Annotated in this window: 44 protein-coding genes and 1 pseudogene; 19 read left to right on the forward strand and 26 right to left on the reverse strand. The window is 72.2% G+C overall.

Annotated features, from left to right (window positions below):
• Positions 1-165 precede the first annotated feature (165 nt).
• From ACFWBF_RS23785 to ACFWBF_RS23795, 3 genes are all read right to left on the reverse strand, one after another.
• A complete protein-coding gene (locus ACFWBF_RS23785) occupies positions 166-1,560 on the reverse strand; it encodes a hypothetical protein (RefSeq protein WP_385605349.1) in 1,395 nt (464 codons plus the stop codon).
• Between the two features lie 326 nt (positions 1,561-1,886).
• Positions 1,887-2,114, reverse strand: a complete 228-nt coding sequence (locus tag ACFWBF_RS23790; protein ID WP_385605352.1) for a hypothetical protein — start codon at positions 2,112-2,114, stop codon at positions 1,887-1,889.
• A gap of 15 nt (positions 2,115-2,129) precedes the next feature.
• Complete coding sequence (locus tag ACFWBF_RS23795) at positions 2,130-6,152, reverse strand: polymorphic toxin-type HINT domain-containing protein (RefSeq protein WP_385605354.1); 4,023 nt, start codon at positions 6,150-6,152, stop codon at positions 2,130-2,132.
• A 358-nt stretch (positions 6,153-6,510) separates the two neighbouring features.
• Here ACFWBF_RS23795 and ACFWBF_RS23800 point away from each other — a divergent pair, with 358 nt between their 5' ends.
• Both ACFWBF_RS23800 and ACFWBF_RS23805 read left to right on the forward strand, forming a co-directional pair.
• Complete coding sequence (locus ACFWBF_RS23800) at positions 6,511-6,762, forward strand: acyl carrier protein (RefSeq protein WP_385605356.1); 252 nt, start codon at positions 6,511-6,513, stop codon at positions 6,760-6,762.
• A 2-nt stretch (positions 6,763-6,764) separates the two neighbouring features.
• Positions 6,765-7,988, forward strand: a complete 1,224-nt coding sequence (locus ACFWBF_RS23805; RefSeq protein WP_385605358.1) for a beta-ketoacyl-[acyl-carrier-protein] synthase family protein — start codon at positions 6,765-6,767, stop codon at positions 7,986-7,988.
• Here the strand turns inward: ACFWBF_RS23805 and ACFWBF_RS23810 are convergent.
• From ACFWBF_RS23810 to ACFWBF_RS23820, 3 genes are all read right to left on the reverse strand, one after another.
• Positions 7,985-9,181 carry an aminotransferase class I/II-fold pyridoxal phosphate-dependent enzyme gene (locus ACFWBF_RS23810; protein WP_385605360.1) on the reverse strand — a complete coding sequence of 399 codons (1,197 nt, stop codon included), beginning with the start codon at positions 9,179-9,181 and terminating at the stop codon, positions 7,985-7,987. The genes ACFWBF_RS23805 and ACFWBF_RS23810 overlap by 4 nt on opposite strands.
• A complete protein-coding gene (locus ACFWBF_RS23815) occupies positions 9,178-9,492 on the reverse strand; it encodes an acyl carrier protein (RefSeq protein WP_385605363.1) in 315 nt (104 codons plus the stop codon). The genes ACFWBF_RS23810 and ACFWBF_RS23815 overlap by 4 nt, the downstream gene beginning before the upstream one ends.
• 82 nt (positions 9,493-9,574) lie before the next feature.
• Positions 9,575-11,455 carry an AMP-binding protein gene (locus tag ACFWBF_RS23820; RefSeq protein WP_385605366.1) on the reverse strand — a complete coding sequence of 627 codons (1,881 nt, stop codon included), beginning with the start codon at positions 11,453-11,455 and terminating at the stop codon, positions 9,575-9,577.
• An 85-nt stretch (positions 11,456-11,540) separates the two neighbouring features.
• Between ACFWBF_RS23820 and ACFWBF_RS23825 the strand changes: the two genes are divergently transcribed.
• Genes ACFWBF_RS23825 through ACFWBF_RS23840 form a run of 4 tightly spaced genes read left to right on the forward strand, consistent with a single transcriptional unit; the run spans position 11,541 to position 16,837 of the window.
• Complete coding sequence (locus ACFWBF_RS23825; RefSeq protein WP_385605369.1) at positions 11,541-12,695, forward strand: GNAT family N-acetyltransferase; 1,155 nt, start codon at positions 11,541-11,543, stop codon at positions 12,693-12,695.
• A gap of 2 nt (positions 12,696-12,697) precedes the next feature.
• Positions 12,698-13,708 carry an NAD-dependent epimerase/dehydratase family protein gene (locus ACFWBF_RS23830; protein WP_385605372.1) on the forward strand — a complete coding sequence of 337 codons (1,011 nt, stop codon included), beginning with the start codon at positions 12,698-12,700 and terminating at the stop codon, positions 13,706-13,708.
• Entirely contained in the window at positions 13,702-15,915 is a 2,214-nt protein-coding gene (locus ACFWBF_RS23835; protein WP_385605375.1) for an acyl-CoA dehydrogenase family protein, read from the forward strand. The genes ACFWBF_RS23830 and ACFWBF_RS23835 overlap by 7 nt, the downstream gene beginning before the upstream one ends.
• The gene (locus tag ACFWBF_RS23840) at positions 15,896-16,837 is read left to right on the forward strand and encodes an acyl-ACP desaturase (RefSeq protein ID WP_385605378.1); all 942 of its coding nucleotides are present in this window, start codon (positions 15,896-15,898) and stop codon (positions 16,835-16,837) included. Before ACFWBF_RS23835 ends, ACFWBF_RS23840 begins: the two co-directional genes overlap by 20 nt.
• A 44-nt stretch (positions 16,838-16,881) precedes the next feature.
• Here ACFWBF_RS23840 and ACFWBF_RS23845 read toward each other — a convergent pair whose 3' ends face one another.
• A complete protein-coding gene (locus ACFWBF_RS23845; RefSeq protein WP_385605450.1) occupies positions 16,882-17,664 on the reverse strand; it encodes a ribonuclease BN in 783 nt (260 codons plus the stop codon).
• 189 nt (positions 17,665-17,853) lie between these two features.
• Positions 17,854-18,741 carry a YihY/virulence factor BrkB family protein gene (locus ACFWBF_RS23850; protein WP_385605380.1) on the reverse strand — a complete coding sequence of 296 codons (888 nt, stop codon included), beginning with the start codon at positions 18,739-18,741 and terminating at the stop codon, positions 17,854-17,856.
• A gap of 234 nt (positions 18,742-18,975) precedes the next feature.
• On the opposite strand from ACFWBF_RS23850, the gene ACFWBF_RS23855 reads away from it, so the two are divergent.
• The 5 genes from ACFWBF_RS23855 to ACFWBF_RS23875 all read left to right on the forward strand — a co-directional run bounded on the left by ACFWBF_RS23855 (position 18,976) and on the right by ACFWBF_RS23875 (position 25,965).
• On the forward strand, positions 18,976-19,464 hold the full coding sequence (locus tag ACFWBF_RS23855; RefSeq protein ID WP_385605383.1) for a VanZ family protein: 489 nt from the start codon (positions 18,976-18,978) through the stop codon (positions 19,462-19,464).
• A gap of 91 nt (positions 19,465-19,555) precedes the next feature.
• Positions 19,556-22,192, forward strand: a complete 2,637-nt coding sequence (lanKC, locus tag ACFWBF_RS23860) for a class III lanthionine synthetase LanKC (protein WP_385605386.1) — start codon at positions 19,556-19,558, stop codon at positions 22,190-22,192.
• On the forward strand, positions 22,189-22,332 hold the full coding sequence (locus ACFWBF_RS23865; protein ID WP_385605389.1) for a SapB/AmfS family lanthipeptide: 144 nt from the start codon (positions 22,189-22,191) through the stop codon (positions 22,330-22,332). Before lanKC ends, ACFWBF_RS23865 begins: the two co-directional genes overlap by 4 nt.
• Positions 22,333-22,402: 70 nt before the next feature.
• Positions 22,403-24,181: an ATP-binding cassette domain-containing protein gene (locus ACFWBF_RS23870; protein ID WP_385605391.1), complete on the forward strand. Its 1,779-nt coding sequence runs from the start codon at positions 22,403-22,405 to the stop codon at positions 24,179-24,181.
• Entirely contained in the window at positions 24,178-25,965 is a 1,788-nt protein-coding gene (locus ACFWBF_RS23875) for an ATP-binding cassette domain-containing protein (RefSeq protein ID WP_385605394.1), read from the forward strand. The genes ACFWBF_RS23870 and ACFWBF_RS23875 overlap by 4 nt, the downstream gene beginning before the upstream one ends.
• A 34-nt stretch (positions 25,966-25,999) precedes the next feature.
• Here ACFWBF_RS23875 and ACFWBF_RS23880 read toward each other — a convergent pair whose 3' ends face one another.
• The 3 genes from ACFWBF_RS23880 to ACFWBF_RS23890 all read right to left on the reverse strand — a co-directional run bounded on the left by ACFWBF_RS23880 (position 26,000) and on the right by ACFWBF_RS23890 (position 28,042).
• Entirely contained in the window at positions 26,000-26,608 is a 609-nt protein-coding gene (locus ACFWBF_RS23880) for a response regulator transcription factor (protein ID WP_385605397.1), read from the reverse strand.
• 160 nt (positions 26,609-26,768) lie between these two features.
• Positions 26,769-27,596: a DUF1206 domain-containing protein gene (locus ACFWBF_RS23885; protein WP_385605452.1), complete on the reverse strand. Its 828-nt coding sequence runs from the start codon at positions 27,594-27,596 to the stop codon at positions 26,769-26,771.
• Positions 27,593-28,042, reverse strand: coding sequence for an SRPBCC family protein (locus ACFWBF_RS23890; protein ID WP_385605399.1), 450 nt, complete (start codon positions 28,040-28,042; stop codon positions 27,593-27,595). Before ACFWBF_RS23890 ends, ACFWBF_RS23885 begins: the two co-directional genes overlap by 4 nt.
• A gap of 226 nt (positions 28,043-28,268) precedes the next feature.
• Here ACFWBF_RS23890 and ACFWBF_RS23895 point away from each other — a divergent pair, with 226 nt between their 5' ends.
• From ACFWBF_RS23895 to ACFWBF_RS23905, 3 genes are read left to right on the forward strand one after another with little or no spacing between them, the layout of a single operon-like run.
• Complete coding sequence (locus ACFWBF_RS23895; RefSeq protein WP_385605402.1) at positions 28,269-29,357, forward strand: mechanosensitive ion channel family protein; 1,089 nt, start codon at positions 28,269-28,271, stop codon at positions 29,355-29,357.
• The gene (locus ACFWBF_RS23900; protein WP_385605405.1) at positions 29,354-29,782 is read left to right on the forward strand and encodes a VOC family protein; all 429 of its coding nucleotides are present in this window, start codon (positions 29,354-29,356) and stop codon (positions 29,780-29,782) included. The genes ACFWBF_RS23895 and ACFWBF_RS23900 overlap by 4 nt, the downstream gene beginning before the upstream one ends.
• Positions 29,779-29,901 carry a hypothetical protein gene (locus ACFWBF_RS23905; RefSeq protein WP_385605408.1) on the forward strand — a complete coding sequence of 41 codons (123 nt, stop codon included), beginning with the start codon at positions 29,779-29,781 and terminating at the stop codon, positions 29,899-29,901. The genes ACFWBF_RS23900 and ACFWBF_RS23905 overlap by 4 nt, the downstream gene beginning before the upstream one ends.
• 50 nt (positions 29,902-29,951) lie before the next feature.
• Here ACFWBF_RS23905 and ACFWBF_RS23910 read toward each other — a convergent pair whose 3' ends face one another.
• The 8 genes and pseudogenes from ACFWBF_RS23910 to ACFWBF_RS23945 all read right to left on the reverse strand — a co-directional run.
• Positions 29,952-31,037 carry a MerR family transcriptional regulator gene (locus ACFWBF_RS23910; protein ID WP_385605411.1) on the reverse strand — a complete coding sequence of 362 codons (1,086 nt, stop codon included), beginning with the start codon at positions 31,035-31,037 and terminating at the stop codon, positions 29,952-29,954.
• Positions 31,038-31,148: 111 nt separating this feature from the next.
• Complete coding sequence (locus tag ACFWBF_RS23915; RefSeq protein ID WP_385605414.1) at positions 31,149-32,132, reverse strand: ABC transporter substrate-binding protein; 984 nt, start codon at positions 32,130-32,132, stop codon at positions 31,149-31,151.
• A gap of 1 nt (position 32,133) precedes the next feature.
• Positions 32,134-34,200, reverse strand: a complete 2,067-nt coding sequence (locus ACFWBF_RS23920; protein ID WP_385605417.1) for an ABC transporter permease subunit — start codon at positions 34,198-34,200, stop codon at positions 32,134-32,136.
• A gap of 52 nt (positions 34,201-34,252) precedes the next feature.
• Positions 34,253-35,365: a glycine betaine/L-proline ABC transporter ATP-binding protein gene (locus ACFWBF_RS23925; protein ID WP_385605420.1), complete on the reverse strand. Its 1,113-nt coding sequence runs from the start codon at positions 35,363-35,365 to the stop codon at positions 34,253-34,255.
• Positions 35,362-36,939, reverse strand: a complete 1,578-nt coding sequence (locus ACFWBF_RS23930; RefSeq protein WP_385605423.1) for a GMC family oxidoreductase — start codon at positions 36,937-36,939, stop codon at positions 35,362-35,364. Before ACFWBF_RS23930 ends, ACFWBF_RS23925 begins: the two co-directional genes overlap by 4 nt.
• A 16-nt stretch (positions 36,940-36,955) precedes the next feature.
• A complete protein-coding gene (locus tag ACFWBF_RS23935; protein ID WP_385605425.1) occupies positions 36,956-38,440 on the reverse strand; it encodes an aldehyde dehydrogenase family protein in 1,485 nt (494 codons plus the stop codon).
• Between the two features lie 202 nt (positions 38,441-38,642).
• Entirely contained in the window at positions 38,643-39,857 is a 1,215-nt protein-coding gene (locus tag ACFWBF_RS23940) for a serine hydrolase domain-containing protein (protein ID WP_385605427.1), read from the reverse strand.
• A gap of 229 nt (positions 39,858-40,086) precedes the next feature.
• A pseudogene (locus ACFWBF_RS23945) lies at positions 40,087-40,224 on the reverse strand (1,4-alpha-glucan branching protein); the annotation flags it as partial.
• A 194-nt stretch (positions 40,225-40,418) separates the two neighbouring features.
• Here ACFWBF_RS23945 and ACFWBF_RS23950 point away from each other — a divergent pair.
• Together ACFWBF_RS23950 and ACFWBF_RS23955 are read left to right on the forward strand one after the other, a co-directional pair.
• Entirely contained in the window at positions 40,419-40,655 is a 237-nt protein-coding gene (locus ACFWBF_RS23950) for a hypothetical protein (RefSeq protein WP_385605429.1), read from the forward strand.
• 193 nt (positions 40,656-40,848) lie between these two features.
• Positions 40,849-41,124 carry an isoamylase early set domain-containing protein gene (locus tag ACFWBF_RS23955; protein WP_385605454.1) on the forward strand — a complete coding sequence of 92 codons (276 nt, stop codon included), beginning with the start codon at positions 40,849-40,851 and terminating at the stop codon, positions 41,122-41,124.
• Positions 41,125-41,236: 112 nt separating this feature from the next.
• On the opposite strand, the gene ACFWBF_RS23960 is transcribed toward ACFWBF_RS23955, so the two are convergent.
• The 3 genes from ACFWBF_RS23960 to ACFWBF_RS23970 form a co-directional block, all read right to left on the reverse strand.
• On the reverse strand, positions 41,237-42,331 hold the full coding sequence (locus ACFWBF_RS23960) for a glutamate--cysteine ligase (protein WP_385605431.1): 1,095 nt from the start codon (positions 42,329-42,331) through the stop codon (positions 41,237-41,239).
• Positions 42,332-42,536: 205 nt separating this feature from the next.
• A complete protein-coding gene (locus tag ACFWBF_RS23965) occupies positions 42,537-43,880 on the reverse strand; it encodes a (2,3-dihydroxybenzoyl)adenylate synthase (protein WP_385605433.1) in 1,344 nt (447 codons plus the stop codon).
• Positions 43,881-44,038: 158 nt separating this feature from the next.
• Positions 44,039-45,007, reverse strand: a complete 969-nt coding sequence (locus tag ACFWBF_RS23970; protein ID WP_385605435.1) for a GNAT family N-acetyltransferase — start codon at positions 45,005-45,007, stop codon at positions 44,039-44,041.
• Positions 45,008-45,060: 53 nt separating this feature from the next.
• On the opposite strand from ACFWBF_RS23970, the gene ACFWBF_RS23975 reads away from it, so the two are divergent.
• Both ACFWBF_RS23975 and ACFWBF_RS23980 read left to right on the forward strand, forming a co-directional pair.
• Positions 45,061-45,669, forward strand: a complete 609-nt coding sequence (locus ACFWBF_RS23975; RefSeq protein ID WP_385605437.1) for a TetR/AcrR family transcriptional regulator — start codon at positions 45,061-45,063, stop codon at positions 45,667-45,669.
• A gap of 94 nt (positions 45,670-45,763) precedes the next feature.
• The gene (locus tag ACFWBF_RS23980; protein ID WP_385605439.1) at positions 45,764-46,702 is read left to right on the forward strand and encodes a patatin-like phospholipase family protein; all 939 of its coding nucleotides are present in this window, start codon (positions 45,764-45,766) and stop codon (positions 46,700-46,702) included.
• Here the strand turns inward: ACFWBF_RS23980 and ACFWBF_RS23985 are convergent.
• Entirely contained in the window at positions 46,699-47,271 is a 573-nt protein-coding gene (locus ACFWBF_RS23985) for a TetR/AcrR family transcriptional regulator (protein WP_385605441.1), read from the reverse strand. The genes ACFWBF_RS23980 and ACFWBF_RS23985 overlap by 4 nt on opposite strands.
• Before the next feature lie 79 nt (positions 47,272-47,350).
• Here ACFWBF_RS23985 and ACFWBF_RS23990 point away from each other — a divergent pair, with 79 nt between their 5' ends.
• Complete coding sequence (locus tag ACFWBF_RS23990; RefSeq protein WP_385605443.1) at positions 47,351-48,532, forward strand: FAD-dependent monooxygenase; 1,182 nt, start codon at positions 47,351-47,353, stop codon at positions 48,530-48,532.
• A 24-nt stretch (positions 48,533-48,556) separates the two neighbouring features.
• Here ACFWBF_RS23990 and ACFWBF_RS23995 read toward each other — a convergent pair whose 3' ends face one another.
• The 3 genes from ACFWBF_RS23995 to ACFWBF_RS24005 all read right to left on the reverse strand — a co-directional run bounded on the left by ACFWBF_RS23995 (position 48,557) and on the right by ACFWBF_RS24005 (position 52,711).
• Entirely contained in the window at positions 48,557-49,519 is a 963-nt protein-coding gene (locus ACFWBF_RS23995; protein WP_385605445.1) for an endonuclease/exonuclease/phosphatase family protein, read from the reverse strand.
• Between the two features lie 67 nt (positions 49,520-49,586).
• Positions 49,587-50,903 (reverse strand): nitrate/sulfonate/bicarbonate ABC transporter ATP-binding protein, encoded by a 1,317-nt coding sequence (locus tag ACFWBF_RS24000; protein ID WP_385605446.1) that lies wholly within the window; start codon positions 50,901-50,903, stop codon positions 49,587-49,589.
• A 65-nt stretch (positions 50,904-50,968) separates the two neighbouring features.
• Complete coding sequence (locus ACFWBF_RS24005; protein ID WP_385605448.1) at positions 50,969-52,711, reverse strand: ABC transporter permease; 1,743 nt, start codon at positions 52,709-52,711, stop codon at positions 50,969-50,971.
• Between the last annotated feature and the right edge of the window lie 667 nt (positions 52,712-53,378).

The following is a 53,378-nucleotide window of genomic DNA, read 5'->3' on the forward strand; positions in this document are numbered from 1 at the left end:
CGGCACGGCGCCTCGCCGTGTTGTCGGACCGCGCAAGTACGTCCAGTACGAGACGGGGTCCTCCGCCTTGCGATGCACCGCACCGGACACCGCGACCCGGCAAACCTTTTCGGCCACAGCACCAGCGCTGTGGCCGTCTGCCCGCCGGCGGCGTTCCCTGGCCCGCTACCCCGCGGTGCGGCCGCTCGCGAGGGGCCACTCGCGGTTGAGGGTGCCCAGCGGGATGCGGCGCTCGATGACCGGTGTGCCGAACAGGGACAGCGCGAAGTGGAGCTGGCCGCTCAGGTCGAAGCCGCCGTGCAGCGCCCAGGAGCCGCTCACCGAGGTCTTGCCGTCGGTGGACGCGCTCGCCTTGGCGTCGGCCTCGCCGCGCAGGTACGGGGCGAAGTCGGCGGTGACGCCGACGGCCCCGTACAGGCCCACGGAGGCCTCGGCGCCGAGGGCGCCCTTGACCCGCCCGGCGGCGGTGACGCTCGCCTTCACCGGGGAGCTGTGCACGGCCGACGTGCTGACCGGGGTCCAGCCCTTGCCCCACGCGTAGCTGCCGCCGACACGGAAGTCGCCCTTGACGTCCTGCTGGACGTCGAGGGTGACGCGGCCGTCGGCTTCCACCTGGACGTAGCAGGTCATGTCGAGGTTGACGACGACGGGCACCGGGCCCACCTGGATGACGGGGGCGCTGTGCAGCTTGGCGAACGGGATGCGCTTGGGCGTCCCGGTGCTCGCGGCGGCGCGGCCCTTGAGCTCCCACTGCGAGGACCAGGCCCCGCTCATGCCGAGGAAGGCGGAACTCGGACCGTGGCCGGCGCCCGAGCTGCCGTCGTACGAGAACTCCACCTGGGGGGCGAGCTGGACGAAGCCGGACACCGAGGCGCCGGCCGAGGCGGGGGCGTCCTGGGCGGTGTCCACCGAGGCGTCCACGTCGAGCCGCAGGTTGCCGAGCGGCAGGGTCGCGCCCTGAGGCCCGAACCGCGCGCCCTGGGGCTTCGCCCAGGAGAAGGTGACGCCCTTCATCAGTGGCTCGACGGTGACCGAGGAGGGGTCGACCGGCACCTTGCCGTCGGCCTTGTCGTCGTTGAGGGCGGAAGCGAGCGTGGTGGCGGCGGTCTTCACTTCCGTCCCGCGGTCGGTCTTGCCGACGACCTCGGTGACCTTCGCGAGCAGGCCGTCGGGGGCGCCGGGCGCGGGTGCGCTGGCGATGACGTCGCCCACCGCGACGGGAGTGCCGGGCGTGGGGGAGTGGCTCGGTGCGGCGGAACTTCCCTGGGGGGCCGCGGATATGACGGCCCGCCCGTTCGCCTTGTCGTAGGAGGCCACGCTCAGCGTGGACTTCTCGGGGCCCTTGCCGGTGCGGGTGCGGGCGATGGCCGTCGGGGCGGGCGACCCCTGCGGGGCGGCGGCCACCTCGAGCTGCCGGGTGCCGTCGGCCGTCGACGTGAGGGGGGCGGGGCTGCCCGGTTCGGCGGCATTGGTGTGCGCCACCGAGGAGCAGCCGGTGGCGGCGAGGGCCAGCGTGGTGAGGCCGGGGAGCAGGAGGCGTGTGGTGAGCGTGGTGCGCACTGAGCGGTGACCTTCGATGGGGGGAGGAGGTGTTACTGGTAAGTAACGTCAATCTGGATCATGCCATGTGCGCACGGCGGCAGTCACCTTCACTTCCGGCCAACTCGCCTGCCCGGCAAGGTGGTTGAAACTTCATTCAGGTGGATCAGTCGCCGCCGCAGCCGTAGCCGCCTCCGGCGGTCGGCGTACAGCCAGCTGTGCGCGGGACGATCGGCAGGAACCCCGGGCCTGCCGTTGCTCCACTGTCGTGCAGGCATGACGAGGCCCCGGGACGCTTGGTCCCGGGGCCTCGTCCAGCCGAAGTGGACTCTGAGATCAGAAGAAGATCAGAAGAAGATCGGAATCTCGACGCCGCTGGAATCCCAGGCCCGCATGTCGCCGCCCATCGGGCTGCCGATCATCAGGTGGTCAGGCTCGAGGGAGATCTCTCCCAAGCCGCCGCCCGTCCACTCGACGATGATGTGATCGCCGGCCGCGATGGTGAACTCTTCCGCTACGGGCTCGAAGACAACGGTGATCGATTCCGTCGGCTTCGCCGTCAGTCTGAACTTCATTGGGGCCTTCTCGATCTACAGGTTGTCCATGTACCACTGAGCCAGCTTTGCACGCTGGCCGGCACTGGGATTCGTCGGCTTGAGTTCGAGAACCTTGGCGTACGCGTCCCGGATCCTCCGGGCATGCTCCCTGGTCAGGCCCAGCTCCCTCATGGCCTTGAGCTGCGCGACACCCTTCTCGCCCTCCATCATGTCGAGGCTGCCGTCTTGCCGTCCCCAGACCAGCTTGCCGAACGGGCCACGCTTGTCGGCGTATCCCAGTTCCGTGGCGATCTCGTCCACCTTGGCGAATTCCGCCTTGACGAGTTCGGCGACCCTCTTGACGCAGTCTTCGGGGTTGGTGTTGTGGACCAGGACGGGAGACTCGCCGGCGGCCACGTAGTACGTGTGGAGGCCGTTGACGGTGAGGTTGTACGCCGACTGGAGCGTCTTCCAGCGGTGGACCCCGGCGATCCGGGCGGTGGCGCCGTCAGGCGTGCGGAGGGAGTCGCTGACCGTGAGGTCGGCCGCGTTCTTCCACGTCCTGGTGGTGTCGGACCAGAAGGGGTGGTGATCGGTGGAGGTGATGGTGCCGCCGCCGTCGGCGGCACTGAGGGTGACGTCGGTGAAGTCGCGGTCGTCGGGGGTGTGGATGGTGGCGTCGACGCGGCGCGGGCCGGTGGTGCCGGTTTCCGGGTCGGTGGCGAGGACCGAGTCACCGATGGCGATCTGCTCGATGGGACGGTAGGTGCCGTCGCCCAGGAGGACCCGGGTGCCCGCGGGGAAGCTGTTCGGCAGAGGCGGGATCGGGCACTGCAGGAATTTGTCGACCTTACGGGCGTCGATGGCCGCTTCGACGCCCTCGGCGCCCCACTTGAGGACCTTGGCGCCCTTGCCCGCCGGGATGACGCCGACGATGGCGATGGCGCAGTCGAGGACGGTGGGGTCCTGGATGCACTTCTTGATGTCGTTGAGGCCGGTGACCTCCCACACGATGGCCCGCAGGGTGGGGTCGATGGCGGGCATTTCCAGGACGGCGTCACCGGGGGCCATCAGGCAGTTGCGCCAGGCGAACTCTTCGCGGGTGGGGTGGGGGATGCAGCGGCGCGGCTGCTTCTTCTTCGCTTCCTCCTGCTGCTTCTTGCGTGCTTCCTCGGCCTGCTTGCGCCGGGTGGCCTCTTCGGCTTCGAACTTCTTCTTGACCTCGGTCCAGGCCTCGGAGGCGAGGGCGTTGGCCTCGTCCTTGCTCTTGCCTGCGGCGGTCGCCGACTCGCGGGCCTGGGTTGCGGACTCGTTGGCTCGGGCTGCCGATTCGCGTGCGTAGGCTGCGGAGAATTCGGCCTGGGCGGCGGATTCCTCGGCTGCGTCCGCGTCGCGGTCGGCGGCGGCTGCCGCGTTGCGTGCGGTGGCCGCGGAGTTCTTGGCCGCGCTGGCGCTGGCTTCGGCGGCGTTCGCGGACTTGTTGGCGTCGGCGGCGTAGACGGCGGCCGAATCGGCGGACTTCTTCGCCTGCCTGGCGTAGTCGTCGGCTTCGAGCTGGGCCTGCTTGGCCTTGGCGGCGGCCTCGGCCGCACGCCAACGGTTCGCGTTGGCCTTCGCGGCGATCCCGGAGGCTTCGGCGATCAGGCGGTCGATCTGGTTCTTGTGGTGCTCGGCGAGCTTGTCCTTGCGGTCGGCCATGAACTGGCCCACTGCCACGAACTCGTGGAGCTGGTCGGCGGGGCCGGCGAGTGCGATCTTGGCCGCGGCCTTGACCTCGGGACCACCGGTGTTGACGAGCTTGGAGGCGATGACCTGCTCGTCGCTGTTGCGCGCCGAGTACTGGCCGACCATGAGGAAGGTGGCCAGGGCCTTGCCGCTGCCGTCGGCGAGCGCCTTCTTCGTGGCGTCCTTGACACCCGGGCCGCCGAAGTTGTTGTACTTCGACACCTCGACCGCGAGATCGTCGGCTCCGGCCGTGTACTGGCCGGTCGTGTAGAAGCCGTTCACTTGCTCCGGCGTGCCCTGCAGCGCGGTCGCGGCTGCGGTGCGCACCGACGGGTAGGGGCTCTGTCCGCTGAGCTGGAAGACCCGCTCGCGGATCTCGTCCTGGCCGGCCTGCTTCCAACGGGTACGCAGGTAGGTCAGGACGCCTTCGTCAGTGCCCCCCAGCGCGTCAAGGGCGGCTTCCTGGCTCCAGGAGCCGCGCAGTTGCAGTGCTTTGAGGGCGAGGGCGCGGCCCTTGGTTGCGGTGGCCTTGGCGTCCACGTCCGGCTTGGCCGCCTCGGCGGCGAGAGCGGTCGCGGTGGCGTCGAGGCTGACGGCTTCGGCCTGCTGGGAGGCGGAGGCGGAGATGTACGCGTCGCCTTGGGCCTTGCGGGACTTGGCGCGTTCGATCGCGGCCTCGGTCCGGATCGCCAGGTCGGCGGCCTCGGTCTCCCGCGCGATCTGGACGACGTCCTTGGCCGTGGTCACTGCCTTGTCGGCGGCCTCGGCCGCCGTCTTCGCGGCGTCGGCGTGCTTCTGCGCCTCGGCAGCGGCGTTCGCCGCCTGACCCGCGTGAGCGGCCGCCTCATCGGCCGCGTCCGCGGCAGCACGGGCGTGCTTGGCCGCGGACCGGGCCGCGTCGCGGGCATCGAACGCCGCGTTGGCGGAACGCTGCGCGAGCGCGGACGCCTGATCGGCAGCCCGGTTCGCGGCGTTCGCGTGACGGCGGGCGTCCGCCGCGGCCTGACGGGCCTCGGCCGAGGAGTTGCCGGCGGCGTCCGCGTAGTTGTTCGCCTCATCCGCGGCGTCCGCGGCCGCGTTGGCGTTGTCGCCGGCGCTCTGCGACGCCTTCGCCGCGAGCCCGGCCGCGTAGGAGGCCTTGCCCGCCTGCTCGGCAGCGAGCGCCGAGGTCTCCACCAGCGCAGCCGCCGTACGGGCGATGCCCGCCAGATCCTTGGCACGGGCAGCCTGCGTGGCGTCACTACCGGCCGCGATGGCCGCGTTGTACGCGTCGTTGGCCGCGTTCGCCGCGGCTGCCGCGGCGCTCGCGGTCTGCGCGGCCGCCAGCGCCGCGATGCGCGCGGCGCGGCTGGCCGCGTTCGCCGAACTGATCGCCTGCTGGGCGGCAGCCGCCGCCGCACGGGCCGCATCTGCCGCCTGCTTGGCCTTCACCGCGGCGCGCGTCGCGTCGTTCCTCGCCAGATCCGCCTCGTGGGCGGCCTTCTGCGCGGCCTCCTTCGCCAGCGCGGAAGCGGCGATGGCGCGAGCCGAAGCCTCCTCGGCCGCCTTCGTCGCGTCCTCGGCCTGGACACCGGCCAGCTTCGCGTCCTCCGTCAACTGCGCGACGGTCGCGTACTCCTGGTCCCGGTTGCGCGCCGAGAACTGGCCGATCTCCAGGAACTCGACCATGTCATCGGGCGTTCCGCGCAGAGCGACCTTCGCAGCCGCCTTCACATTCGGACCACCCGACGCCGCAAGCTTCGAGACGGCAACCTCGTTGTCCGTCTCACGCGCCGCGTACTGGCCCTCGTTCAGGAACTTCGCGACGTCATCCGCGGTGCCCTTCAGCGCGGCCTTGCCCGCGTCCTTGACCCCGGAACCACCCAGGTTGATGATCCGTGAGACCTCGACCTGACGGTCCTCGTTCAGCGGAGCCTTCCAGCCTTCCTTCAGGAAGGTGTCCAACTGCGCCGGAGTGCCCTTCAGCGCCTGTTTGGCTGCCGTGCGGACGGCAAAACCGCCCACGTTGAAGACACGGCTGGCTCTGACGTAGTTGTCGTCGTACTCGATGGACGGTGCGGCATCCAGGAACTTCTGGATGTCGGCGTCCGAGCCGAGCAGCGCGCGCTCGGCCGCCTCCTTGATACCGGCGTCGCCGGTTCGCCAGTAGGCCACGGTCCGCATCCGGCCGAAGGGGTCCGCGTAGTCCGCTTCTTCGTCCGCTCCGGCGGGCGACGCGCCCAGCAGGCCGGCCGCCAGCGCCAGGGGCAGCAACCCGCCGCCGATGACACGCAGACTCGCCCCGTGGGCGGCACTTCTGCGCCGGCCGATTTTCGGGCGTTGCGCCCGATTGAAGAGTATTCGCCGTTTCATTCGGCAGGTTCCCCCTACGTGATCTGTGGCAGCCGTCTGTGTGCGAGTGCCTTGAAAGGCTCCGCACGCTCTCGCTGATGGGCAGCGGCAATGCGGCATCACAGCGGCGATCACGTGCGGCAGTGCGCCCGGGCGTGGTCCCCCTCCCGGTCTGGCATGACCGTATGCGCGAACCCACAGGAAATCAACCAGAGTTGAATTGTAGTCATCTGTCGTTGATTTGAAAGGGTTTGGGGGACTACAGTTCTTCCATCCGAATGCCCGCGGCGTCCTCGGGGATGAGCGGGGGCGTTTCTGGTATTCCTGCCTGGAAGGTTCTTGCGGCCTGGATGCGGTCCTGTGGGAAAGGAACACCGGCATGCATGTCTCCTACCAAGTCCTGGCGGGATTTGTGTCGTATCACTTCGGCATCGAGCCCGAAACCCTGCGCCCCGACATCACGTTCGAGGAGCTGGAGATGGACTCCCTCGCCCTGACGGAACTCGTCGTCGTCATCGAGAACGAGACCGGGATCCAGATCCCCGACGACGCCGGTGACATCGGTCCCCACACGACACTCGCCGAAGCGGCCGAGGTGGTCAGCCGGATCGGCGCATGCACCACGCGTTGAACGTGAGCACTCGACAGGTGGCGATCACCGGGCTCGGTCTCGTCACCTCCGCGGGCCACAGCACCCGCACGGTATGGGACACGATGTGCGCCGGCCGGTCGCTGGCCGCCCGTGACCCGGCACTCGCCGGCTTGCCCGTCGACTTCTCCTGCCAGGTGGGCGACTTCGACCCCACCGCGGAACTGGGCGCCCGTACGAGGCGGCGCCTGGACAGGTTCGGGCACCTGGGGCTGGCCGCCGCCCGACGGGCGATCAGCGATGCGGGCCTCGTACCGGAGAGCTGGGCCGCCGAACGCGTCGGAGTGGTCCTGGGCGTGAGCAGCAACAGCCTGGAGGGGTACGCCCGGGAATTCTCCCGTCTCGGCGGCGGCCGTCTGGGCGCCGTGTCGCCACTCGCCCTGCCCCGCAGCATCCCCAGCCTGCTCGCCGGCGAGGTCGCCATCGACCTGGGAGCCCGCGGTCCCAACTTCGTGACCACCAGCGCCTGCGCCTCGGGCACGACCGCGATCGGCGTGGCCCGGGACCTGATCCGTTCCGGCACCTGCGACATCGTCGTCACCGGCGGAAGCGAGTCGCCGCGGGCGCCGATGAACGCGACGTGCTTCACGCAGATGAAGGCGCTCTCGCGCGGCCACTCGCGCCCCGACCTGGCCTCGCGCCCCTTCGACGTCAGCCGGGACGGCCTGGTCCTCGGCGAGGGCGCCGCCGTCCTCGTGCTGGAGTCGACCGCACACGCCCGTGCCCGCGGCGCACGGGTACGAGCGTACGTCCGCGGGTACGGGGCCTCGGCCGACGCCCACCACCCCACCGCGCCCCACCCTGACGGCCGTGGCGCGGAGCAGGCGCTGCGCAGCGCCCTGGCGGACGCGGGGTGCGTGCCCGGCGATGTGGACCACATCAGTGCACACGGCACCGGTACCCCGCTCGGCGACGCCGCGGAGGCCGATGCCCTCCTTCGCGTCTTCGGCGCGCCACCCCCGGTCACCGCCGCCAAAAGTGTCATCGGGCACGCCATGGGCGCGGCCGGCGCGATCGCGGCGGCGCTCACCGTACTCGCCATCGAGCACCAGACCGTCCCGCCCACCGCCAACTTGGTGGAACAGGAACCCTGTCGCGAACTCGACATCCCCACCGGACTGCCGCGCCGCGTGCCCATGCAGGCGGCAGTCGTCAACGCGTTCGGCTTCGGTGGCCAGAACGCCGTGCTCCTGCTGACCGCTCCTTAGGCGTCGTCCAGCGCCCGCGCGATGGCCTCCGCCGCCTCGTCGATCTCGTCCTTGCCGTGGGCGCTGGTCACACCGATCCGCAGCCGTGCTCCGCCGATGGGTACCGCGGGCGGGAACAGCGGGTTCACGAGGTGGCCCCCTTCGAGGAGACGGGTGGCGATGCGTGCGGTGTCGTCGATCCGCCCGATGTGGACGAGCACGACATGGGCCGCGGAAGCGCCGATGTTCACGCCGGCCTGCCGGAGCCGATCGCGTAGCGCACTCGCGTTGTCGGCGGTGCGGGTACGAAGGAGCCCGCCTTCCTCCGTGGCCACCCGCACGGCCGCGAGGGCCGCTGCGACCGTGGCCGGGACCAGGCCCAGCGACAGCAGGTAGGCACCGGCCGAGTGGCGCAGCATGCGCATCACCCGCTCGCTGCCGCAGGCGAACCCTCCGGTGCTGGCGAAAGCCTTGCTCATGGTCCCGGTGATGACGTCGACACGGTCGAGTACGCCCAGGAGTTCGGCCGCGCCCCGGCCGTGCGGGCCCACCACGCCGCCCGAGTGTGCCTCGTCGACGATCAGCAGGGCGTCGTGGCGGTCGGCGAGATCCGCGATGCCCGCCAGCGGGGCGAAATCGCCGTCGGCGCTGAAGAGCCCGTCGACGACGATGATCCGGCGGCGGGCTCCCGCATACGCGACGAGCCCTGCCTCGAGATCGGCCAGGTCGTTGTGGCGGAAGCTGACCAGCCGTGCGCCGGAAAGACGGCCGCCCATCGAGATGGACCCGTGGTTGAGCTGGTCGGAGAGCACGACGTCGCCCGGACCCGCGAGCGTGGTCAGTACGCCGATGTTGGCTTGCATCCCGGTGGGAAACAGCGCCGCCGCGGGCTTGTCGAAGAACGTCGCCAGGGCGGACTCCAGGTCCCGGTGCAGCTCGGTGAATCCACCGACGGGCTGTGTGCCGTAGCAGTGCGTGCCGAAGCGCCGTACGGCGTCGATCGCCGCACCGGTGACGGCCGGATGCCTGCTCAGGCCCAGGTAGTCGCACGAACCGAATACGGAGACGATGCGGTCGTCGCTCAGCCTGGCCCGGGTGCCGAGCGGCTCGGAGATGACCGGGAACAGCGGGTAGTTCCCCTGTTCCCGCCATCGGTCGACGGTGTCGAGCACGCTGTTCAGGGCGGGCCCGAAGTCCATGTCGGTGGTGGTCAACGCGCCGCCCCGATCTGCGCGGTCAGCTCCCTGACCAGGTCCCCGAGGGGCAGGCCGGGTGTCAGCCGCTCCGCGAACCGGAGGGGGTCGATGACGACGTCGAACCGGGACTCCAGCGCGGTCAGCGACTCGGCCAGAAGCAGCGAGTCCATCCCCAGGTCTTCCAGGGTCAAGGCGTCCGACAGGTGATCCGGCGCCACGCGCAGCCTGACGGCGAGGATCTCCTTGACCGTGGGGCCAAGGGTCTCGGGTTGGAGATCCGTCGCGGGCAGGGGCGATGGGGCAGTCGAGAGATGCTGCACATCGGTCACGGCCGGTCTCCCTACGGGGTTTCGGTCACAGCAGCCCTGAGGCACCCACAGCCGAGACTGCTCTGCGTGGTGGACACACTACTCATGGTGACGACTGGTGGGTGGCGGACATCCCCGTGGAGACCCCCGCCGGAGGTCGTTGCGGGGAGTACGGCGCCTGCCGCCTGCCGGGCACCCCGGCGGCCCCGGAGGCCAGATAGGCGGCGGCGAGTCGCGTGCGCTGCACCTTGCCGCTGGCGGTGCGCGGCAGCATGCCCCGCGCCACGACGAAGACGTCCCGTACCGGCATGTGGAACTCCTTGCGCAGGGCGAGGCGAAGCGTGTCGGCCATACGCGATTCGTCGTCGGCGTACGCCGCGTCCCCGGCCGACGCGGTGCGGGACGGGCTGTACTCGAGGAACACCACGATGCTTTCGGCCGGTTCGTCCTGCGGCGCCACGGGAACCACCACCACGGCGGTCACCGACTCGGGACACGCGGCCGCGGCGACGGCCTCCAGATCGGCCGGTGCGTACAGCAGCCCGGCGTACTTGAAGGACTCCTTGAGGCGGCCGACGACGAACAGCTCGCCCTCGACGAAAGCTCCGAGGTCGCCCGTGGGGACGAAACCGTCGGGGTGGGCCGCCTCCCATCGACCGCCCGCGGTCGCCGTCCGAGCCGTCGCGGAGTCCCCGCCGACGTGGATTTCACCCACTCGGCCGTCGGGCAGTGCGTCGCGCCCGCCGCCGATCGCGGTGATGCGTACCCGGGTGCCCGACACGGCGGCCCCGTGGCCCACCAGTTGCTGGACGGCGGCGTCGGCGCAAGCTGGTGCGCCGTGCCGATCGGCCGCGGCGACCAGCCGGCCTTCCCCCAGGGCGCGGCGGTCGAAGCTTCGTACGGTGGTGGGTGTGAGCGGCGTACGGGTGGCCACCGCGACGCAGTTCTCGGCGAGACCGTACGCCGGCAGCAGCACGTGGGGCCGCAGGCCCAGCGGAGCCAGCGTCCGCTCGAACTCGGCGCACAGTGCGGGACTGATCCGCTCGGCCCCGATGAGGGCGACCCGGAGCGCCGACAGGTCCTCGCAGGACAGCAGGGCGAGGCGTTCCTTCACCTTGCGTCCGGCCAACTCGTAGCCGAAGGGCGGCCCCGCCGTGTGCGTGGCCCGGAAGGCGGACAGCTCGGTGATCCAGCGCAGCGGATCCCGTGCGAAGGTCTCCGGGGGCACGGCCCGAACCGACGACCCCGAGAACAGGCTGCTCGCCAGGCAGCCGATCAGGCCCATGTCGTGCGACAGCGGCAGCCAGAACACCCCGCGGCCACGGTGGTAGTCCACCCGGCGGTTCAGCGCGGTGGCATTGGCGGCGAGGTTGCGATGGGTGAGCAGGATCCCCTTCGGGGCGCAGGTGCTGCCGGAGCTGAACTGCAGCAGGGCGGGCCGGCCCGGGTCGAGCGCGACCGGCGGCGCGGGCAGCGACCCGGTCACGGAGGCCTGGGTGAACTCGCCGGTCGGCAGGGCGACCGACGGCAGGCCCGCGGTACGGATGAGGTCGGCGTACGCGTCCACGCCCTCGGCCGGCGCGAGGCACCAGCGGGCCTCGCCCAGCGCGAGGGTGTCGCGGGCCCGGTGGGTGTGGTGACTGCCGGGCCGCGGGCGCGTGATGGCGCGCAGGGGGACCAGCACCCCTCCGGCCGCCTGTACGCCCACCGTGGCGATCATGGTCTCCAGTGAGGTCTGCATGACCAGCGCGACGTGCTCGCCGGGGCGGACCCCCCGCTCACGCAGTCCGGTGGCGAAGGCCACGACCCGCCGCCAGAACGTCGGGTAGTCGGTCTGTTCCACCGTGTCCACGCCGCAGGTCGCGCCCAGTTCGGCGGCGACCCCGTCCCGGGCGTGGGCGTACACCGCGTCGACCCAGGTGCGGTGCGGGACGGGGGCCGGCTCGGCCACCCGGTCGGCTTCGGCGCTGCGGCTGTGTGGCACGGCATGACCTCCTGCATGGATGACTCAGCTAGTCAACATATGCGTGCTAATGTCCGGATCCGTGGACGTTCTGACGGTGTCTCCGGTGCGCACCCGGGCTCAGCGAGCGGCCTTCGTCGAGTGCGAGTACGCCCTGCGCCGCGAGGACGACTGCTGGGTGCCACCGCTGAGACGGGACCAGTACCGGCTGCTCCGTCGGGGCGACAACCCCTTCCTGTCGTTCGGCGAGATCGAGCTGTACCTCGCCCGCCGCGGGGGAGAGGTCGTAGGGCGCATCGCCGCCGTGCACGACCCCCGCCACAACCGCCACCACGAGACCCGTGACGGATTCTTCGGCCTCTTCGCCTGCGCCGACGACGAGGACGTCGCCCGGGAGCTGTTCCGGGCCGCCGGCACCTGGCTCGCGGAGCGGAGCATGACCTCGATGGTCGGGCCGGTGAACTTCTCGATGAACTACGAATGCGGAGTCCTCGTCGACAGGTTCGAGGCGCCCGCGGCCCTGCTGATGCCCTGGAACCCGCCGTCGACACCCAAGCTGATCGAGAGCTGCGGCTTCACGGCCGCTCAGGACCTGCAAGCCTGGGAGTGGGCCTGCGTGCCCGAGCGGCCCGCGGCCCTCGACCGCATCACGCGGGCCGCGGCGGCCCGCCGCGGCGGCATCACCGTCCGCAGCGTCGACCTCTCGGACTACGAGGCCGAGATGCAGCGGGTCCGCGGCCTCTACCACCGCGCCTGGCAGGACAACTGGGGATTCGTTCCCATGACGGACCGTGAGTTCCAGCACCTCGCCCAGCAGTTGCGCCCCGTACTGCGCCCCGAACTGGCGTTGATCGCCGAGGTTGCCGGTGAGCCCGTGGGCTTCTCCCTCACCCTCCCGGACCTGGCCCCTGCCCTCAGGGCCGCCGGAGGGCGTCTGCACCGGTGGGGCGTGCCCCTGGGCCTGGCCCGGATGCTCCGCGCGTCCCGGAGGGTCCGGCGCGGCCGGATGATGGCGCTCGGCGTCGTCGAGGAGCACCGGCAGTCGGGGGTGCTCCCGCTCCTGCTGGCGCGGACCGAAGAGGCCGCCCGTCGCCTCGGCTACGAGGCCGTGGAGATCTCCTGGGTCCTGGAGGACAACAAGGCCGCCCTGCGCACGCTTCGGCTCGTGGGCTGTCGTCGCACCAAGACGTACCGCATCTACCGACGCGACCTGCGGGATCCGGGTGACCGACCGGACGGGCAAGCCCCGCGAGACCCCTGAGGATGGCCATGCGTGTTCTGCTCACCGGCGCCACCGGCTTCATCGGCCGCCGACTCACCCGCCGCTTGCTGGCAGGCGGCCACGAGGTGACCGCGATCGTGCGGTCCACCTCCGCCCGGGAGCTCGTACCCCGGGGCGCGCGCCTGGTGGTGGGAGACCTGGCCGACGGGACGGGCCTGGCGGAAGCCGTTCGCGGTGCCGAATGCGTGCTGCACCTTGCGGGAGTGGTCAAGGCGAGACATGCGGAGGGTTTTGAGCGGGTCAACGCGACGGGCACCCGGATGCTCGGTGAGCACCTCGCCGCTCTGCCCGCACCGCCCCGGCTGATCCTGTGTTCCTCGCTCGCCGCCGCAGGTCCGTCCGTCCCCGGCCGCCCCCGACGCGAGGAGGACCCGCCGGCTCCCGTCTCACGGTACGGCCGCAGCAAACTCGCCGGTGAGCAGGCCTTGCGCAACCTGGCGCCGGACCTGCCCTCCGTCGTCGTACGGCCGCCGATCGTCTACGGCCCGGGGGACCCGGCCTTCATCCCCGCGCTGGCCGCGATGGCCCGGGCGGGGATCGCACCCCGCCCCGGTACGAAGACCTGCCGGTACTCCCTCGTACACGTCGACGACGCGTGCGCCGCGCTGGAGACGGCGATGCACCGTGGCCTTACCCTGGCCCGGGACGATTCCGCGGCCGGTGTCTACACGGTATCGGACGGAGTCGAGCATTCGTGGGCCGGGATGTGCGCCGCGGTGGCCCGCGCGATGGACCGCAGGACCCCGCTGTTGGTCCCCGTCCCGGCGCCGGCCGTCCACGCGGTGGCATGGCTTTCGGAGATGGCCGCCCGACGGCGCGGTCCCGCGGCGTTCCCGGCGGTCAACCGGGACAAGGCGGTGGAGGGCCGCTGCCCGGCGTGGACCTGCTCCACGGACAAGGCGGAGCGCGAGCTCGGATTCACCCCTCGGGTCGACTTGGAGGCCGGGCTGGCCGGGATGTTCGGCGCCGCCCGTCAGGAGACGCCGTGCTGACCCCGACGGCCGCCTCGGACGGTACGCCCGCAGAGCGGCCGCATTCCTCCGGATCCGCCCGGCCGCAGCCTGCCGGGCGGGGCCTCGGCGCGCAGGTGGCCGAAGCCGTGGCCGAAGGGCTGACCGCGGTGCTGACCGGGTTGCTGCCGGACCCGCCGCCCAAGGCCGCCCGGACGTGCACGGCCCTTCAGCATGCGTCCAGCGACGGCCTGCTGGGCACCCGTTGCGACATCAGCCTGCGCGGACAACCCGGCGGATGGACCGCCACCGGTCGCGCCGAGCACGTGCTGGGGCTGCCCGGGGCCGACCGGATCCTGTGCGAAGCCGTTCGGCCCGGGGGAGGGGGCACGGTCCTCGTGCTGCTGCCCCTGCGCGGTCCGGGAGTCGCGCGCGGCGAAGGGAAGCCGTCTCCCCTCACGGGGGCGCGCTGGGGATGCGTACGCCTGGACTCGGTCCCCGTGCCCGACGCCCACACCGTCCAAGTGCGGCCCGGTCACGAGCAGTTGCTGCACGACGCGGTGGCCGGGACCCGGCTGCGGCTGGCTCGTCTGGTGACCGAGCTGGCGGCGGACGCCGTGGCGGCGGCCATCGGATACGTGGTCGAACGGCCGCTCGCCGGCGGACGCGTCGCGGACCGGCAGGCGGTACGGCACGCCTTGGTGGAGGCCACGGCGCAGGTGAGGATGTGCGACGCCCATCTGAACCGGGTGGAATCCCGGGCTGCCCCCTCCTTGCGCGACGCCGCACTACGAGTGGCCGCCCACGTCGCGTTCGCCGCCCCACGAGCCGTCGAGACCGCCTGCCAACTCCACGGTGGCTACGGGTTCCTCGAAGAGCAATGGATCGCCCGCGCCTACCGCGACTCCGTCTACACCTGCGCCTTGCTGGGCGGGCAGGACCAACTGGACCGGGCCACCGGCCTGCTGCCGATCACCGCCGGCCCCGAGGCGGCCGCCGTACGCCGGACGACCGCACCCGTACGCCCCCCGGACTCCGCGAGCGCGTTCCGTGCCGGGGTGCGCGCGCTGGTCAGGCAGGACATCGCACCGCACGTACCGGACTGGGAGGCGAACGGCGGCGTCACCCGGCAGTTGTTCGCGGCCGTCGGCCGTGCCGGGGTGTTCGGCGTACGGGTTCCGGCTCGGGAGGGCGGACTGGGTCTGGGGCTGGCGGACGGTGTCGCCTTCATCCGCGCCGTGGGGCGCGACGCGGTCGGCGGCGTCAGCACCAGTCTGTCCGTACAGACTCACGTCGCCGTGCCGCTGCTGCAGGAACACGGCACGCAAGAGCAGAAGCGCCGATGGCTGCACCCCCTGCTGAAGGGCGACCTGGTCGCCGCGGTGGCGATCACCGAGCCCGGGGGAGGGTCGGACCTCGTCAACGCGACAGCCACCCGTGCGGTGGCGACTGACGAAGGGTGGCTTCTCGACGGAGAGAAGACCTTCGTCACCAACGCCCCCATCGCGGACTTCCTGATCGTCCTGGCGCGCACCGAACCCCGGGCCGGCGCCCTCGGCATGACGTTCTTCCTGGTACCGACCGACCTCCCCGAAGTGCGGGTGCGGCGACTGGAAACCGTGGGCCTGCGCAGCTCACACACCGGCCGGATCCGGTTCACGGGCTGTCGGCTGCCCGCCGAGGCCGTGCTCGGCCGCACGGGGCTCGCCATGGCTCACCTGGCCCGGGTCCTGCCGGAGGAGCGGCTCGCCATCTCCGCCGGCATGCTGGAATGCGCCCGCCGCAGTGTGGAGCGCACCGCCGTGCTCCCGACGGTGCGCTCCTCGGCCGCGGCACGCGGCGAACTGTCCGGGTGGACGGTCCGGCTGGAAGCCGCCGAGGCGTTCCTGGACGCCGCGGTCGAACGGTTCGACGGCGACGGCGGTGGTGGTGGTGGCGTCCGTCTCGATGCGGACCTCGCCAAGACCGTCAGCGCCCGCCTCACCCAACTGATCGTCAACGGCTGCGCCCGGCTCGCCGGCCCCGATGCCTTCGCCGATGAGAGCGAGCCGGGCAGCCTGCTCCCCGCCCTGAGGGACGTCCGAGTCCTCAGTGTCTTCGGCGGTAGTTGCGAGACGGTCAGGGACACCGCGGCCGCGGAGATCCTCAGAGGCGCCGTCGTGCGTCGAGGCCGGGATCCCCGGCACCACCTGCTCGCCCCGCGCACTTCCACAGCCCTCAGGAGAGACGATGCACAGTCCCGGCGCTGAGCCGTCACAGGACGACGACCACGTACTGCGGGAACTCGAACCGGTCGTCGCCGCCAACCTCGACCGGCACCTGTCGATGACCCAGGAATGGTTTCCCCACCAGTACGTGCCGTGGAACCGCGGCCAGGACTTCGACGGACCGCTGGAAGGCCGCCCCTGGGACCCCGAACAGTCCCCGCTGGCCGCTCACGTACGGGCGGCGCTCGTCCTGAGCCTGCTGACCGAGGACAACCTGCCGAGTTACCACACGGAGCTCGTCACCGAGCTCGGCCGCGGGGGAGCCTGGGGCGAGTGGGCGCATCGGTGGACGGCCGAAGAGGGCCGGCACAGCACCGCTCTGCGCGACTACCTGCACGTCACCCGGGCGGTGGATCCCGTCGCCCTGGAACGCCACCGGATGCAGCACATGAGTACGGGCTACACCCGCGAGTACCCGGGCTCGGCCCTCCACGGGATCGCCTACGTCATGGTGCAGGAACAGGCCACCCGGGTGGCGCACCGCAACACCGGGCGCGTCAGCGGCGAACCGGCGTGCGAACGGCTGCTGACCCGGATCGCCGCGGACGAGAACCTCCACATGGTGTTCTACCGCGATCTCTTGGCCGCGGCCTTCGACCGGTACCCGGATCGCACCATGCGGGCTCTGTGCGAGGTGGTCTGCACCTTCCGGATGCCGGGCCACCATGCCCCCACGCTGCGCTCCGCCGCCCGGAGCATCGCCGTCTGCGGCATCCTCGACCGCAATGTGCTGCTGAACGAGATCCTGCGCCCGCTGCTCAGATCGCTGGGGGTGTTCGAGCGCACCGGTCTGACGGGAGAGGGAGAGCGCAGCCGCGAGAAGCTGCGGCAGTACGTCGAACGGCAGGCGGCAGCGGTTGCCCGGTCCGCGCAACGGCGTGCCGAGCACGCCGTGCGCGTGTGACAGCCGGGCCGGTGACGCCCGGCGTCGTCCCCGCAGCCGTCGCCTCACCGGCCGGGATCCGCCGGGCGCGCCCGGCGCAGCAGTTCGTCGTGGAGCAGTCGGCCGGCGAGGGCGCCCCCGAAGACGACGACTCCGATGCCGACGAGCCAGGTCTGGATGACGAGGACGGTTCCGAAAGAGCCGTACGTGACGGCGCTGGACGCGATCAGCGGTGAAAAGACGAGCCGGGAGAAGATCCGCAGCCCGAGCAGTCCGATCATGGTGGCCGCCGCCCCGGGAAGGAGGGCGGTCCACGGGACCCGGCCGGCGAGCAGCAGGCGCTGGGACCACCAGAAGAAGAGGGTTCCGATCGCCACCGTGACGAAGCCGCGGGCCGGGGACTCGCGCCACGGCGGAGTGATCGCCGAGAGGTAGAGGACCCCGACCAGCACGCCGAGCCACAGCACGTGACGCCATCGGGCCCACCAGCGGGCCGGAGGCAGACCCCAGACCTGCTCGTAGCCGCTTTGCAGCAGGGTGCCGAAGGACAGGCCGAACACGGCGAGCAGGGCGAGGCCGAACGCCGTCGTGGTCCGCCAGGTCTGGCCGGGCAGGGCGAAGAGCCGCTCGATCTCCACCCTGGCGGCCGGCGACACGCCGAGCCCGTCGCCGAGCCATTGCGCGAACCCCTGCCCTCCGCGGGTGTCCGCGGCGGATACGACGATCAGCAGCGGCACCAGGGTGAGGAACCCGAGCGCCGCGAACCCCAGGGAGCGCTGCCACAGCTCCAGGTTCCGCACGTGGGCCCAGCGGCGACCGGCCCGCGCACGGCGGATCGCGCTGAGTATCCGCCCGGAGGGCGACGGCCGTCCCGCCCCTTTGGACCCGGTCATTTCGGCGGGGGCGGTGAGGGCGGGCGGGCCGTGGGTGAGGGCGAGGGTGAGGTGACGAGCATGGCCACTCCAGCTTCTGCTCCCACGGTAGAACCCCCGTGTCCGGGAATCCACCGCGGCGAAACCCCACTCGGCCGCCGAGGCTCAGGGACGTGGCCGGGAGTCCGGCTCCCGTGCCCGTTCGGCGTTGAACCGGGCCCCGGTGAGCAGCGCCAGGTTCGCCAGCCAGAGCCAGACGACGAAGACCACGATGCCGGCCAGCGAGCCGTAGAGCCGGCCGTACGTGCCCAGCTCCGTGTACAGCGTGAAGAGCCCCGAGGCGCCCAGCCAGAGCAGGGCCGCGAGTACGCCGCCGGGCAGGCCCCGGCGGGCGCCCCGGCTCTGGGCGGGGCCGGTACGGAAGAGGACCAGCACCAGGAGGGTGACGACCACCAGCAGCACGGGCCAGCGCAGGAGCACGATGCCGTGCGGGCCGTCCCCGCCGGTGGCTTGGGCGGCGCGTCGGGCCAGCGGCCCCGACACGACCAGTCCCACGGCGCCGACGACGAGGAGGATCAGCAGCAGTACGGCGTTGAGGACCAGCATGTGGGCCGCACGAAGCGCGGTCCGCGTATCGGGAACCCGGTGCATCGTGTGCAGCGTGCGTCGGAACACCGCCAGGTAACTGCACGCCGACCACACCGCGCTCAGCGCACCGCCGATCAGCAGGGTCCACATCGAGGAGTGCTCCGCCGAGAGGCCGGCCAGCGCGTCGCGCAGCACCACCGCCGACTGAGGGGGCGCGTACGAGGTGAGCTCGGCGACCAGCCGGTCCCCCGTCGCATCGCCCAGCAGCCCCACGAGGGAGACCGCGATGACGAGTGCGGGCAGGAGCGCCAGCACGGCGTAATAGGTGAGGGCGGCCGCCTGGTCGGCGAGATTGTCGGTCCAGACGTGGACGGCCGTACGCCGGAGTTCGGCGCGGGTGCGCGCCACGAGGGCGACAGCGGGCGGGCTGCCGCGACGCGATGCGGTGCGGGGGATGTAGCTCATGCCGCGCGGGTGCCCGACAGTGCCCGTGAGCATGCACCCGCGGCGTCCCGCGTCCCGCGTACGGCGCCAGGGCGGACCGCCGGCGGTGCTCGCGTACCGGGCCGTCCGCAGGGTAGACGCGCGCCCATGACACGAAGGTACGCGCTACGGCGCGGCGGGGAGCCAAAGGAAGAGTCCGTACCGGCCACCGGGAGGCAACACCGGCCGCCGCACCCGGCGGTCAGGGCGCTGGCCATGGTGATCGCCCTCGTCGGAACCGTCCTGTTCGGCTTGGTCCTGGCCCGGCTGACGCTGGAACCGTCCGCCGCCTCGGCGGCCCTCGTACACAGCAATCTCCATCCCGGCAGTTCGATCAGCGCCTACCTGGACGGGCCGTCGACGATCGAGGCGGTGCGCCAGCTGGGCGGGAACCTGCTGCTGGGCCTGCCGTTCGGTGTGCTCCTGCCCGTCCTGCTGCCCCCCGCCCGGGGGCTGCTGCGGGTCGCGGCCGTGACGGTCTGCCTGATGACGCTGGTGGAGCTCATCCAGGGCGCCCTCGTCACGGGACGCGTCTTCGACATCGACGACGTCATCCTCAACACGGCCGGAGCGCTCCTCGGTTACCTGCTGATCGGCCGGAGGCTGGGGCGGGCCGTACACCCGCGCCGTCGGCACTGGTGGCACCGCTGGACCCGCCGCCCCCGCCCGCCCCGGTCACGGGAAGCGGAGCCTCGTGACTCGTGAGTACTGCACACCCCATCGGTGACAGCGGCGACTGTCGCCGTGTGTGCCGGGCGTGACACGGTCGGTCCTGTCACCGACCGAGGGAGCAGGAGTGAACAAGGGGTACGCCGCCTTCTGCGACGCCGACCGCTGGTTCTACGACGCGCCGTACCGGCGAGCCGGCGAGAGCTATCCGGCCGCGCTCGCCCCCGTCCCGTCGGGGTGGCGCTCGCACCGGAGCGGTGACTGGCTCGCGCTGCGTCCCGTCGGCGCCGAACTGCCCTCGCAGGGCTGGAAGATCCACGTCTCGGCCACGCTCGACAACGCAGAGTCGCTGCTGACGACGGTGTACGAGTACTGCACCGCCCGGAGCATCGCCTTCAAGTTCATCCCGAGCCGGTACCTGCTGCACCTGCGCAACGCCAAGTACGCCGACCGCGCGGCGAGCGGGAAGTTCATCACCGTGTACCCCGCCGACGAGGAGCAGTGCCGCCGGATCGCGGAGGACCTCGACGCCGCGCTGGCCGGCGCGGCAGGACCGTACATCCTCAGCGATCTGCGCTGGGGCGCCGGACCGGTCCACCTGCGCTACGGCAGCTTCACCCTGCGGCACTGCTACGACGAGCACGGCGAACTGGTCCCGGCGATCGAGACCCCGGACGGGCGGCTCGTACCGGACCGGCGCGAACCGGTCTTCCAGCCGCCCGAGTGGCTCGAACTGCCCGACTTCCTGAAGCCGCACCTCGCGGCGCGCTCCGCGGTCACCCTGACCGGCGTCCCCTTCACGGTGGAGCGGGCGCTGCACTTCTCCAACGGCGGCGGCGTCTACGTCGGCAAGGACAGCCGCACCGGCGAGCGCGTGGTGCTCAAAGAGGCCCGCCCGTACGCCGGCCTCGCCGCCGACGGCGCGGACGCCGTGACCCGGCTGCACCGCGAACAGGCCGCGCTGGAACGCCTGGAGGGCCTGGACTGCGTCCCGGCGGTCCGCGGCACCTTCACGGTCGGCGGCCACCACTTCCTCGTGCTGGAACACCTCGCGGGCAAACCGCTCAACACCTACTTCGCCCGCCGCCACCCGCTGATCGAGGCCGACCCCGACCCGGCGGAGCTCGCCTCGTACACCGAGTGGGCCCTCACGATCCACCGCCGGGTCACGGAGGCCGTCGACGCCGTGCACGCCCGCGGCGTGGTCTTCAACGACCTCCACCTCTTCAACATCATGGTGACGGAGGACGAGGCGGGCGAACCCTCCGTCGCACTCCTGGACTTCGAAGCCGCCGCGCACGTCGACGAGGGGCTGCGGCAGACCGTCGCCAACCCCGCCTTCGTCGCCCCCGCCGGACGGCGCGGATTCTCCGTCGACCGCTACGCCCTCGCCTGCCTGCGGCTCGCCCTGTTCCTGCCGCTGACCAGCCTGCTCGTCATGGACCGGGCCAAGGCCGCGCATCTGGCCGCCGTCGCCGCCGAGCAGTTCCCCGTACCGCGTCGGTTCCTGGACGAGGCCGTCGAGGAGATCCTGGCGGGCGCCCCGCAGGACGGACCGGGCTCCCGCCCGCCCGTCCCGGCCGGGCCGTACCTGCCCGTCGAGCCCGGGCAATGGCCGGCCGCCCGTACGTCGATGGCCGCGGCGCTGCGTGCGAGCGCCACCCCGGACCGCGAGGACCGTTTCGTCCCGGGCGACATCGCCCAGTTCGCGGCCGCCGGGGGAGGCACCGGCTTCGGCTACGGGATCGCCGGAGTGCTCCACGCCCTCGCCGAGACCGGCGCCGAACCCTGGCCCGAGGCCGAGCAATGGCTGCTCGACCGGACCGAGGCCCCGCTCTCCGGCACTCCGCTCGGCTTCTACGACGGCCTGGCTGGCACGGCCTGGACCCTGCACCGGCTCGGACACCACGGCCGAGCTCTCGCCCTCGCCGACCAGCTGCTGCACCAGCCCTGGGAGAGCGCGGGCCCCGACCTGCACAGCGGACTCGCCGGCATCGGCCTGGCCCTGGACGCGCTCGGCACCGCGAGCGGCGAGAGCGAGCTGCACACCGCGGCCCTGCGCTGCGCCGAGCTCATCGCCCGGCCCGAGCAGCGGCCCGCCCGCGCGGGACTGCTGTACGGCAACTCCGGCCCCGCCCTGCTCTTCGTGCGGCTGTACGAGCGCACCGGCGACAAGGAACTGCTGACCCAGGCCGCCCAGGCGCTCCACCGCGACCTCGACCGCTGCGTCACCAGCGCCTACGGCACCCTCCAGGTGAACGAGGGCTGGCGCACGATGCCGTACCTCGGTGAGGGCAGCGTCGGCATCGGCATGGTGCTCGACGACTGGCTGGAGCACGGCCCGGACGAGCGCTTCGAACAGGCCCGGCTCGAGATCGTACGGGCGGCGCAGGCGACCTTCTACGCCCAGCCCGGGCTGCTGCGCGGCGCCGCCGGGATGATCCTCCACCTGGCCCGGACCACCACACCGGGCCCGGGCACCGGGCCCGACGCCATCGCCCGCCAGATCGACGCACTGGCCCGGCACGCCGTGCCGTACCAGGGGCATCTGGCCTTCCCCGGCGAGCAGATGATGCGCCTGTCCATGGACCTGGCCACGGGCACGGCCGGCGCTCTCCTCGCCCTCGGCAGCGCGGCGCCCGCAGGGCGCGCTCACCTGCCGTTCCTCCCGCCGCTGCGCGAACGCGCGGCGGCCCCCAAGCCGGTCCCACCCGGGGCCGTGACCCATCGCACCACTCGAGAGAAGAAGAGGAATCTGACATGACGCTTCTTGACCTGCAGTCGATGGAGACCCCGAAGGAAGAGATCACCGAGGCCGCGATGCACGGCGGCGGCGGTGGCGGCAGCCGGGCCAGCCTGCTCCTCTGCGGAGACAGCAGCCTGAGCATCACGACCTGTAACTGACATAGGTCACCTCGGGCCCGGGCGGCGTACGCCGTCCGGGCCCGCACCACATCACTGGAGGCACCCGCCGATGAGCCCCCCCGACGCGGCGCTCGACACGGCGCGGGCGCCGGCCGAGGCACGCAGCGCCGACCGGACGCTCGTGGCAGCGGCCCGGCACAGTGGCGGACGCACCGCCGCCGTCCTCGGCTGCGCGGTGGCGGCCGCCGCGGCGGCGCTCGCCGAACCCGCGATCCTCGGCCACACCCTCGACCTGCTGCTCCGCCGAGCCCCGTCGGGACCCGCCTGGACGCTGCTGTGCGCCGCGGTCATCGCCGCCGAAGTGACCCTGGACGCCGCCGCCGCCCGACTGACCGGCGAGGTGGACGGCCGCTCCACCGCCCGGCTGCGCAGGCTCGGGCTCACCCGGCTGCTGCGGACGGCCCCGCACCACGCGGCCCGTTACGCACCCGGTGAGACCGCCGCGCGGCTGACCGCGCACGCCACCGAGGCCGGGAGGGTCCCGGCCGCCGCCGCGCACGCCGTCGCCGCACTGGTGGCGCCGCTCGGCGCGGTGGCCGCACTCTTCCTCATCGACCTGTGGACGGCCCTCGCCTTCCTCCTGGGCGTTCCGTTGCTGGTGCTCCTGCTGCGGGCCTTCGCCCGCGACACCCTCACCAGCGTCGCCCGCTACCAGCAGGTGCAGCTCGCGACCGCCGGCCGCCTCGTCGAGGCACTGGCCGGGGCGCGCACGATCGCCGCCGCCGGTACCGCGGAGCGCGAACGCACGCGGATCCTCGCGCAGTTGCCCGAGCTCGGCGCCGAGGGCCGACGCATGTGGCAGGTCTACGGCGGCACGACGGCCCGCTCCGCGGCCCTCATGCCGATGCTGCTGTACGTGGTCCTCGCCGTCGGCGGCATCCGCCTGTCGGCCGGGGCCATCGGCGTCGGCGAACTCCTCGCCGCCTCACGGTACGCCGCCCTCGCGGCCGGTGTCGGCGCCGTGACCGGCGCTCTGGCGGCCGTGGTCCGCGGCCGGGCGGCCGCCCGGCGGACCGCCGCCCTCCTGGCCCTGCCCGTACTCGACCACGGCCGGGCGGAGCTGCCGCAGGGCGGCCCCGGCACCCTGGAACTGCGGGACGTCCGGGTGGTGCGCGGCGGGTCGACGGTCCTGCACGACATCAGCCTGGTGATCCCCGGCGGCACCACGGTGGCGGTGGTGGGCCGCTCCGGAGCCGGCAAGACGCTGTTCGCCGCCGTGGCCGGCCGGCTCACCGACCCCGACACGGGCCAGGTGCTGCTGGACGGCGTACCGCTACGGGAGGTGAGCGCCGAAGCGCTGCGCCGCGAGGTCGGGTACGCCTTCGACCGGCCCGTGCTGCTCGGGGACACGGTCGGTGACGCGATCGGGTTCGGCGCGGGTGCGGCCCCCGGCCCGGAAGCGGTCCGCGCCGCGGCCCGTGCCGCCTGCGCCGACCCGTTCGTACGACACCTGCCCCACGGGTACGACACGCGCCTCGCCGACGCCCCGCTGTCCGGCGGTGAGGTCCAACGCCTCGGGCTGGCCAGGTCGTTCTGTCACGCGGGGCGGCTCCTCGTGCTGGACGACGCGACCTCCAGCCTCGACACCGTCACGGCCCGCGAGGTCGAGCGGGCGCTCGCCCAGGAGATCCGGCCCGGCACCCGGATCGTGGTCGCGCACCGCCTCTCGTCCGCCGCCCGCGCCGACCTCGTCGTATGGCTGGAGGGCGGGCGGCTGCGGGCGACCGGAACCCACGGTGAACTGTGGCGGCGCGAGCCCGCCTACCGGGCGGTGTTCGCCGCCGACGCGCAGACGGGTGCGCAAGCGGACCGGGAGGTGGCGCGGTGACCGGGGCCGGGGCCGGGGCCTGGCGCCGGGTGGCCCCCGAGGCCCGGCGGTTCCTGCGCGGCCGCAAGGGGGCGCTGGGGAAGCTGGCGGCCTGGTCGCTCCTCGAGTCCGCGCACACCTTCCTCGGCGGCTACGGCGTGGCCCGCGCCCTCGACGACGGCTTCCTCGCCGGCCGCACCGCCACCGGTCTCGCCTGGCTGGCCGCGGCCGGAGCCGGGGCGCTGCTCGGCGGCTTCGCGCTGCGCGGTGTGTTCGCCGGCCTCGCGGACCTCGTGGAGCCGTTGCGGGACGGCCTGGTCCGGCGGGCGGTACGGCAGGCGCTGGAGCGCGCGGTCGCCGACCCGGCGCGCGCTCCCGACACGGGCGCGGTGTCCCGGCTGACCCAGCAGACGGAAATGGCCCGGGATTCCTTCGCGGGGCTGGTCCTGACGGCACGTTCGTTCGTGTTCACCGCCGTGGGCGCACTCGCGGGCATGGCGGCCCTGGCCCCTGTGCTGCTGCTGATCGTGCTGCCGCCCCTGCTGCTGGGCGCGGCCGCCTTCCTGGCCACGCTCCGCCCCATGGCATCCGTGCAGCGCCGGTCCCTGGACACCGACGAGGCGCTGTCGGACCGGTTGGGGGCGCTGGGGGAGGGCCTGCGTGACATCGTCGCCTGCGGTGGACAGGCGGCGGCGCAGGCCCGGGTGGAGCCGCTGATCGCCACCCAGGAGCGGCTGGCGCGCCGGCTCGCCCGCTGGGCGGCCCTGCGCACCCTGGCCCTGGGCGCGGCGGGCCGGCTGCCGGTGATCGCACTGCTCGCCGCGACGCCCTGGCTGCTCGGGCGGGGGATCACCGCCGGTACGCTGGCCGGCGGCCTCACCTATGTGGTCCAGGCCTTGCTGCCTGCCCTCAACTCCCTGATGACGGCGGTGGGATCCGCCGGAACCCGGCTGCTGGTGGTCCTCGAACGCTTCTGCGAACCGGTGTCGCCGGCCCCGGCCGACCGCCCGGCGACGACACCGCGGGCGCTCGTCCACACCGGCCCGCAGAGCGCCGCCGCGGCCGAGCTCCGGGGCGTCACCTTCGCCTACGGCCCCGGCGCGGCCCCCGTACTCGACGCCCTCGACCTGGTGGTGCGGCCGGGGGAGCACCTCGCCGTGGTGGGGCCGAGCGGCATAGGCAAGTCCACGCTCACGGCGCTGCTGGCCGGGATGCTGTCACCCGGCGCGGGAACGGTCCTCGTCGCCGGCGCGGCCGCCGGCCGGGAACCGGGCGCCACGGGACCGGACCCGCGGCGGACCCTGCTGCCGCAGCAGGCCTACGTGTTCACCGGCACCGTGCGGGAGAACCTGACCCACCTGTCCGCGGCCCCCGGCCCGGGCCCGGATGCCCGCGCGCCCGGGGACGCCCAGGTGCTGCGCGCCGTCAGCGTCCTGGGGCTGGAAGGCCTGGTGGAGCGGCTGGGCGGCCTGGATGCCGAGGTGTCCCCCCGGCACCTGTCGCGAGGGGAGAGCCAGCACCTCGCGCTCGCCGCCGCCTACCTCTCGCCGGCTCCGCTGCTGCTGCTCGACGAGGCCACCTGCCACCTGGACCCGCGTACGGAGGAGCGTGCCGAGCGGGCCCTCGCGGACCGGCCCGGCACCCTCGTCGTCGTGGCCCACCGCGTCTCGTCCGCGGCCCGCGCCGACCGGGTCCTCGTCCTTGACGGGACCCGCGCGGTGTGCGGCACGCATGCGGAACTCCCCGCCAGATCGCCCCTGTACCGCGATCTGGTGGGGCGTTGGAACCGGACCACGGACGAATGACGCGGCTGCGGCACCCGTCCGCGGCGGCCGCGGATCAGACCCAGCCCGCCCCCTGGGATATCCGGATCGCGTCGATGAGGTTGCGTCCGCCGGTCTTGCGGGTCGCCGCCGCCATGTAGTTGCGTACCGTCCCGCTCGCCAGGTGCAGGGTGCGGGCGATCTCGGCGATGGAATCGCCCTCCGCGGCCCGGGCCAGCACGCTGAGTTCCCGCGGGCTCAGCGGCACGGGGTCGGCCTCCATGAAGGCTGAAGCCAGCGAGGCGTCGATGAACCGTTCTCCCGCGGCGACCTTGCGGACGGCCCGTACGAGCCGTCCCGGTGACCCGTCCTTGTCGACGTAGCCGCGGGCCTCGGCCCGGAAGGCCCGGTGCAGGGCGCCGGGTGCGCCGGTCGACGCGAGTACCAGGACCGACGACGGGGACGCGAGGACCTGCCGGTCCGCGCGTCCGTCGTCGGCCAGAACGGCCGTCGTCCCCGGACAGTCGAGGTCGACGACCGTCACGTCTGGTCGTAAGCACTCGGCCTGGCGCACCGCGGCACGCCACCCCGCCGATGTGACCTCGAAGGGCCCTTCCGATCTCAGCAGGGCGGCCAGGGCCGACCTGACCAGGCTGACGCTGTGCAGGACGAGGATCTTCGTCATGGTGTGCTCTCCTCGGTGGGCGAACCAACGGCACCACGCGGGTGCCCCCGTACAGGGGTGATGGAACGTCACTTCGGGGAGGCATGCAGGCGCGTACGCCAACTTGGCCGAGATACCGAGGGATTCCGCTTCCCTTAGGCGGGTAACCCCCTTGCCGGGATCAGACCTCGCGCCACCGGGCCATCGCCCAGGAGAACACTCCGAAGAGCATCAGCCCGACGGCGACCACGACCAGCAGCCACGGACCCGCCCCGGTGTGGGTGAACGACCTCAGGGTGTCGTCGAGCCCCTTCGCCCGGGAGGGGTCGTAGTGCAGCGCCGCGTACACCACGAAGCCGCCGGCCGTCGCGAACACGGCTCCCCGGGCCAGGCCACCGGTCACCCCGAGGAAGTCGACGGCCTTGCGCCACCGTGCCGAGACCCCGCCCATGGCGAGATGTTTGCGGAAGCCGCGCCGCGCCGCCTGCACCGCGATGACCACCCCCGCGACGCCGATACCGAGTCCGGCGCCGCCCACCAGCCACTGGCCGGCGGGCAGGTCCAGCGCCTTCGCCGTCACATCGCGCGACTGTTCGTCGCCGGAGCGCCCGCCGCCCGCCGAGAACGTGAGCACGGAGAAGGCCACCACGGCGTAGAAGATGCACCGGGCCGCCGAGGCCAGCCGTTTCACGGGCTTGTCACCATCGGGTCCGGCCGCGCCGAACAGCGCCTCCGACAGACGCCACAGCGTCATGCCGACGAGACCCAGGCCCACGGCCCAGATGAGGACACCGCCGAAGGGCTTTCCCGCCAGCTCCTGGAGGGCGCCCTGCCGGTCCGCCTCCTTGTCACCGCCGCCGAAGGCGACGCGCAGGGCCAGCATCCCGATCAGCACGTACAGCACCCCGCGCGCCAGCAACCCGCAGCGGGCCGTGACCTCCCGGACCCCGCCGCCCCGGGACGCGGCCCGCGCGCCCCTGCCCGCGGCCCCGACTCCCATCGCGCTCAGACCTCGCCCCGCCACGCGCCGGTCTCTGACCCGCGCGACTCGATGAACAGCTTGAACCGCTTCAGGTCACCCACGACCTGACGTTTGACGAAGCCGAGCTTGTCGGCGGCCGCCTCGGCCAGGCCCTCGGGCACCCAGTTCATGTGCAGGACGACCTTGGTGGTGGTCGCGTCGATCGGCTGGAAGGTGACGAGCCCGGCCTGGCGGGTCTCCCCGCCGACCGTCATCCACGCGACGCGCCGGTCCGGGAGCTGCTCGGTGATCTGAGCGTCGAACTCGCGCTGCACACCGTTCACGTTCGTCACCCAGTGGGTGAGCGTGTCCGTGCGCTGCTCGATGCGTTCCACCCCCTCCATGAAGGCGGGGAACTGCTCGAACTGCGTCCACTGGTTGTAGGCCATCCGTACGGGGACGTTGACCTCGACATACTCCTCGACGTGCGACATGTGCACCCCTTCCGTGTCGTCGGCGGCCCCACCCCGAGCGGTGCGGGCCGTCCGGCAGGACGTCTTGAGGCGCGGCTACCCGCCGCTGAGGGGCCCATGCACAGGCCCCGAGCAGCGCTGCGGCCCTGCGGACTTGAGGCCCCGCGGCTCTCGCGCCCCTTGTGTCAGCTCCTTCCCGTGGGGCACGCGCGGGGAAGCCCGTGCCGTCTACATCCGCTGGGGAGACATGAACAGCCTTGTTCTCTTGCCGACCGTCCTGGGCGGCTCGGTCCTGGTGACCGCCGCGTCCGGATGGGCCGTCGACCTGCTGCTGCGCCGAGCCGCCGCACGACACCCCGAAACGCCCCTGTGGCACCTGTTGCGCCGCTGCCGCCGCGCCCTGCGGATCGTGCTGCTCGCCGCGCTCCTCAGGGGCGCCTACCGGCACACCGCGTGGCCGCCGCTGCAAGACAACGCCGCCACCGTGGACCGGATCCTCTCGCTCACCCTGATCGGTGCGGGAGCCTGGCTGATCGTGGCGGTTTCCTCGGCCGTCGTCGAGTCGGGGTACGCCCGCTACGCCACCGGCACCCGCGACCCGGCCCGGGTGCGCCGGGTCCGTACCCAGGTGACGCTGATGACGCGGGTCGTGACGGTCGTCGTGGCCGTCGTCGCGATCGCCGCGATGCTCCTCACCTTCCCGAGTTTCCGCGCGCTCGGCACCTCCGTGCTCGCCTCCGCCGGAATCATCGGAATCGTGGCCGGCGTCGCCGCCCAGTCCACCCTCGGAAACCTCTTCGCCGGCTTCCAGATCGCCTTCGGCGACATGGTGCGCATCGGCGACACCGTCGTGGTCGCGGGCGAGTGGGGGCTGGTGGAGGACATCACCCTCACCTACCTCGCCGTACGCACCTGGGACGAACGCCGGATCACCATGCCCGTTTCGTACTTCACCACCCGCCCCTTCGAGAACTGGTCCCGCGGCGGCGCCCAGATGACCGGCACCGCCTTCCTCCACTGCGACCACGGCGCGCCCGTCGACCTGATGCGCGACAAGGCCCACGAGATCCTGCACAACTGCCCGGAGTGGGACGGCCGAGGATGGGACCTCGCCGTCACCGAGACGACGCCCTCCACCATCGTGGTGCGGGTCATCGTCACCGCCAAGGACGCCGACGACCTGTGGACGGTGCGCTGCGCGGTACGGGAGCAGCTGATCGCCTGGCTCGTGGCGAAGCACCCGGACGCCCTGCCCCGCATCCTCGTGGAGCCGCCGCCGGGAGCGGAAACCGCCGAGCGTGTACGGGCGACGACGCAGGGCACACGCGGTACATGACCGTACTCAAGACAAGCGTTCTCGTCCTGGACTGCGCCGAACCCGAGTCCCTGTCCCGTTTCTACGCCGAACTGCTCGGCGCCACGGCGGGCCCGGCCGGCGGCGACGCGGAGCTGTTCCTCGTCACCGGCCGCACCGGAGTGGTCCTCGCAATCCGCCGTGATCCGCACCACCTGCCGCCGAGCTGGCCCCCGCCGGAGGACTCGCAGCAGGCGCACCTGCGGATCCTGGTGGCCGCGGACTCCCTCGACGAAGCCGAGCGCGAGGCCGTGGCCCTCGGGGCACGCCCGGTGACGGCGGAGGGGGACGGCACCCGCCTGGACAACCGCACGACACTGCGCCGGTACACCGATCCGGCGGGGCACTCGTTCGTCCTCGCGGTCTCCGAGGCCGTCGCGGCCGTCCCGGGCAGGAGCGCGTCATGACCTCGTATCAGCTCACCTCGCTGGCCCTGACCCCGGCGCCCGGCCCCGCATGGGTGCACCTGCTCGTCATCGCCTTCTCGCTGACCGTCCTCGTGCGCAGCCTCGCCCGGCACCGGTAGCACCGGGGCGAGGATCCGCGGCCCGATCAGATCGCCAAGGGTTCAGTGCTTCAGTGCTCCAGGCGGACGGGCATCAGTATCGAAAAGGTCCCCTCCGTGTCGGTCCGGCGGATCGCCAGCGGCGCGTTGGAGGCGCCGAACTCCAGAACCAGTTGGTCCCGGGCTCCGGCGGCGAGGGCGTCCAGCAGGAAGCCGCGGTTGACGGCGACGCGGTCCTGGTCGTCGTCTCCGTCCTCGCAGACGGTCACCACACCGTCGGCCGCCACTGTGAGCACGCTGAGCTCACAGGACGCCACCCCGTCCTGCTCGCGCGCCTCGCTCACGCGGACGGGCCCGGTTTCCACCGCCTTGCGGAAAGCCGGGACATCGACCAGGGCGCGGCGCCCGGCAGGCAGGCGCACGAGACGACGGTAGTCAGGGAAGTCGTGGTCGAGGCACTGGCCGGCCGCCAGACGGCCCCCCGTCTCCAGGGCCACGCGGTCACCCTCCACGGTGAGCCGGACGGACGCGTCGTCACCCAGCAGCGCCCGCATCGCGTCGGCGAGCGGGGACGGCACGATCACCTGCACGCGGGACCCGCCATGCCCGGCGGTACCGGCTCGTGCCACAGCCATCCGGTACCGGTCGCTGGCCACGACATGGAGCGCCTCACCCTCGATGTCGAACAGGACACCGCCGAGCATCGGCAGCTCCGGGTCGGTACTGGCCGCGAACCGGACCGCGTCCAAGGCGGCGGCCAGATCGGGTGCGGAAAGCGCCAACCGGACGGCGTCGGTACGGAGCGAAGTCATGGGATTCCCCCTGCGTTCAAGAAGCGTTCGGAGCGTGGAGAACTCACCGCGGGCATCGGACAACCCCCGTTCAAGACGGCGCAGATGCGCCTGGAGCAGCTTCCGCACCAGATCGGTGTCCGCACCGGACCAGCCGGCCAGGACCAGCCGGATGTCCGCCAGCGGCATGCCCGCCCGGCGCAGCCGGGCCAGCACCCGGGACTCTTCGAGCTGCTCCGGGCCGTACCAGCGGTAGCCGGTCACCGGATCCACCCGGGCCGGGACCAGCACGCCGGCACGGTCGTAGAACCGCAGCGCGCTCACGCTCAGCCCACTGTCCCGGGCCATCTCACCGATACTGCGCATCTCGCTCTCCACACCCGGAACTCTGAGCCCTCGACCAAGTCGAGGGTCAATCCCGACCGACCGATGACCCGACCGATGACCCGACCGGTACGGGTCGGCGCGGGGAGCGGATCAGCGCACCCACGGCTTCCAGACCGGCTCGTTGCGCTCCACCCACTTCTTCGCCGCCTCCTGCAGGGGCAGTTTCTCCTCGGCGATCATCAGGGCCACCTCGTTCTGCTCCTCGACGCTCCAGTGGAACTTCTTCAGGAACGCCGCCGCCTTCCCGCCCGCCTCCGCGAAGCGGGTGTTCAGGTACTTCTGCAACGGCGTGTGGGGATAGGCGCAGGCGACCTCGGCCGGCTCGGCGTCGCAGCCCTCCTGGTACTCGGGCAGCCGCACCTCCGTCATCGGGACCCGCTCGAACAGCCACTGCGGCTTGTACCAGTAGGTCAGGAACGGCTTGTGCTCCTTCGCGAACTGCCGGATCTGAGTGATCTGCGCGGCCTCGGACCCGGCGAAGACGACCTCGAAGTCGAGGCCGAGGTTCTTCACCAGCGCCTTGTCGTTCGTGACGTAGGACGGAGAGCCGTCCATCAGCTGGCCCTTGCCGCGGCTCTCGGCGGTGCGCAGCTGGTCGGCGTACTTGTCGAGGTTCTTCCAGTCGGTGACGTCCGGATGCGCCTCGGCGAAGTACGTCGGGACGAACCAGCCGATGTGCCCGGTCACGCCGAGGTCGCCCCCCGGCGTGATCGTCCTCTTGTCCTGGACGTACCGCTTCTCCTGTTCCGGGTGGCCCCAGTCCTCCAGGATCGCGTCGACCCTGCCCTGGCTGAGGGCGTCCCACGCGGGGACCTCGTCCACCTGGACGGTGTCGACGCGGTACCCGAGCTCGTGTTCCAGCAGGTAGGCGGCGACGGCGGTGTTCGCCTGCGCGCCGACCCACGACTGCACGGAGAGGGTGACGGTCTTCGCGCCCTGCGCGGCGGCGTACGGGGAGGACTGGCGGGTCATGTCGGCCGCGCCGCAACCGGTGAGCACGGCCAGGGCCGTACCGGCGGTGAGCGCGGCGACGACGCGCCGGCCCCGGACGGGTCCGTGGTGTCGGATCCGCATGTCAGGCCTCCTTGGCGGGCTGGGTGACACGGTCGAGCATCAGGCCGAGGCAGACGATGGCGGCGCCCGCCACCAGTCCGGTGGCCAAGTCGCCCTGGGCCAGGCCGAGTACGACGTCGTATCCGAGCGCGCCCCCGCCGACCAGACCACCGATGATCACGACGGCGAGGACCAGGACCACCGCCTGATTGACGGCCAGCAGCAACGCGGGGCGAGCCAACGGAAGTTGCACCTGTCGCAGCTGCTGCGACCCGGTGGCGCCGAGCGAGCGGGCGGACTCCATGGCCGCCGGACTCACCTCACGCAGGCCCTCGGTGGTGATGCGCACCACGGCGGGCAGCGCGTACACGACGGCAGCGGCGGCGGCCGGGGCGCGGCCGACACCGAACAGCGCGACCACCGGGATGAGGTAGACGAACTGCGGCATGGTCTGGCAGATGTCGAGCACCGGTCGGAGCAGGCGCTGGGCACGCTCGCTGCGGGCGGCGCCGACGGCGATCGCGAATCCGAGGACGAGGGTGACGGCGACGGCCGCCAGCACCTGCGAGAGGGTGTCGAGCGAGGGCTCCCACACGCCCAGCACGCCGATCGCGGCCAGGGCGAGTACAGCGGTCAGGCTCGTACGCCAGGTGCCGACGAGCAGGCCCAGCGCGCCGACCAGGAGCAGGAGCAGCCACCAGGGCGCGGCCTGCAGCCCGGAGCGCAGGGGGTCGAGGATCCAGCCCGTGAAGCGGACCGCCCAGTCGGCGGTGCCGCCGACCACGGGCACCCCGGAGTACAGGTGATCGGTCATCCAGGCGACGGCCCGGTTGACGGGCTCCGCGATCGGCACGGACCAGGACCCGGGCCACAGGGAGGTGCCCGCGATCCGGCCCGCGATCGCGGCGGCGACGGCCGCGAGGAGGGTGAGCAGCCGCCCGTACCAGCCGGCGAACACCCGCCGCAGCAGGGGCTGTCGGGCCGGGGGAAGCGGGGCGGCACCCAGGCGGCTGCCCGCCGCGTCGGCGGTGCGGTCGAGGACCACCGCGAGGAGCACGATCGGGATGCCGGCGGCGAGGGCCGCGCCGACGTCGACCGAGGCGAGGGCCTGGTAGACCCGGTCACCGAGGCCGCCCGCACCGATCACGGAAGCGATGACGGCCATCGACAGCGCCATCATGATGGCCTGGTTGACGCCGAGCAGGAGCTGCCGGCGGGCGAGCGGGAGCCGCGCGGTCAGGAGGCGCTGGCGCCGGGTCGCGCCGAGCGAGGCCGCGGCCTCCAGCACCCCGGCGTCGGCCTCGCGCAGGCCGAGCGCGGTGAGCCGGGCCATCGGCGGGGCCGCGTACACCACGGTGGCGAGGACGGCGGCGGGCACGCCGATGCCGAAGACCAGCACCATCGGCAGGAGGTACGCGAAGGCGGGCAGCACCTGCATGGTGTCGAGGACCGGGCGCAGCGCGCGGTCGGCCCGCGGCGAGAGCCCGGCGGCGAGGCCGAGGAGGGCGCCGACCACGACGGAGGCGGCGACGGCCACGACCATCAGCGCGAGGGTCTGCATCGTCGGGACCCACATGCCGAGCAGCCCGCACGCGGCGAAGGCGGCCACGCACGTGAGGGCGAGCCGGACGCCCGCCAGGCGCAGGGCGATCAGCCCGGCCAGGGCGGTGACGCCCGTCCAGCCGGCGGCCAGCAGGATGACGTACACCGCGCGGACGGACACCACCACGACGTTGCTGACGTGCCCGAAGAAGTAGAGGAAGAGCGGGTGGCCGTCCCGGTTGTCGATGATCCAGTCGCCGGCCCGGCCGAGCGGCCCGGACAGGTCGACGGCCAGGGCGGCGGGCCAGCTCCCGGCGCCCGGGAAGACCAGCGCGAGCGGGAGCAGTACCACGGCGAAGACTGCGAGGGGCAGGACCCTGCGGCCGGCGCCGTGGCGGAGCCAGGATGTCAGGCGGACGCCGGGCGTCGCCGCGGCGGGGGACCGGGCGGGACCGGGTTGTTCGCCCCCGCCCGGCGGCCGGTCCGGCTGCCCGGAACGGCCCTGTTCACCGGGCTCGTGTACGGGGGGCGCGGTGGCCGCGGTCATCCGCACCACCGCCCGGCGCCGGGGGCAGGGGCAGCGCAGCGGGCTCGGCGCGTCATGCCGCCACCCCTCGCCCGTTCGTGGCGGGAAGACCGGCCACCACCGCGAGCAGTCCCGCGTCGTCCACGACACCCAGGCACCGGCCGTGGTCCACGATCCGCGCCGGGCCGCCGTTGCGGGCGACCGCCTCGATGGCCTGCGCCACCGTCGTGGCGGGGGTGAGCGCGGGCCCCTGATCGGCCTCACCGGCCGCCACCGGGCGCATCGCGCTGCGGACGGTGAGGACCTGCTCGCGCGGCACGTCGCGGATGAAGTCCCGTACGTAGTCGTCGGCGGGCGAGCCCACGATCTCCTCGGGGGTGCCGAGCTGCACGATCCGGCCGTCGCGCATCAGCGCGATCCGGTCGCCTAGGCGCAGCGCCTCCGACAGGTCGTGGGTGATGAAGACCATCGTGCGGCCCTCGTTGTGGTGGAGCCGGGCCACCTCGTCCTGCATCTCGCGGCGGATCAGCGGATCGAGCGCGCTGAACGGCTCGTCGAACAAGAGCACTTCCGGGTCGGCGGCCAAGGCGCGCGCGAGACCGACACGCTGCTGCTGGCCGCCGGACAGCTGGCTCGGCCGACGGTCCTCAAGGCCGTCGAGGCCGACCTTGGCCACCATCTCGGCCGCCTTCGCGCGCCGGTCGGGGCGGCTCATGCCCTGGATCTCCAGGCCGTAGGCAACGTTGTCGATGACGGTGCGGTGCGGCAGCAGACCGAAATGCTGGAAGACCATGGCGGCGCGATGGCGGCGCAGCTCGCGCAGCCGGGCCGCGTCCATGGCGAGGACGTCCTCGCCGTCGATGGCGAGGGATCCGGCCGTCGGCTCGATCAGCCGGGTCAGACAGCGCACCAAGGTGGACTTGCCCGAGCCGGACAGCCCCATGACGACGAAGACCTCGCCCTTGCGGACGTCGAAGGTGACGTCGCGGACGGCAGCCGTGCAGCCGGTGCGCTCGCGCAGTTCGGCGGCTGACAGCGCGGCGTGCTCGGAGCCGGGCACCCGGGCGGCCTTGCGCGCGGGGCCGAAGACCTTCCACAGGCCCCGGACGGAGAAGACGGGAGCGCCGTCGTCGCCGGGTGTGCCGCCCGCCGCGGCCGGGGCGGAATCGGTGTGAACCGTGGTCACCGGACCTCACCGGCCAGCAGCTCGGCGGCCTTCTCGCCGACCATGAGTACTCCGATCATCGGGTTGACCGCGGGCATCGTCGGGAAGACGGAGGCGTCCGCGATACGAATCCCGTCGAGGCCGCGCACCTTCAAGTCGGGTCCCACGACTGCGGTTTCATCGTCGGCGGCGCCCATCTTGCAGGTGCCCGCGGGGTGGTAGACGGTGTGCGCCACCGAACGGGCGTACGCGCTCAGGGCTTCGTCGTCGGTGATCTCGGGACCCGGGCAGACCTCTCGCTTCAGCCATCCGGCGAGCGGTTCGGCCGCGGCGATCCGGCGGGCCAGTTTGATGCCGTCCACCAGGGTCCGGCCGTCGTAGTCGTCCTCATCGGTGAAGTAGCGGAAGTCGAGGGCGGGTTTGACCTCGGGGTCCGCGCTGGTGAGGAAGAGGCGGCCGCGGCTGCGCGGCTTGGGAATGTTCGGGGTCAACGACACGCCGTGCGCGGGGCGTTCGTAGCCGATCCGCTCCGGATTGTCGGTGAACGGGACCTGGTAGAAGTGGAACATCAGGTCCGGCCCCGGGGAGTCCGGGTCGCGCCGGACGAACAGTCCCGCGTCGCTGTCCATCGCCGAGTTCTCGGGGATCGGGCCGTTCGTCTCCCAGACGATCACGGACTCCGGGTGGTCGAGGAGGTTCTCGCCGACGCCGGGCAGATCGTGGACCGGGGGTATGCCGAGGGCCTCCAGGTCCTTGCGGGGGCCTATGCCGGAGTGCAGCAGCAGTCGCGGCGTGTCCACGGCGCCCGCGCACACCAGAACCTCGCGGCGGGCGGTGATCAGCGACTTCGAACCGTCGGCGGCACGGACGTGGACGCCGCGGGCCCGGGTGCCGTCCAGCTCCAGGCGGCACGCCCAGGTCTCCAGCAGGAGCCGCAGGTTGGGACGGTCGTCCATGACCGGGTGGAGGTACGCCACCGAGGCCGACGAACGCTTGTTGTCCTCGGGGTGGTAGGCGAGGTCGAAGAAGCCGACTCCCTCGTGGAACGGCTTCCGGTTGAAGCCCTCCACGCCGGGAACGCCGAGCGCGCCCTGGGCCGCGTCCACGAAGTCGCGGGCGATGGCGTTACGGTCCGCTTCGGCGACCGGCACGATGTTGTTGAGGAGCCGGTCGAAGTACGGCTCCATGGCGGCCGCGTGCCACCCCTCGGCGCCCGCCTGCGACCACTCGTCCCAGTCGGACGGGAGCGGCTTGAAGGCGATGAGGGTGTTGTGCGAGGAGCAGCCGCCCAGCACGCGGGCCCTGCTGTGCCTGATGTGCGAATTGCCGCGCGGCTGCTCGGTGGTGGGGTAGTCGTAGTCGAGCTCGCCGCCGAGCAGGCCCATCCATCGGCGCAGGGTGAGCACGTCGGGGCGGTCGACGTCGCTCGGTCCGCCCTCGATGACGGCGACGGTGACGTCCGGGTCCTCGGTCAGACGGGACGCGATCACCGAGCCGGCGGTGCCGCCGCCGACGATGACGTAGTCGTACTCCTGCTCCTGCTCCTGCTCCTGCTCGTGGTGGGGTTCGTGGTGGTGCGTGGTGGTCGTGCTCATGTGTCTCCTGCCTCCGTCAGCCCGCGAACCAGCGCACGGGGCGCGGAGCGAGGTTCTGGTACACGTGCTTGGTCTCGCGGTACTCGGCCAGGCCGGACGGGCCGAGCTCGCGCCCGATGCCGGACTTCCCGAAGCCGCCCCACTCGGCCTGCGGAAGGTAGGGGTGGAAGTCGTTGATCCAGACGGTGCCGTGCCGCAGCCGGCCGGCCACCCGGCGGGCGCGGCTCTGGTCCGCCGTCCAGACGGCGCCCGCGAGCCCGTACTCGGTGTCGTTGGCGAGGGCGACGGCCTCGTCCTCGGTACGGAAGGTCTCGACGGTCAGCACCGGCCCGAAGACCTCCTCGCGCACGACGCGCATGCGGCGGTGGCAGCGGTCCAGGACCGTGGGGCGGTAGAAGTACCCGGGGCCGTCGGGCCGTTCGCCCCCGGCGCGCAGCGTGGCGCCCTCGGCGAGCGCGGAGGCGACGTAGGACTCGGTCCGCTCCAGCTGGGCGGCGGAGACCAGCGGACCGCATTCGACGCCCGGGTCGGTGCCGCGGCCGATACGGATCTTCTCGGCGCGGCGGGCGAGTTCGGCGACGAAGCGCTCGCGCAGCGACTCCTCGACGATCAGGCGCGAGCCGGCCGAACAGACCTGGCCGCTGTGCATGAAGGCGGCGTTGAGAGCCTGGTCGACGGCGGTGTCGAAGCCGTCCGCGGTGGCGCAGGCGTCGGCGAAGACGACGTTGGGGTTCTTGCCGCCGAGTTCGAGGGCGACCTTCTTGACCGTGTCGGCGGCCGCGCGCATGACCTTCGTACCGCTGGTGAGGCCACCGGTGAAGGAGACGAGGTCCACATCGGGGTGGGCGGCCAGGCGGGCGCCGACCGGGTCGCCGGCGCCGGTGACCAGATTGGCGACGCCGGCGGGCAGCCCCGCTTCCACCAGCAGCTCGACCAGGGCCACCGTGGTCAGCGGGGTGATCTCGCTCGGCTTGATCACGAAGGTGTTGCCCGCAGCCAGGGCCGGGGCGACCTTCCAGCTGGCCTGGAGCAGCGGGTAGTTCCACGGGGTGATCAGGGCGCACACCCCGACCGGCTCGTGGACGACGACACTGTGGATGTCTGGGGAACCGGCGTCCACGACCCGGCCAGCGCCCTCACCTGTGACGAGGTCGGCGAAGTAGCGGAAGGCGTCGCTGACGCAGTCCACGTCGACGCGGCCCTCTTCGAGCGTCTTGCCCGCGTCCAGGCTCTCCAGGAGGCCGATGCGCTCGCGGTCACGCTGGAGCAGGTCGGCCGTGCGGCGCAGCAACGCCGCACGCTCGGAGACCGGCGTGCCCGGCCACTCCCCGCCGTCGAAAGCGGCCCGTGCGGCGCTGACCGCGGCGTCGGCGTCGGCGCAGCCGCCCTCGGCGACCACGGCGAGGACGGTGGCGTCCACCGGATCCAGGATCTCCCTGGTCGCTCCCGAGGCCGCGGACCGCCAGGTCCCGCCGGTGTGGATGGTCTTCTGCTCGGACACGACGCGCTGTACCTCCGGTTCACCGCCACCGCGGCGAACCCGCAATGATCTGGCACTTCGGCGCGCATGCCCCCTGCCCCGGAAGTCATGTCCCATCCGTCACCAGAAGTGACTGGAGTCACGTCACGCCCCAGGAGCGGGCGCCAGTCCCCGCTACGGGAGCTCAGGGAGTGAGCGGTGCGATTCGGGCCGGACGCTGAGGTCAGCGCATCTTGAGCGCCTGTTCGGGGGCGAGGGCCGCGGAGATGCGTTCGGCGATGGTCTGGGCCGAGTTGCCCTCGGGGCTCTTGGGGCCCTTCGTCACCGTGACGGAGATCGAGAGCTTCTTCGGCGGCAGGTAGGCCTGTATGGCCGCGTAACCCGAGAACGACGGGTTCGTCAGGATCCACCCGTTGACGACGATCACACCCAGCCCGAAGTGGTGGGCCGCCGTATTGGTCAGGAGGCAGACGCTGGCCGGGCAGGAAGAAGTCGCGTGGCCCAGGCCGACGGTGCCCGGATCGAGCTGGGTCCGGAAAGACTTCGCGGACACCAGCTCCCCGGTCCCGATGGCACGCGCGGACCGGTCGAGATCGCAGATGTTCTGCACGAGGACCGCACCGGGAGCGGTGGTCCACGAAGGGTTCCAGAAGGTGGACTCTTCGTAGGTGCCGCGCTCGGAGGTGAAGGCGTGCAGCACGGGGTCCGGGATCTGCGGCGTGTACTGGTTGCTGGTCTGGCTCAGCCCGAGCGGTTTCACCACGCGCTCCGTGAGCAGCCGCTCCAGGGGGAGGCCGCTGATCTTCTCCAGCGCGGCGCCGAGGAGCACGAAGTTGGCGTGCGAGTAGCTCCAGTTGGTCCCCGGGTCGTACAGGAGCGGCTGACGCGTCGCGATGGCCACGACCTCGGCCGGCGTCCACTCACGGAACGGCGCCGCCTCGAGCTCGGCGAGGAAGGCGGGGTCCGTGACGTAGTCGTGCAGACCGGAGGTGGAACTGCCGAGCATCCGTAGGGTGATCTCCGAGCCGTGCGGCAGGTCCGGCAGCCACCGGGACACCGGATCGTCGAGCGAGGCCTTGCCCTGCTCGACGAGCTGCAGCAGTACGGCCCCCATGTAGACGATGGCCACGGACCCCGTACGGAAGTGCATCGACGGCTCGGCCGGCACGCCCGTCATCGATTCCCCGAGAGCCGTGGTGAGCACCTCACGGTCACCGGAGGAGACCCGCAGGATCACCGAGTTCAGAGCGAACTCTCGCTGGGACCGCCGGGCGATGTCGAGGATCTCGCGCGCGTCGCCCCGGGCGGGGCCGGGCGAGCTGACGCAAGCCCCCGGCGCTCCCGCTGCCGACGCCGGACCGCCGGCGGCGGTCCCGGCCGGAAGGGCCGCACCCATCAGGCCGGCGATGCACAGCAAGACCGTACGAGTACGCCTCACGCCGCCAGTATGGAGCGGCCCGGCGCCGGGCGCACTTGGTGGGGGCGACCCGCCCCCGACAGCGCGTCGGACGTCGGCCATACGGTCGTCATGGGGTGTCGATGGTCGTGCGTTCGCGCCGCCGGAGGCGCTGCCGGTGCTGGACACCCGGGGGAGTGGCCGGCGCCCGCAACCGCGGTCACCTGCAACGCACTTCGTGGCGACGCGCGGCGAAGCCGCCCCGGACCCGGTCGTCCAGCCGGAAGCCGCCGGACTTGGCCACCTCTGGTCCGCCTGCGCCGCCGCGGTATCACGGGCGGGAGGGCAGCCAGGCGGTGAGCAGTTCCAGCTCGGTCGGTTCGAGGGCGGTGCGGTGGATGACGGCCATGCCGAGGGGCCAGCTCGCCGAGACGGCATGGGCAGGCGCAGTATGTATTCGGTACGTATGCGGGGGAGCGTGATCGACCCCGCACACGCGCCACGGAGGGGCCATGGCCCTCGGCCGCGGAAAGGCCGCCGGGGAGATCGGCGTGCCGCGGCCGCCCCGCGTGGGCCCCGGCCGGGAAGGTGAGGCGAGCTTCCATGACCGAAGGCGCGAGTCCCTACGTTTCCTCGGCGCGGATCACCGTACTCGGCGTGCAGCCCGGCGACCCGCCGTTCCGCATCGTGGAAATCGACGGCGAGGTCGTCAGCACCGCCAGGTCCATGACGGACGTGATCTTCACCGCCGCGGCCTTGGGCATCACCATCCACGACCTGGACGACCCCGGCGAGGTCCGGTGGGTCGGCGGCAGCAAGTTCCACTGGAGGGCATCCTGACCCGGACCCGGCACCCCGGTTCCGGCCGGCTGCCTCCTCCGCGCGGATCGCACCCGATACGTTCCTGCACAGCGCCGGGCGAGTGAAGCTGCGGCGGCAGCGCGGGCGCGTCCGCCTCCGGGCCCGGGGCGACGGTCCGAGCATGGGCACGCACAGCCCGTTCTGCCCGCCCTGCCGTCAGGAGCCCTTCCCCGTGCTCGAACGCAAGCAGCGTAAGGACCGCACCGAGGTCACCTTCATCCTGCCCGCCGACACCCCGCCCGGCCCGGTCAGTGTTGTCGGCGACTTCAACGACTGGCAGCCCGGCACTCACACCCTGGCCCGGCGGCGCGACGGCATGCGTGCCGTCACCGTCGCCCTGCCCGGCAAGAGCGTCCACTCCTTCCGCTACCTGGCCGCAGGTGATTACTGGTTCAACGACGAGGCCGCCGACGCCCACGACGGAATCAACAGCCGCCTGTACACCTGACAGCCGCACCCCCCAAGCGCGCATGCCGAGCAGTACCTCCCACTCCGCCGGAGGTACTGCTCGGCATGCGCGGCCAACGCCCGGCGAGCGGCCCACCCCGGCGAGCGCCGCCTCACCCCGTGGTGGCTCCCGCGGTGATCAGGGCCGCGAGCGCGGGCAGACCCGCTTCGGCCAGGGCCCGGCGCTGGCGGTCGGCCGCCGTGCCCCGCTGGAGGAGCCGATGAACGAGCGAGCTCACTTCGCGGGAGTCGCCGTTCTCCTCAAGCGCGGGGCCGATGTGCCGCAGCAGCATGCACAGCACCTCTCTGCTGCTCCGCATTCGGCCTTCCGGGTCCACCAGCGTGCTGCTCATCCCGTGCCGGGCCGCGTGCCACGTCGCGGCTTGCAGGACCTCCGGTCGGCACAGCGCGGGCGCGACCCCCGCCTTCTCCTCGGCGATCGCCGTGGCGGCGAGCCCGCGTACGATGCCGGCGAACATCACCGCGTCGTCCGCCTCCAGCTGCACGTCACAGCAGCGCACTTCGAGGGTCGGGTAGCGCTCGGAGAGCCGGGCATGCCAGTACAGCTGCCCGCGATCGGGGATCACCCCCGATTCCAGCAGGCCGTCTGCCCGCGCCTCGTAGTCCGCGGTTCCCTCGAAATGCGGTGGCGGGCCGCTGACCGGCCAGCGACCGAAGATGATCGTGCGCCAGCTGGCGAACCCGGTGTCCCGCCCGTCCCACAGGGGCCCGTTCACGGACATGGCCAGCAGCGTCGGAAGCCAGACGCGCAGCCGGTTCAGTATGGCCACGCCGGTCTCCCGGTCGGGGATCCCCACATGGATGTGCATCCCGCAGATCAGCTGCTCGTCGACCAGCTGCCGCGCCTCTCCCCGCATCCTCAGATACCTCGCCGTGCTGGTGACGGGTACGGGGAAGACGTCCTTGACCGGCGCGGTGGCGGAGATCGCGATGCGGCAGTCGTTCGCCTGCGCGGCGGAGGCGACCGCGTGGCGCAGCCGCAGGAGGTGCCCGCCCACTTCCTCCAGGGCCGTGCAGACGGGGGTGGCGACTTCGATCTGGGCCTGGAGCAATTCGTCCTGGACCTCGCCCTCGTCCGCGATCGGCGCCAGGCGGGCCGTGGCACGCACCTCCTGTACGAGCGGAGCGGGAAGGAGAGTTTCCGGGTCGACGAGCAAGTATTCTTCCTCGACCCCAACAGTGATCATGACGTGTGGCTACCCCCTAACCCCTCGTGATCACTCATGTGAAGGGCAATTTCGGCTGATGGGGCGTAATCTGCCGCTCTTCGAGCCGCCGTACGGGGACGGCGCCGGCGGCGATGAGCGATCACGACGGGTCGCCGCCCGCGTGGCGATCATCCGAGGGGGCCGCGAGAATGAAATGCCGGACAGCCATGGCCCGGGTCATGCGTCAGGGAACCGGCGTGACCACCAGGTTGCCGTCGGGGGTCCGCCGCGCGAGGTCCCCGGTGCGGAAGTAGCCGTCGGTGGTGAAGGAACGCGCGTTGTGGTCGGGCGCCCGGTAGTAGCCGCGCACGGTATACGGACCGCGGGCGAGGAGTTCGCCGGGCTCCCCGTCGGGCACGTCCTTGCCGTCGGCGTCGACAATGCGGATCTCATCGTCGGGCGAGAGCGGGCGGCCCTGCGTGGTGAGCACGGTCTCGTCCGGATCGGCGGGCCTGGTGAGCGTGAGCAGCCCCTCAGCGATGCCGAAGCCCTGCTGCAGGCGACAGCCCCATGCGGCGCCGATCCGTTCGGCGGTCGCCCGGGGCAGTGGCGCGCCGCCGATCTGTACGAGACGCAGACTGCTCAGGTCCGCTTGGACGGCGGGAAGCACGTCGAGCCAGAGCTCGGCGACCGCGGGCGTCACTGACGTGATGGTGACCCGCTCTCGTTCGACGGCCTTGAGGCAGTCGGCGGGTGCCGGGTTCTCGACCAGGACGACGGCGCCGCCGACGGAGAGGGTGCCGACGATGCCGGGGCAGCCGAAGGTGAAGTTGAACTCGGCGGGCAACGCGGCGAGATACACGTCGTTCTCGGTGAGCGACACCAACTCGCCGGCGGCCCGCGCCTGGTAGGCGTAGTCGTCGTGGGTACGCGGAACGAGCTTGGGCGCCTCGGTGGCACCGCCGGAGAGCAGGAAGAACGCCACCTGGTCGGCGCTCTGCGCAAGCGCCCGCTCGGGCGGGGCGTCGACGGAGCCCAGCGGGACGTGGTGGCAGCCGGACGGGTCGGTCGTCATGCCGCCGTACGGGGACGAGGCGCCCGGCGCCTCGAAGGTGAACACCCGCCGCAGGAAGGGCCCCCGGGCCGCGATGTCCGCGGCCATCGCCGTGTGGTCGAAGCCCTGGTACGTCGAGGGACCGACGTAGCCGACCGCCTGGGTGACCCGTACGAGGTGGGACACCTCGGACGCGCGGTGCGAGACCGGGCAGAGCACGGGGACCGCGCCGGCGCGCATCAGCGCGAACACGGTGACGACGAACTCGGGAACGTTCGGCAGCTGGACGACGACCCGCTGCCCCGGCCGCAGGCCGCTCAGCCGGAATCCGGCGGCCATGCGGTCCACGCGCCGGTTCAGGTACGCATACGTGGTGCGGGTGCCGCCGTGCACGAGCGCCGTCCGGGGTCCGTACTGCAGGGCCCAGCCGCGCAGCAGGTTGTCCAGCGTGTTGCCACGCCAGTGCCCGGCCGCCCAGTAGCGGTCGACGAACTCCTCGGGCCAAGGTGTGCAGCCGTCGAGCATGGGTGCCATCCGCTTCCTTCCAGCCCCGCCGTCTTGGACTGGGCCATCCAAACCGTCAACACCCCTGTACACAATGCGCTTTACGAACGATGGATGCCGCACTCCATCAGCGGAAAGACCAACGAGCGCCGCTGACCAGGAGGGCCGGGGCCGGGGGCTGCGGAGTCTTACAGGTCGACCCAGGTCATCGAGCTCATCTTCCAGCCGGCGGGTGTCCGGACGAACTGGGTGGTTTTGCGGCCGGAGCCTTCGAACCACTCGCCGTTGAGGAAACCGGACTTGCGGTATTCGCTGAGCCGGTGCGCGACCGATTCGAGGATCTCGGTGCGCTCCGCGACTTCCCATTCGGAGAATTCCGTCAGCGTCCCATCGGTGAGGATCTTCTGCCGGGGCTCGATGAACGCGTCGAGGTCGTAGATCACGGGCTCGTCCCCGGTGTTGCTGATGATCATCCCCTGCGGAATGAACACCTCGCGCACGGCGTCGAGGTTCGGCCGGCTGCCGTTGGTGTTGGTGAACGCGCCGAGGAAGACCTCCATCAACTGGTCGAGCCGGGCCTTGGCGTCGGGTGCGGGGCCCGGTGCGGCGGCCGGAACGCCTGACCACTCGTCGCACAGGACGGACCAGATCTCCGTGTCGTGCCGCATGCCCCGGTAGGGATGGCGCTGCCGCAGCACACCGTCGCGGGACATCCCGAGCCGGCGCGCGGCTTCGATGCTGCGGGCGTTGCCCGACGCGACCCACCATTCGACGCGGCTCATCCCGCGTTCCCCGAAAGCCCAGTCGATCAGCACCCGGCACGCCCGGCTCACCAGTCCGCGGCCCGCGCCGTCCGCCTCCAGCCAGCAGCCGATCTCGCACACCCCGGTGGCGGCGTCGAAGCTCGTGAACATGACCCCGCCGACGAGTGTGCCGTCCAACCAGATCCCGTAGATCCGGCGGGTGTCCTTGGCCTGCTGGTCCGCGTAGCGCTGGAGGGTGGCCGTGGCGGAGGCGAGGTCGGTGTTGAAGGTCGCCCAGGGTATCCAGGGGTCGACATACGGCCGGGCCCGGTCCATGTGGTCGAGGAACTCCTGCGCGTGCCAGGGCTCCAGCGGGCGGAGCCGAGCATTTTCACCGAGCGACAGTTCGAACACGGATCGCCTCATTCCACGGTACGTAACGAGTGTTCGGTAGGTAAGGTACCAGCATGCCCCCCGCACCCGGAGACCGTGAAGCCCGCCGCGAGGACGTCTCCCAGGCCGTCTGGCACGTCCTCGCCGACAAGGGATTCGGCGGGCTGACACTGCGCGCCGTCGCCGCCGCGATGGGCGTCTCGACCGGGATGCTCATGCATTACTTCCCGACGAAGCGGGCCCTGGTCGCGCACGCCCTGGCCGTGCTGGAGAAGCGCACCGCGGAACGCCCCCGCCGCGAGCGTCCCGCCGAGGGCCTGGGCGCCGTGCGCGTCATGTTGCTCGACATCCTGCCGCTGACCGCGGACGACACCGCCCGCAACCGCGTCTGGGTCAGCTCCTGGGACCTGGCCCTCGCCGACGACGGGCTCGGCGCGGAGCAGGCCGACCGCTACACCCGGTTGCGCTCGACGATCCGCCCGCACTTCGAAACCGCCCGCGGCCTCGGGGAGCTGCCCGCAACCGCCGATCCCGAGCAACTCGCGGCGACCGCAGTCGCGTTCGTCCACGGACTCGTCGTACAGGCCCTCTTCGACCCCGGCCGGTTCTCGGTGGACGTACAGACCGCCATGCTCGACGACTTCCTCGCCTCGATCGCCTCGATCGCCCCGAACCGGGCCTGACGCCGACCTCGGGTGGCGGTCTCCTTGACCTGAAGTCCGGTAGAGGTCCTACCGTCGATCACGTTGACCAGACCTGATGACGGGGGACGAGCCAGTGAATCGCGATACCGCAGCCACCTTCGACCGTGCACTCGTACTGGGCCCGGGAGGCCTGGCCGGTACGGCATGGATGGCCGGGTTGGCCAGTGGGCTGCGCCGCAGTGGGGTGGATCTCGGCGAAGCCGACCTGACCGTCGGCACGTCGGCCGGTGCGATGGTCGGCGCGCTGCTGGCCACCCGCCAGGACCTCGACCGGCTCGCCGGCCCGGCATCCCGGCAGAGTCCGGCCGCCGCCCGGCGTGAGGTCGACGCCGCCGTGATCGGTTCCGTGTTCGCCGTGCTCGGCGACGGCGGGCTGGAGCCCGGGGAGGCCCGGCGCCGAGTCGGCCGCATCGCGCTCGACCACGCCGACGCCGACGCGGACAGCGGCGCCGAACAGGCGCTGCTCGCGGGGCGAGCCGCGCTGATCGGCTCGAACGCCTGGCCGGACCGGCACCTGCTGGTCACCGCGGTGGACGTGGCCACGGGTGAGCCCGTGGTGTGGGACCGCACGAGCGGCGTGCCGCTGGTGCATGCGGTGGCCGCGAGCAGTGCCTTCCCCGGGGCTGAGCCGCCCGTCGCCATCCAGGGCCGGCGGTACATGGACGGCGCCCTGCGCTCGGGAACGAACGCCGATCTCGCGGCCGGAGCCCGCACGCTGGTCGTCATCGAGCCGCTGGCGCACCTGTTTCCCCGCGAGCCGCGGGAACAGCAGCCGGCAGCCCTCGGGGTGCAGAGCGTCGTGACCGTCGGCCCCGATCCGGATGCGGTACGGGCCTTCGGCTCGGACCTGCACGACCGGGCGACCTGGGGACCGGCCTACCAGGCGGGTGTCGCCCAGGCGAGCGCCACCGCCGATCGGCTGCGCTCCGTGTGGACGCCCGGCCCGGCCGCGGATGAGCAGGTTCGGCTGCACGGTCGGACCCGCCTTCCCGCAAAGCGGTCACAGCACTAGCCGGCCAGCGCAGCGTCGAGCATCCGGCGGGCGACTGCCGTGAGTTCCGCCAGGTCGGGCGCGGGCCGGGTGCGGGCCGTAGCGCCGGCGAGGCGGTCGAACAGCAGGCCATCGGTCCAGGCGACCAGGAGCTCTGCGGCCTCCCGGGGGCGTGCGGCGCCCAGTGCCGAGAGGAGGAGGGCGGCGCGGGCGCGGGCCGCCAGGCCTTCCCGATGGAGAGCCGCCCCCAACTCCGGCGTCCGCGCAGCCTCAAGGCTGAGCTCGTAGCGGGCGAGCTGGCGCTCGCGGCCCGTGGTCAGCCAGAGGTGCAGCAGCTTCGCGAGCGAGGTGGCGGCCTCCTCGCGCGAGGCCGGCTGTCTCGGCTCGATGTCGTCCAGGTCCAGTTCGGCGATGCGCGTGTAGCAGGCGCCGATCAGCGCCGTACGTGTGCGGAAGTAGTACGACGTACTGCCCGCGGGCAGGCCCGCCGCGGTGTCGACCGCGCGGTGAGTGAGCCCGCGCAGGCCGGACGCCGCCACGGTGACGATCGCGGTGTCCGCGATGAGGCTGCGGCGGTCAGAGCTGGACATGCCCTCACTCTACAGTTGTAGAGTAAGGGCTCTACGGCTGTAGAGGGTGCCTGAACCAAACGAAGAGGTGAGGTGTTCCATGCCGATACGTCACGCAGTGGTGGCCGGGGCCGGAATCGGCGGTCTCACGGCCGCCATCGCACTGCACCGCCGGGGCTGGCACGTCACCGTCTGCGAACGCGCCCCCGAGCCACCGGCCACCGGCGCCGGCATCGGCCTCGCCCCCAACGCCCTGCGCGCCCTCGACGCCATCGGCGTCGACGCCGCCCACGCCGCCGGCAGCGCCATACCCGCAACGATGGGCGTACGCCGCTCCGGCGGCCAATGGCTCACCCGGACCGGCACCGCGGACATGGCTGCCCGCTACGGCATGCCCCCGATCGCCGTTCCGCGCCCGGCCTTCACCGCCGCACTCGCCGCCGCCCTGCCGCCGGAGGCCCTTCGCTACGGCACCGATGTCACCGGCGTCGACGACGCCGCGGGCCGCCCGACCGTGCGTACGGCAGCCGGGCCGGACCTTCCCGCCGATCTGGTCGTCGCCGCCGACGGCATCCACAGCCCGCTGCGCCGCGCGTACTTCCCCGCCCACCCCGGCCTGCACTACATCGGGGAGACCGCCTGGCGGACCATCGTGGACGCCCCGGAACTCCGCGTACCGGCCATGAGCGAGACCTGGGGGCGGGGCGAGCGGTTCGGCGTGACCCCGCTGACCGACGGCCGGCTGTACCTCTACGCCACCGCGGTCGTCCCGGCCGGCACCCGGTCAGCCGACCCCCGGGCCGAACTCCGGCGCCGCTTCGCCTCGTGGCACGACCCGATTCCGGCCCTGCTGGACCGCGTCGGGCGCCTCGACCCTGCCGACGTCCTCCAGAACGACCTCTACGACCTGGCCGCCCCGCTTCCCCGCCTGCACCACGGCCGGATCGCCTGGGTCGGCGACGCCGCCCACGCCATGGCCCCGAACCTCGGCCAGGGCGGCTGCCAGGCCATCGAGGACGCGGTGGTACTCGCCCACCTGCTCCCGGCCGCAGACAGCGGAGCCGGCGCGGACTCCGTCCCGGCCGCCCTCGCCGCGTACACCGCCGCCCGCCGCGCCCGCACCGACGCCGTGCGCGTCCGCGCCCGCCGGGCCGGCAGCCTGGGCGCCCTCCGCAACCCGCTCGCGGTGGCTGCCCGCGACCTCGCGGTCCGTGCCGCTCCCGCCCGCCTGGCCCTGCGCGGCATGGACGACCTCTTCAACGGCTTCCGTCTCCCCGGGTAGGAGCTGGTACGGGGCGCGCGTCCGTCACGCCGTGCGCCGCACCCCGGTGAGGACGGGTCGGTGGTCACTGCCCAGGTCGGGCAGGACGCTGGTCGTGGTGGCCTCCAGGCCGCGCAGGAGTACGTGGTCGATCCGGACCACGGGGAAAGCGGCGGGCCAGGTGAAACCGAAGCCCCGGCCCGCGTGTTCGTGGGCGGGCTCGAGGCGGCGGGTGAGGGGAGCCAGGCCCCGGTCGCGCAGGCTGCCGTTGAGGTCGCCGAGCAGCATCATGCGGCGGGCCGGATCCTTGGCTATGCGGTCGGCCAGTTCAGCCGCGGCGGCGTCGCGGAGCCCGATGGCGAAGCCCTCGGTCGCCCGGACCCTTACGGAGGGCAGGCGCACCGTGTAGACGGCGGTGTCGCCACCGGGAGTGCCGGCGACGGCCCGGATCGCGTGTGGCCAGGGGCCGCCCAGGTCCATCGCCTCGACATTGCGCAGCGGATAGCGCGACCACAGGCCGAGGGTGTTGTGGGTGGCGTGGTGGGGGTACGTCCCGGCAAGTGCCTTCTCGTACGCGGGGATGGCCGGCAGGGGGACCTTTTCCAGGGCGACGAGATCGGCGCCGGTGGCGATCACTTCCCGGGCGACGGCCTCGGGGGTGGTGCGGTGCCCGCCGACGTTGAAGGTCAGGGCCTTGAAGTCGGTGGGCCCCGCGCGGGGCGGCGTCGTCAAGGTGGGTACGAAGAGGTGGCACCAGGCCACCAGGGGCACCAGCGCTGCGGCCATCGCCAGGCGCGAGCCGCGCACCGCCGCCCACGGCAGGAGGACCGCAATCGCGATGCCGAACCACGGGAGGGCGGTCTCGGCGAGGCTGCCGAGGTTGCCCGGTCTGTTGGGCAGGAGCTGCGGAAAGAGCAGGGCCACGGCGAGGAGGAGTGCGGGGACGGCGATGCGTGCGGTGTGACGGGGGCGGCCCCCCGAGCCGCCCCGCCGTGTGCTGCGGGTCATGAACTCTCGCTTTCGCTTTCTTCCACAGGCCGGTGGCGCCGCTGCCGGGGAAGGCGGGCCGCCACGGTCAGGCGGCGTGCGCGTCGTCGTCGGCGGGCAGCAGCAGGACGAGGTCGTCGGCGTCGTAGTCGAAGAGCTCGGCGTAACGGCCCCAGGTGATCGCGGTACTGAGCTGGCGGTGCGCCGCATCCTCCGAGGCGTTTCGGCTCAGGCGCCCGATCAGGTAGGACTCGCGCAGACGGCCGTTGTCGGAGGCCATGAGGAGGGTCCGGATGGTGGCGATGAGGGGGATGTTGGCCAACGCGGCCGCGGCGAAGAGGTGCTTGCGGGGCAGGATGTCCGCCCGGCCGAAGCCGCGCCCGGTGACCGTCAGCTCCAGCCGGCCGGCGTCGACCCTGGCGTAGCCGAGCTGCTGCGCCGCTTCGACGAGCGGCAGCAGGTCGTCGACCTCGAAGGCGAGGGCGTCGGCGAGTGCGGCCAGCTCGACGGCGCCGCCCAGTGTGTCGAGGACCTCCAGCAGCCCGGTCAGTGACTCCACGTTGGCGGTCGGCAACGGGGCCGCGGATCGCAGGGGATCACGTACGTCGGGCGCGGCCGGGGCCTGGCCGCGTTCGCCGGTCAGTGCCTCGTACGCGTCCTCGACCAGCCCTGCGAAGCCGTCGCTGCGGCTGTTGCGGGGGTGGGGCAGGTCGACTCGGATCTCGGCCTTGATGACGCCGGGGTCACTGTCCAGGACCAGGATGCGGTCGGCGAGCAGGACGGCCTCCTCGATGGAGTGGGTGACCAGGAGGGCGGTCCGGGTGGGGGTGTCGGGGTGCGCGAGGAGTTCGAGGAGCTCGTTGCGCAGGGTCTGTGCGGTCAGGACGTCGAGTGCGGAGAACGGTTCGTCCATCAGGAGTACGTCGGGCTCGACGACCAGGGCGCGGGCGAAGCCGACGCGCTGGCGCATACCGCCGGACAGTTCCTTCGGGTAGGCGTTCTCGAAGCCGTCGAGGCCGACCATGTCGATGGCGTTCAGGGCGCGGTCGCGTCGTTCGGCGAAGGGCACTCCCTTCGCGCGGAGGCCGAGTTCGACGTTCTCCTGGACGGTGAGCCACGGCAGCAGGGCGAACGACTGGAACAGCATGGCGGCGCCGGGGTTGGGGCCGGCCAGCGGCAGGCCGCGGTAGTGCACGGTGCCGCTGGAGGGGGCCAGGAGCCCGGCGACATGGCGCAGCAGCGTCGATTTCCCCGATCCCGACTTGCCCAGCAGGGCGACGACCTGGCCCTCGTGCAGGGTGAGGTTGATGTCGCGCAGGACGGTCAGGTCGCCGCCGTTCGAGGCGGGGAAGGTCTTGTGGAGGTTGCGCACGGTGATGACCGCGGGAGTGGCGGGCGCCTTCATGTGATCGCTCCTCGGCGATGGGGCCGACGTGGGGGGAGTGGTGAGAGGGGTGGGGTGGGGGCGGGTCACAGTCCGCAGCGTTTCTGGGCGAAGTTGTAGAGGCGTCGCCAGAACAGCCGGTTGATGATGACGACGTAGACGCTCATCAAGACGGCGCCCAGGAGATTGCGGGCGAAGTCACCTTCGGTGGTGGCCTGTTGGATGTAGGCACCGATGCCGACGGCGGTCAGGGTCGTGGTTCCGTAGCTGACGATCTCGGCTTGGATCGAGGCGTTCCAGGCGCCGCCGGACGCGGTGATGGCGCCGGTGGTGTAGTGGGGGAAGACCGCGGGGAGGATGAGGGATTTCCAGCGGAGCCAGCCGCGGAGCCCCAGGTTGTCGGCTGCCTCGCGCAGGTCGCCGGGGATGGCGCTGGCGCCGGCGATGACGTTGAAGAGCACGTACCACTGGGCGCCCAGGGCCATCAGGGCGATGCTGCCCCAGTTGAGGGAGATGCCGGACACACCCAGCACGATGACGGCGAGCGGGAAGATGAAGTTGGTGGGGAAGGAGGCCAGGACCTGGACGATCGGTTGGGCGATCCGGTTGACCTTCGGGTTCATCCCGATCCATACGCCGATGGGGACCCACACCAGGGTGGAGACGGCCACCAGGAGCAGGACCCGGCCGTAGGTGATGAGGGCGAGCAGTGCCGCGTGGCCCATCTCGGGCAGCGGCACATGGGCCAGGAGGTACGAGAACGCCTGCCAGACGATCACCACGACGGCAATCGTGTAGAGGGTGTAGAAGACGCGGTCGGCGTGCTTGCGACGGACCGGGTCGTGGTGGAGGCGGCCGGGCGTGGTGCCCAGGACCCGCATGGCACGGTCGAGTGCCTCGCCCGCGGGGCGCAGGGCCTGTCCGAGCCGGCCGGGCAGGGTGGAGCGGCGGAGCAGCGTGAGGAACCAGCTGCGCGGCTGCTCGGCGATCTCGCAGTCCTCTGTACGGAACCGCTCGGCCCAGGCGGTGACGGGCCTCCAGAAGAAGAAGTTGACGGACACGACCATCGTGATCATGACGGCGATGGCCAGGGCCACCCGGCCGCCCTCTCCGTTGTCCAGGGCCTGGGTGACGTAAGAGCCGACACCGGGCAGGGCGTTGTCATTGCCCATGACGCTGATCGTCTCGGAGGCGGACAGCGCGAACCACGCGGCGCCGAAGCTGATCATGCCGTTCCAGACCTGGGCGATCATGCCGCTGGGCACGTCCAGCTTCCAGAACCTCTGCCAGCGGGTGAGCCGCATCATCCTTGCGGCTTCGTCCAGGTCCTTGGACTGAGTGCTCAGGGACTGGTAGAAGGCCAGCGCCATGTTCCACACGAGCGCGGTGAACACGGCGAAGATGGAAGCGAATTCCAGGCCGAGCGTGGAGTTCGGGAAAAGCGCGATGAAGCCCGTGACGGTGATGCTGAGAAAGGTCAGGACCGGAACGGATTGCAAGATGTCGAGAGCGGGGACGATGACTTTGGCGGCACGCCGGGACCGCGCGGCCCATGTCCCGAAGATCAGGGTGAAGATGACCGCCGGCACGAGTCCGGCGAACATCCGGAATGCGGAGCGTGCCGCGTAGTACGGGAGTTCACCGGGGTCGGTGGTCACGGCGGGCGCCTGATCCGCCCGAAGCGGCTGGTCAGCCGTGGCTCCGACCCGGACGCCGAGATAGAAGAGCGCGATGACGCCGAGAACCACGAGGAAGTCGACGGGACGCAGGCGGGGGTTGCGGGGGTTGCGCAGCGCGCCGGAGGAGGAGAACTGACGGAATTTCGACATGGGGAACCCGAGAATGTGGTGCGGGAGCGCGGCATGGGGCGGCTCGGAGCCGCCGGGGGCGTGCCCGGGGCGAGGCTTCAGGGAAGTCGGCGCAGGGCCGATCAAGGGCCGGCCCAAGGCTGCGACACGGGCGAGGGAGGACTCGGCCGTTCAGCGCGAGAGGGAATGCGCACAACTGGGAGGATCGCCGTACAGCACAACGACCACCTCCTGTCACACGTCGAATGAAGAACGCCTGAGCGCCGGATCCTGTGGCGGAATGTCCGACTTGGCGACAAGCAGACCATGACATCTCTGATCAACCCGGGTCAAATCCACGTGGCTCTGAGTCGGCTCTGGGTGTACATCGACCGGGAGGCGGCGGCGGGAACGGCCGAGTAATCGTCGTGTCCGTGGGCGGGACACGGGGGTTCTGACTCATGTGCGGCAAGGAACTGTGGCTTCCCGGCGGGCGGTTCGTGCCGCATGCGGCGCAGCGAGACAGCCGCGAAGTGCCGCGTCCCCTTCGGGCCCACTGCGCGTGAGGATCCCGCCAGTGAGGCATGCCACTCTCCACTGACGAGATCCTCATGCGGCCGGGTGCGCCGACCGTGACCGTGATGCTGGATGGATGCTAGTGCTGTGGCCGGGAAGGTTTGCCGGGTCGCGGTGTCCGGTGCGGTGCATC

It is taken from the genome of Streptomyces sp. NPDC060028 (genome assembly GCF_042736725.1).
Taxonomy (GTDB): Bacteria; Actinomycetota; Actinomycetes; order Streptomycetales; family Streptomycetaceae; genus Streptomyces.

What these genes read in the sequence shown, in the direction of transcription:
- ACFWBF_RS23865 (WP_385605389.1), top strand. Translation starts at nt 22,189, where the DNA reads ATGACGCTTCTTGACCTGCAGTCGATGGAGACCCCGAAGGAAGAGATC.
- ACFWBF_RS23910 (WP_385605411.1), bottom strand. Translation starts at nt 31,037, where the DNA reads ATGCGCAGTATCGGTGAGATGGCCCGGGACAGTGGGCTGAGCGTGAGC.
- ACFWBF_RS23905 (WP_385605408.1), top strand. Translation starts at nt 29,779, where the DNA reads ATGACCTCGTATCAGCTCACCTCGCTGGCCCTGACCCCGGCGCCCGGC.
- ACFWBF_RS24005 (WP_385605448.1), bottom strand. Translation starts at nt 52,711, where the DNA reads ATGTCGAAATTCCGTCAGTTCTCCTCCTCCGGCGCGCTGCGCAACCCC.
- ACFWBF_RS23800 (WP_385605356.1), top strand. Translation starts at nt 6,511, where the DNA reads ATGCATGTCTCCTACCAAGTCCTGGCGGGATTTGTGTCGTATCACTTC.
- ACFWBF_RS23855 (WP_385605383.1), top strand. Translation starts at nt 18,976, where the DNA reads ATGGTGATCGCCCTCGTCGGAACCGTCCTGTTCGGCTTGGTCCTGGCC.
- ACFWBF_RS23795 (WP_385605354.1), bottom strand. Translation starts at nt 6,152, where the DNA reads ATGAAACGGCGAATACTCTTCAATCGGGCGCAACGCCCGAAAATCGGC.
- ACFWBF_RS23850 (WP_385605380.1), bottom strand. Translation starts at nt 18,741, where the DNA reads ATGAGCTACATCCCCCGCACCGCATCGCGTCGCGGCAGCCCGCCCGCT.
- ACFWBF_RS23870 (WP_385605391.1), top strand. Translation starts at nt 22,403, where the DNA reads ATGAGCCCCCCCGACGCGGCGCTCGACACGGCGCGGGCGCCGGCCGAG.
- ACFWBF_RS23890 (WP_385605399.1), bottom strand. Translation starts at nt 28,042, where the DNA reads ATGTCGCACGTCGAGGAGTATGTCGAGGTCAACGTCCCCGTACGGATG.
- ACFWBF_RS23790 (WP_385605352.1), bottom strand. Translation starts at nt 2,114, where the DNA reads ATGAAGTTCAGACTGACGGCGAAGCCGACGGAATCGATCACCGTTGTC.
- ACFWBF_RS24000 (WP_385605446.1), bottom strand. Translation starts at nt 50,903, where the DNA reads ATGAAGGCGCCCGCCACTCCCGCGGTCATCACCGTGCGCAACCTCCAC.
- ACFWBF_RS23830 (WP_385605372.1), top strand. Translation starts at nt 12,698, where the DNA reads ATGGCCATGCGTGTTCTGCTCACCGGCGCCACCGGCTTCATCGGCCGC.
- ACFWBF_RS23950 (WP_385605429.1), top strand. Translation starts at nt 40,419, where the DNA reads ATGACCGAAGGCGCGAGTCCCTACGTTTCCTCGGCGCGGATCACCGTA.
- ACFWBF_RS23915 (WP_385605414.1), bottom strand. Translation starts at nt 32,132, where the DNA reads ATGCGGATCCGACACCACGGACCCGTCCGGGGCCGGCGCGTCGTCGCC.
- ACFWBF_RS23920 (WP_385605417.1), bottom strand. Translation starts at nt 34,200, where the DNA reads ATGACCGCGGCCACCGCGCCCCCCGTACACGAGCCCGGTGAACAGGGC.
- ACFWBF_RS23840 (WP_385605378.1), top strand. Translation starts at nt 15,896, where the DNA reads ATGCACAGTCCCGGCGCTGAGCCGTCACAGGACGACGACCACGTACTG.
- ACFWBF_RS23975 (WP_385605437.1), top strand. Translation starts at nt 45,061, where the DNA reads ATGCCCCCCGCACCCGGAGACCGTGAAGCCCGCCGCGAGGACGTCTCC.
- ACFWBF_RS23880 (WP_385605397.1), bottom strand. Translation starts at nt 26,608, where the DNA reads ATGACGAAGATCCTCGTCCTGCACAGCGTCAGCCTGGTCAGGTCGGCC.
- ACFWBF_RS23895 (WP_385605402.1), top strand. Translation starts at nt 28,269, where the DNA reads ATGAACAGCCTTGTTCTCTTGCCGACCGTCCTGGGCGGCTCGGTCCTG.
- ACFWBF_RS23985 (WP_385605441.1), bottom strand. Translation starts at nt 47,271, where the DNA reads ATGTCCAGCTCTGACCGCCGCAGCCTCATCGCGGACACCGCGATCGTC.
- ACFWBF_RS23965 (WP_385605433.1), bottom strand. Translation starts at nt 43,880, where the DNA reads ATGGCACCCATGCTCGACGGCTGCACACCTTGGCCCGAGGAGTTCGTC.
- ACFWBF_RS23960 (WP_385605431.1), bottom strand. Translation starts at nt 42,331, where the DNA reads ATGATCACTGTTGGGGTCGAGGAAGAATACTTGCTCGTCGACCCGGAA.
- ACFWBF_RS23995 (WP_385605445.1), bottom strand. Translation starts at nt 49,519, where the DNA reads ATGACCCGCAGCACACGGCGGGGCGGCTCGGGGGGCCGCCCCCGTCAC.
- ACFWBF_RS23900 (WP_385605405.1), top strand. Translation starts at nt 29,354, where the DNA reads ATGACCGTACTCAAGACAAGCGTTCTCGTCCTGGACTGCGCCGAACCC.
- ACFWBF_RS23990 (WP_385605443.1), top strand. Translation starts at nt 47,351, where the DNA reads ATGCCGATACGTCACGCAGTGGTGGCCGGGGCCGGAATCGGCGGTCTC.
- ACFWBF_RS23930 (WP_385605423.1), bottom strand. Translation starts at nt 36,939, where the DNA reads ATGAGCACGACCACCACGCACCACCACGAACCCCACCACGAGCAGGAG.